The organism is Vibrio sp. 10N.247.311.12, from assembly GCF_041467515.1.
Taxonomy (GTDB): Bacteria; Pseudomonadota; Gammaproteobacteria; order Enterobacterales; family Vibrionaceae; genus Vibrio; species Vibrio crassostreae_C.
Window position 1 is genome coordinate 1 of record NZ_JBFSUV010000035.1, and the last position, 57,671, is coordinate 57,671.

The 57,671-nt window shown below is 43.4% G+C and carries 49 protein-coding genes, 2 pseudogenes and 1 riboswitch (1 of these 52 running past the window's edge); of the genes and pseudogenes, 23 read left to right on the forward strand and 28 right to left on the reverse strand.

Features of this window, described 5'->3' with window-relative positions; all coding sequences use genetic code 11:
- Nucleotides 1–230 precede the first annotated feature (230 nt).
- Complete coding sequence (locus AB6E30_RS15405; RefSeq protein ID WP_372104251.1) at nt 231–2,708, forward strand: response regulator; 2,478 nt, start codon at nt 231–233, stop codon at nt 2,706–2,708.
- Nucleotides 2,708–3,889 (forward strand): EAL domain-containing protein, encoded by a 1,182-nt coding sequence (locus AB6E30_RS15410; protein WP_136982913.1) that lies wholly within the window; start codon nt 2,708–2,710, stop codon nt 3,887–3,889. Before AB6E30_RS15405 ends, AB6E30_RS15410 begins: the two co-directional genes overlap by 1 nt.
- Nucleotides 3,890–3,899: 10 nt before the next feature.
- On the opposite strand, the gene AB6E30_RS15415 is transcribed toward AB6E30_RS15410, so the two are convergent.
- Nucleotides 3,900–5,606, reverse strand: a complete 1,707-nt coding sequence (locus AB6E30_RS15415) for a response regulator (RefSeq protein WP_017059542.1) — start codon at nt 5,604–5,606, stop codon at nt 3,900–3,902.
- A 281-nt stretch (nt 5,607–5,887) separates the two neighbouring features.
- Between AB6E30_RS15415 and AB6E30_RS15420 the strand changes: the two are divergent.
- Nucleotides 5,888–6,638 (forward strand): annotated as a pseudogene (locus tag AB6E30_RS15420) (EAL domain-containing protein).
- 70 nt (nt 6,639–6,708) lie between these two features.
- Here the strand turns inward: AB6E30_RS15420 and AB6E30_RS15425 are convergent.
- Nucleotides 6,709–7,263 (reverse strand): annotated as a pseudogene (locus tag AB6E30_RS15425) (helix-turn-helix transcriptional regulator); the annotation flags it as partial.
- 172 nt (nt 7,264–7,435) lie between these two features.
- Here AB6E30_RS15425 and AB6E30_RS15430 point away from each other — a divergent pair.
- A complete protein-coding gene (locus AB6E30_RS15430) occupies nt 7,436–8,368 on the forward strand; it encodes a LysR family transcriptional regulator (protein WP_136982914.1) in 933 nt (310 codons plus the stop codon).
- The gene (locus AB6E30_RS15435; RefSeq protein WP_372104254.1) at nt 8,368–8,751 is read left to right on the forward strand and encodes a VOC family protein; all 384 of its coding nucleotides are present in this window, start codon (nt 8,368–8,370) and stop codon (nt 8,749–8,751) included. The genes AB6E30_RS15430 and AB6E30_RS15435 overlap by 1 nt, the downstream gene beginning before the upstream one ends.
- A 113-nt stretch (nt 8,752–8,864) precedes the next feature.
- On the opposite strand, the gene AB6E30_RS15440 is transcribed toward AB6E30_RS15435, so the two are convergent.
- From AB6E30_RS15440 to AB6E30_RS15455, 4 genes are all read right to left on the reverse strand, one after another.
- Complete coding sequence (locus tag AB6E30_RS15440) at nt 8,865–10,400, reverse strand: PepSY-associated TM helix domain-containing protein (protein ID WP_372104257.1); 1,536 nt, start codon at nt 10,398–10,400, stop codon at nt 8,865–8,867.
- A gap of 111 nt (nt 10,401–10,511) precedes the next feature.
- Nucleotides 10,512–10,862: a hypothetical protein gene (locus tag AB6E30_RS15445; RefSeq protein ID WP_017064798.1), complete on the reverse strand. Its 351-nt coding sequence runs from the start codon at nt 10,860–10,862 to the stop codon at nt 10,512–10,514.
- Nucleotides 10,863–11,163: 301 nt separating this feature from the next.
- Nucleotides 11,164–11,559 carry a cytochrome b562 gene (locus AB6E30_RS15450; protein WP_017059534.1) on the reverse strand — a complete coding sequence of 132 codons (396 nt, stop codon included), beginning with the start codon at nt 11,557–11,559 and terminating at the stop codon, nt 11,164–11,166.
- Nucleotides 11,560–11,703: 144 nt separating this feature from the next.
- On the reverse strand, nt 11,704–12,450 hold the full coding sequence (locus AB6E30_RS15455) for a phosphatase (protein WP_136982916.1): 747 nt from the start codon (nt 12,448–12,450) through the stop codon (nt 11,704–11,706).
- Nucleotides 12,451–12,771: 321 nt separating this feature from the next.
- On the opposite strand from AB6E30_RS15455, the gene AB6E30_RS15460 reads away from it, so the two are divergent.
- Nucleotides 12,772–15,795: an HD domain-containing phosphohydrolase gene (locus tag AB6E30_RS15460; RefSeq protein WP_136982917.1), complete on the forward strand. Its 3,024-nt coding sequence runs from the start codon at nt 12,772–12,774 to the stop codon at nt 15,793–15,795.
- A gap of 42 nt (nt 15,796–15,837) precedes the next feature.
- On the opposite strand, the gene AB6E30_RS15465 is transcribed toward AB6E30_RS15460, so the two are convergent.
- Nucleotides 15,838–16,863, reverse strand: a complete 1,026-nt coding sequence (locus tag AB6E30_RS15465) for a DMT family transporter (protein WP_136982918.1) — start codon at nt 16,861–16,863, stop codon at nt 15,838–15,840.
- Nucleotides 16,864–16,954: 91 nt separating this feature from the next.
- On the opposite strand from AB6E30_RS15465, the gene AB6E30_RS15470 reads away from it, so the two are divergent.
- On the forward strand, nt 16,955–17,902 hold the full coding sequence (locus AB6E30_RS15470) for a LysR substrate-binding domain-containing protein (RefSeq protein ID WP_136982919.1): 948 nt from the start codon (nt 16,955–16,957) through the stop codon (nt 17,900–17,902).
- A gap of 36 nt (nt 17,903–17,938) precedes the next feature.
- Entirely contained in the window at nt 17,939–18,259 is a 321-nt protein-coding gene (locus tag AB6E30_RS15475; RefSeq protein WP_004730185.1) for a heavy metal-binding domain-containing protein, read from the forward strand.
- A gap of 106 nt (nt 18,260–18,365) precedes the next feature.
- On the opposite strand, the gene AB6E30_RS15480 is transcribed toward AB6E30_RS15475, so the two are convergent.
- Both AB6E30_RS15480 and AB6E30_RS15485 read right to left on the reverse strand, forming a co-directional pair.
- Nucleotides 18,366–19,622 carry a peptidoglycan DD-metalloendopeptidase family protein gene (locus tag AB6E30_RS15480; protein WP_017064801.1) on the reverse strand — a complete coding sequence of 419 codons (1,257 nt, stop codon included), beginning with the start codon at nt 19,620–19,622 and terminating at the stop codon, nt 18,366–18,368.
- A gap of 161 nt (nt 19,623–19,783) precedes the next feature.
- Entirely contained in the window at nt 19,784–20,623 is an 840-nt protein-coding gene (locus tag AB6E30_RS15485) for a tetratricopeptide repeat protein (protein WP_017069419.1), read from the reverse strand.
- A gap of 276 nt (nt 20,624–20,899) precedes the next feature.
- Here AB6E30_RS15485 and AB6E30_RS15490 point away from each other — a divergent pair, with 276 nt between their 5' ends.
- A complete protein-coding gene (locus tag AB6E30_RS15490; RefSeq protein ID WP_372104260.1) occupies nt 20,900–21,415 on the forward strand; it encodes a cytochrome b in 516 nt (171 codons plus the stop codon).
- 80 nt (nt 21,416–21,495) lie between these two features.
- On the opposite strand, the gene AB6E30_RS15495 is transcribed toward AB6E30_RS15490, so the two are convergent.
- The 5 genes from AB6E30_RS15495 to AB6E30_RS15515 all read right to left on the reverse strand — a co-directional run bounded on the left by AB6E30_RS15495 (nt 21,496) and on the right by AB6E30_RS15515 (nt 26,795).
- Nucleotides 21,496–21,930, reverse strand: a complete 435-nt coding sequence (locus tag AB6E30_RS15495) for a hypothetical protein (RefSeq protein WP_372104262.1) — start codon at nt 21,928–21,930, stop codon at nt 21,496–21,498.
- A gap of 74 nt (nt 21,931–22,004) precedes the next feature.
- Nucleotides 22,005–22,271: a hypothetical protein gene (locus AB6E30_RS15500; RefSeq protein ID WP_017067627.1), complete on the reverse strand. Its 267-nt coding sequence runs from the start codon at nt 22,269–22,271 to the stop codon at nt 22,005–22,007.
- 235 nt (nt 22,272–22,506) lie between these two features.
- Nucleotides 22,507–24,291, reverse strand: coding sequence for an ABC transporter ATP-binding protein (locus AB6E30_RS15505; RefSeq protein ID WP_372104264.1), 1,785 nt, complete (start codon nt 24,289–24,291; stop codon nt 22,507–22,509).
- Nucleotides 24,285–26,048, reverse strand: a complete 1,764-nt coding sequence (locus tag AB6E30_RS15510; RefSeq protein ID WP_372104266.1) for an ABC transporter ATP-binding protein — start codon at nt 26,046–26,048, stop codon at nt 24,285–24,287. The genes AB6E30_RS15505 and AB6E30_RS15510 overlap by 7 nt, the downstream gene beginning before the upstream one ends.
- Before the next feature lie 228 nt (nt 26,049–26,276).
- Nucleotides 26,277–26,795 (reverse strand): NUDIX hydrolase, encoded by a 519-nt coding sequence (locus tag AB6E30_RS15515; protein WP_017059522.1) that lies wholly within the window; start codon nt 26,793–26,795, stop codon nt 26,277–26,279.
- 302 nt (nt 26,796–27,097) lie between these two features.
- Here AB6E30_RS15515 and AB6E30_RS15520 point away from each other — a divergent pair, with 302 nt between their 5' ends.
- The gene (locus tag AB6E30_RS15520; protein WP_017059521.1) at nt 27,098–27,358 is read left to right on the forward strand and encodes a DUF333 domain-containing protein; all 261 of its coding nucleotides are present in this window, start codon (nt 27,098–27,100) and stop codon (nt 27,356–27,358) included.
- Between the two features lie 39 nt (nt 27,359–27,397).
- Complete coding sequence (locus AB6E30_RS15525) at nt 27,398–27,520, forward strand: hypothetical protein (protein ID WP_017059520.1); 123 nt, start codon at nt 27,398–27,400, stop codon at nt 27,518–27,520.
- 4 nt (nt 27,521–27,524) lie between these two features.
- On the opposite strand, the gene AB6E30_RS15530 is transcribed toward AB6E30_RS15525, so the two are convergent.
- The gene (locus AB6E30_RS15530; protein WP_017064809.1) at nt 27,525–28,403 is read right to left on the reverse strand and encodes a YdcF family protein; all 879 of its coding nucleotides are present in this window, start codon (nt 28,401–28,403) and stop codon (nt 27,525–27,527) included.
- A gap of 356 nt (nt 28,404–28,759) precedes the next feature.
- On the opposite strand from AB6E30_RS15530, the gene AB6E30_RS15535 reads away from it, so the two are divergent.
- The 3 genes from AB6E30_RS15535 (at nt 28,760) to AB6E30_RS15545 (ending at nt 33,007) form a co-directional block, all read left to right on the forward strand.
- Entirely contained in the window at nt 28,760–30,130 is a 1,371-nt protein-coding gene (locus AB6E30_RS15535; protein ID WP_017068616.1) for an L-serine ammonia-lyase, read from the forward strand.
- Nucleotides 30,131–30,545: 415 nt separating this feature from the next.
- Nucleotides 30,546–32,024, forward strand: a complete 1,479-nt coding sequence (locus AB6E30_RS15540) for a peptide MFS transporter (protein WP_080582209.1) — start codon at nt 30,546–30,548, stop codon at nt 32,022–32,024.
- Nucleotides 32,025–32,224: 200 nt separating this feature from the next.
- Nucleotides 32,225–33,007: a siderophore-interacting protein gene (locus tag AB6E30_RS15545; protein WP_136982425.1), complete on the forward strand. Its 783-nt coding sequence runs from the start codon at nt 32,225–32,227 to the stop codon at nt 33,005–33,007.
- A gap of 133 nt (nt 33,008–33,140) precedes the next feature.
- Here AB6E30_RS15545 and AB6E30_RS15550 read toward each other — a convergent pair whose 3' ends face one another.
- The 6 genes from AB6E30_RS15550 to AB6E30_RS15575 form a co-directional block, all read right to left on the reverse strand.
- On the reverse strand, nt 33,141–34,043 hold the full coding sequence (locus AB6E30_RS15550; protein ID WP_136982424.1) for a multidrug transporter: 903 nt from the start codon (nt 34,041–34,043) through the stop codon (nt 33,141–33,143).
- 136 nt (nt 34,044–34,179) lie between these two features.
- Nucleotides 34,180–34,884, reverse strand: a complete 705-nt coding sequence (phnR, locus tag AB6E30_RS15555) for a phosphonate utilization transcriptional regulator PhnR (protein ID WP_029235340.1) — start codon at nt 34,882–34,884, stop codon at nt 34,180–34,182.
- A gap of 67 nt (nt 34,885–34,951) precedes the next feature.
- Nucleotides 34,952–36,661 carry a putative 2-aminoethylphosphonate ABC transporter permease subunit gene (locus tag AB6E30_RS15560; protein WP_372104268.1) on the reverse strand — a complete coding sequence of 570 codons (1,710 nt, stop codon included), beginning with the start codon at nt 36,659–36,661 and terminating at the stop codon, nt 34,952–34,954.
- A 21-nt stretch (nt 36,662–36,682) separates the two neighbouring features.
- On the reverse strand, nt 36,683–37,792 hold the full coding sequence (locus AB6E30_RS15565) for a putative 2-aminoethylphosphonate ABC transporter ATP-binding protein (protein WP_372104271.1): 1,110 nt from the start codon (nt 37,790–37,792) through the stop codon (nt 36,683–36,685).
- 227 nt (nt 37,793–38,019) lie between these two features.
- Nucleotides 38,020–39,441 carry an FAD-dependent oxidoreductase gene (locus AB6E30_RS15570; RefSeq protein ID WP_372104274.1) on the reverse strand — a complete coding sequence of 474 codons (1,422 nt, stop codon included), beginning with the start codon at nt 39,439–39,441 and terminating at the stop codon, nt 38,020–38,022.
- Between the two features lie 136 nt (nt 39,442–39,577).
- Entirely contained in the window at nt 39,578–40,588 is a 1,011-nt protein-coding gene (locus AB6E30_RS15575) for a putative 2-aminoethylphosphonate ABC transporter substrate-binding protein (protein WP_372104276.1), read from the reverse strand.
- Between the two features lie 366 nt (nt 40,589–40,954).
- Between AB6E30_RS15575 and phnW the strand changes: the two genes are divergently transcribed.
- The 4 genes from phnW (at nt 40,955) to AB6E30_RS15595 (ending at nt 45,902) form a co-directional block, all read left to right on the forward strand.
- Entirely contained in the window at nt 40,955–42,058 is a 1,104-nt protein-coding gene (gene phnW / locus AB6E30_RS15580) for a 2-aminoethylphosphonate--pyruvate transaminase (RefSeq protein ID WP_372104279.1), read from the forward strand.
- Nucleotides 42,058–43,479, forward strand: a complete 1,422-nt coding sequence (locus tag AB6E30_RS15585) for an aspartate aminotransferase family protein (RefSeq protein WP_372104282.1) — start codon at nt 42,058–42,060, stop codon at nt 43,477–43,479. Before phnW ends, AB6E30_RS15585 begins: the two co-directional genes overlap by 1 nt.
- A 92-nt stretch (nt 43,480–43,571) precedes the next feature.
- A complete protein-coding gene (phnX, locus tag AB6E30_RS15590; protein WP_136973801.1) occupies nt 43,572–44,390 on the forward strand; it encodes a phosphonoacetaldehyde hydrolase in 819 nt (272 codons plus the stop codon).
- A 441-nt stretch (nt 44,391–44,831) separates the two neighbouring features.
- Nucleotides 44,832–45,902 (forward strand): OmpA family protein, encoded by a 1,071-nt coding sequence (locus AB6E30_RS15595; protein ID WP_102321396.1) that lies wholly within the window; start codon nt 44,832–44,834, stop codon nt 45,900–45,902.
- A gap of 131 nt (nt 45,903–46,033) precedes the next feature.
- Here AB6E30_RS15595 and AB6E30_RS15600 read toward each other — a convergent pair whose 3' ends face one another.
- Nucleotides 46,034–46,432, reverse strand: coding sequence for an OsmC family protein (locus AB6E30_RS15600; protein ID WP_017064824.1), 399 nt, complete (start codon nt 46,430–46,432; stop codon nt 46,034–46,036).
- Between the two features lie 200 nt (nt 46,433–46,632).
- On the opposite strand from AB6E30_RS15600, the gene msrB reads away from it, so the two are divergent.
- Complete coding sequence (gene msrB, locus AB6E30_RS15605) at nt 46,633–47,775, forward strand: peptide-methionine (R)-S-oxide reductase MsrB (RefSeq protein ID WP_372104285.1); 1,143 nt, start codon at nt 46,633–46,635, stop codon at nt 47,773–47,775.
- 98 nt (nt 47,776–47,873) lie between these two features.
- On the opposite strand, the gene AB6E30_RS15610 is transcribed toward msrB, so the two are convergent.
- Nucleotides 47,874–49,241: a TrkH family potassium uptake protein gene (locus AB6E30_RS15610; RefSeq protein ID WP_372104288.1), complete on the reverse strand. Its 1,368-nt coding sequence runs from the start codon at nt 49,239–49,241 to the stop codon at nt 47,874–47,876.
- 19 nt (nt 49,242–49,260) lie between these two features.
- Nucleotides 49,261–49,917, reverse strand: coding sequence for a TrkA family potassium uptake protein (locus tag AB6E30_RS15615; RefSeq protein WP_372104291.1), 657 nt, complete (start codon nt 49,915–49,917; stop codon nt 49,261–49,263).
- A gap of 186 nt (nt 49,918–50,103) precedes the next feature.
- Here AB6E30_RS15615 and AB6E30_RS15620 point away from each other — a divergent pair, with 186 nt between their 5' ends.
- The 3 genes from AB6E30_RS15620 (at nt 50,104) to AB6E30_RS15630 (ending at nt 54,336) form a co-directional block, all read left to right on the forward strand.
- Entirely contained in the window at nt 50,104–51,273 is a 1,170-nt protein-coding gene (locus AB6E30_RS15620) for a mechanosensitive ion channel family protein (RefSeq protein WP_372104294.1), read from the forward strand.
- Between the two features lie 87 nt (nt 51,274–51,360).
- Nucleotides 51,361–52,896, forward strand: a complete 1,536-nt coding sequence (locus AB6E30_RS15625; protein WP_372104297.1) for a mannose-1-phosphate guanylyltransferase/mannose-6-phosphate isomerase — start codon at nt 51,361–51,363, stop codon at nt 52,894–52,896.
- Nucleotides 52,897–52,911: 15 nt separating this feature from the next.
- On the forward strand, nt 52,912–54,336 hold the full coding sequence (locus AB6E30_RS15630) for a phosphomannomutase CpsG (protein ID WP_372104299.1): 1,425 nt from the start codon (nt 52,912–52,914) through the stop codon (nt 54,334–54,336).
- Between the two features lie 110 nt (nt 54,337–54,446).
- Here AB6E30_RS15630 and aroG read toward each other — a convergent pair whose 3' ends face one another.
- The 4 genes from aroG to AB6E30_RS15650 all read right to left on the reverse strand — a co-directional run bounded on the left by aroG (nt 54,447) and on the right by AB6E30_RS15650 (nt 57,167).
- On the reverse strand, nt 54,447–55,499 hold the full coding sequence (gene aroG, locus AB6E30_RS15635) for a 3-deoxy-7-phosphoheptulonate synthase AroG (RefSeq protein ID WP_017061746.1): 1,053 nt from the start codon (nt 55,497–55,499) through the stop codon (nt 54,447–54,449).
- Between the two features lie 313 nt (nt 55,500–55,812).
- Nucleotides 55,813–56,028, reverse strand: coding sequence for a DUF3820 family protein (locus AB6E30_RS15640; protein ID WP_004730103.1), 216 nt, complete (start codon nt 56,026–56,028; stop codon nt 55,813–55,815).
- Between the two features lie 13 nt (nt 56,029–56,041).
- Nucleotides 56,042–56,713 carry a DUF3313 domain-containing protein gene (locus tag AB6E30_RS15645; RefSeq protein ID WP_372104302.1) on the reverse strand — a complete coding sequence of 224 codons (672 nt, stop codon included), beginning with the start codon at nt 56,711–56,713 and terminating at the stop codon, nt 56,042–56,044.
- Nucleotides 56,714–56,813: 100 nt separating this feature from the next.
- A complete protein-coding gene (locus tag AB6E30_RS15650) occupies nt 56,814–57,167 on the reverse strand; it encodes a hypothetical protein (RefSeq protein ID WP_017066796.1) in 354 nt (117 codons plus the stop codon).
- 323 nt (nt 57,168–57,490) lie between these two features.
- A riboswitch (cyclic di-GMP riboswitch) is annotated at nt 57,491–57,580 on the forward strand.
- Between the two features lie 72 nt (nt 57,581–57,652).
- Between AB6E30_RS15650 and gbpA the strand changes: the two genes are divergently transcribed.
- Nucleotides 57,653–57,671, forward strand: the 5' end (the start) of a protein-coding gene (gene gbpA / locus AB6E30_RS15655; RefSeq protein WP_372104305.1) for an N-acetylglucosamine-binding protein GbpA. 1,448 nt of this gene lie beyond the right edge of the window; 19 of the gene's 1,467 nt are visible here — the first part of the coding sequence; the start codon lies at nt 57,653–57,655; its stop codon lies off the right edge, out of view.

Genomic DNA, 57,671 nt, shown 5'->3' on the forward strand with positions numbered 1-57,671 from the left:
TTTATCGCCCAAACTGGTTAAATTTTAACAGTGACATCTACCCTGCCAGATAGGGAGACACTCAGCAATTAAATGAAGCTATTGGTATTCTTAAAAACATAAAATCCAATTTAGAAGAGCTAATACCTCTTATAAAAAACAAAGATAAATCATATTATCTATCAAAATTATCAGAAGACACTGATTTCTACATTGATATATTTACTAAATTAAACAAGAATAACTATGCATTGATTAAAAATTCTAAAGAAGCTACTCCATCCGTTTTAGAAGCCGAAGCAATCATACTTTCTATTCGTGACGAAAGAATTAATAGTGTGAGTGATTTAAAGCTGACCTCTTATCTCATTACGCTACTAACGTTGTTGTTTTTCATTGGTATGGTTATGTTAGCGTACTTGATTTACCATTCATTAAAGAGTTTAGTAAGGCTTACACACGAGGCAACAATTGCTAGAGATGAGGCTATATCATCTACAAAAATAAAGTCTCAATTCCTTGCTAATATGAGCCATGAAATCCGAACGCCTTTAAATGCAATAATTGGTATGAGTCAATTAGCAACGAATACTGACATCGATATCGATAAAAATAAATATATAAAAAATGTTAATAACGCCTCTAGATCTCTATTGAAGATAGTCAACGATATTTTAGATACATCAAAAATTGAATCAGGTTCATTTAATATAAAAAATAAAATATTTTCGCTGCCTTCATTGATTGACGAATTCTACGAGATGATGTTTATCATTGCGAATGAGAAGGGTTTAAATTTAAAACTAAGTTATAGTAATGACATTCCAAATTATGTCTTAGGTGACTCATTAAGATTAAACCAAATTCTATTAAACATAGTAGGCAATGCGATCAAATTTACTGAAAAAGGTGAGATCAACTTATTAATTTCATGTGATAATGTAAACAAAAATAAAACAAAACTCAGTTTTGAAATTATAGATACAGGAATCGGAATATCAGGTGAAGATATAGATAAGCTATTCAAACCTTTTATCCAGGTAGACGAATCTACGAGTCGTATGTATGGAGGCACTGGTCTCGGTTTAATTATCAGTAAACAACTTGTTGAACTCATGGGAGGTCGCTTAACAGTTAAAAGCGATCAAGGTAAAGGTAGTCAATTCTCATTTGAGATCATCCTTGATATTGCTCCAGAGATACTCGATAACCAAGAAAATCAAGCTGATGTTCCGAAGTTGAATTTAAAACCTTTAAAAAACAAGCATATATTATTAGTGGAAGACAACTTTATTAACCAAGAGCTCGTAAAAGCTCTACTTAAAGGTGTCACCCGCTTGGATGTTTGCTCCGATGGTGAGAAAGCTATACATCAACTGAGTCAACAAAAATACGATGGTATTCTCATGGACTGCCAACTCCCCCAGATAGATGGCTATCAAGCAACTCAAATGATTCGTCAGGAATTAGGACTTTCTTTACCGATTATCGCTATGACTGCGAACATTATGTCTGCAGATATTGATAAAGCAATAGAGTCAGGTATGAATGACATCATAGGAAAACCTATCGACACCCAAGACATGTATAGAAAAATGCTAAAATGGTTCACAAACCAGATTGTAGAAACTAACGACGCTGGTGAGGTGGTTGCTGACAAACCTGTCGCTCCAATCCCGAACTGGCTAAGCAAAGTTTCCACTATTGATTTAGAAGCTGGCCTAAAAATCACGGCCGGGAACACAGCACTGTACCTCAAGCTATTAAGCGCCTTCATAGAACAATACCGTGGTACTAGTATTGAAGCCAATGAACACCAAAAAGTACATCAATTAAAAGGAACAGCAGGCAACCTAGGTGCTACAACACTCTACCAAGCATGTGTTTCTCATGAAGAAAAGTTAGAACAAGAGTCATTGATTGAATTGAACTTAAAACTAAATCAACTTATTTCAGATCTGATGCCATTAAATGATAATCAAAAATCCCCTTCAACTCAGCTCTCAGAGGAAAAAATGATGGAGACACTAATTGGGCACGTATTAATTGTTGAAGATGACCTGATTAATCAATGCTTATTAAAGAATCAATTAAAAGACCTAGGGCTTTCTAGCGACGTTTCAAATGATGGACAGCACGCGTTAACACAACTAAAAGAGCGCAAAGGTGCGTACGATCTAATCCTCACAGATATTCACATGCCAAATCTCGATGGCCACAGTTTAGCAAGAGAAGTTAAAACAAACATCGGGCTGTATGGCTACGCGAATATTGTTGGATGTACTGGAGAATCCAACTACACCTTAGATAATTTTGAGTACTTTGACGCATTAATCTCAAAACCGATCGATTCAAAGGCAATCTATGACAACATATCTAAGTTTCTAGTGAAATCCGAACCTCTCTCAACGTCAGAGCCTGAGAGTGAAATCGAGAGCAATTTCTCGGATTACAGTAATGAAAATAAACGAGATATTTATAGTGTCATTATTCAATCAATGTCATTAGACATTGAAAGCTTGGACAAAAGTGATGTAGATCTGAGGGCGCTGGCTCATAAAATAAAAGGCACGGCGAACATGTTAGGTCTAACTGAGATTGCAACTCTAGCTCGAGAGCTACAAAACGAGCTCGATCCTCAAAAAATTGTAAGCCAAAAGTGTATGCTGACCAAGAAAATGAACGAAATCGTTGAAGAAGTAAAAGATCTACTCGAGGGCATCGAATAATGCAGCATAACTTGAAAGTAATGATCGTTGAAGATGACCTTATTCAGAGCACTCGATTAAAGATCGAACTTAGTCTGTTAGGCGTTGAACATGTATATGTTGCTCAAGACGGCATAGAAGCGCTAGCTCTCATGAAAAACAGTAGTATCGACTTGGCATTCTGTGACATTAACATGCCTAATATGGACGGTATCAAGTTATTACTTGAAATATCTGAAATCACCAAAGAGTTAGGTGTTGTGATTGTTAGCTCTGCGGAAGATGATATTTGCGATTTAACATTAAATATCAGCTCACTTTTAGAGTTCAACTACTCGTCCCTCCTAAAAAAGAAAGATCTAAAGTCTAACTTAGCAAATGAACTACTTAAGTTCACACAAAGTGTTGAACAAACATGGCAAAACCAACCACCTGATAGCCTGTCGGCACATGATCTACATGACGCTTTTCAAAACAGTCAGGTTATCAATTATTACCAACCAAAAGTTCGCTTTGATAATCAGCAGCTTGTTTCAGTAGAAGCACTAGCACGCGTTAAACATCCGACACTGGGAATTCTCAGCCCTATTTCATTTATGGACACTATCGAAGAATGCAACATGATGGATCAACTATTCTTTGTCGTCCTTAATCGAGCACTTTGTGATATTTCGACTTGCCCTTTCGATATTTCTGTATCGGTCAACATGACGCAAGAAAACCTTGCAATACCAAATATCTGCGACAAAATCATTGAAGCATGCAAAGCGTTCAATTTTCCGCATGAGTACTTAACTTTGGAATTAACTGAGTCTCAAGCTTATCGTAACCGACCTGTTGCACTTTCAACGCTAGCTCGGCTAAGAGTACATGGTTTCAAATTATCGATTGATGATTTTGGAACAGGGTATGCCTCATTAGATAAACTTCTCAAGCTTCCTTTTACAGAAATGAAAATTGATAGAAGCTTTGTTTCTGATCTAGCAACAAACCCTAAGCATCAAGTTCTAGTAAAAATGTTACGCCAGGTAGCAGACACCATGGGTATGAATACTGTTGTTGAAGGTGTAGAAAACAGTGCTACTTGGCATATTTTACGTCAACAGGGCTTTAGCCTATGCCAAGGCTATTTTACTGGTGCGCCTATCCCATTAAACGAACTTCCTAACCACTTCAAAGTAGACGGTGCTCGTCATAAATAACCGCCACAACTTAAGAAAATTTTGCAACTCTACTTTCAGCTAAAGCAATGTTATCTAATATCCCAAGTTGCTTTAGCTCTATTGGTTTATAAAGTTCTTTACAGACTTTAAAACAGCTTTTCAACAGAGCTTTTACGTCCCGTGCAGAATAATTAGAAGGCCAACCTGAAGACAACAACTGAATAAGTTGCATATTGACTTCTCGAATGTAAATATTTCTCGAACGAATGTCCACTAGCTCGTCTAATGCGTCGATAATTTGATTAGAGCCTTGATATATACTCGCATTCTCAAGCTTTTCATTGACCACATCAGTCTGAGTTGCATGATTACTTGTCAAAGATTTCATCAACTCTACTTGAGATTTAAGTAACATTGGACTCAACTGGCTTTCATTCATATCCGCTCTTATGGAATGTACATACTCCTTAAATTCTTTATTAAAGGAAAGCAAACTCAAGAGATATAAGAAATGATACTTATTATAAAACCCTTCCACTAAGTTACACGAGTAAATATGCTTTAATATAGAAATCGCTTCCCTAAGCTTCCCCTCAACAATAGAGAAATGGCACATCAAAAGCTCTTGTTCAATATCATAATTTACAACTTTATCTTGCATATCATCACTTCGGTTGTATTTTTTTTCCTTTAATAAGGATATTTGCCTAAACTCATTTAAAGCTTCAATTTTTAATTTTTTTGGATCTTCTTCAACTTCTTCTTCGTTAACTAATGAACGATTTTGCTGAATCGAGTCATGAATAAAAAGAATGCATCGAATATAATTATAACGAGCCTCTAAACTATCGCGATACGTGTCGATGTTAAGTTCGTAATACATCATAAACCTGGCAGCAGCACTTCTATAGTCCCCCTGAGATACACATAAGTTTGCAATAACCAACTCACGTTCAGGGTTACCAGGGGTCAACTCAGAAATAATAGTAAACTGCTTTATTGCTTTAGGTATATCACCATTATAAATGTCATATTTTGCATTTAGCGTCATCGCTTGCGTCGAATTCGGTACCTTTGCTAGCATTTTTTCAACAATAGATTGTGCTCTAGCAAACTCACCTAGCTCTATTAAGCTATCAGCTAAGCCAGCATTTGCCCACTCAACGTCTTTTTCAACAATAATTGAGTCATATAGCTCTTTCGCTTCATTAAACATATTTAACAATGCGTAGAACTCTCCTCTAAACTTTTGAATTAGAAAATGGTATTGAGGGTGTTCAAACTCCAGTTCATCACATAAATTAAGACCGCGAGTATAATCTTTCTGATTTTTTGCTTGGTAAAGCTGATATAAAGCAGATTTTCTTGCTAGAGACCTTCGGATCTTATTAGTAAAATAAGCTGAATTAAAAGGTTTTAAAATATATTCATCAGGAGAGAGCTCAATAATAGAACGAACAATTTTTGATAATGATTCGCCAGTTATCACTATAAAACTACTTTTTGGTTTTATTAAACTGTAGTGTTGAAGCTCTTCAAAGACTTGTTTGCCATTGAGGCGTGTATAAAAATTATAATCGCAAATAATCAGGTCAAAACCCATTTTTTTACAGTGCCAGATAGCAGCTTTAGGATCTTTTGCATGATAAATATTCTTATCATTCAAACCTAAGCTAATCAGCATTCTTCGAATACTCGACAAGATCACTGGGGAGTCATCAACTATTAAAGCTAATATGTCACTGTAATTTTTCATAAATGGGTTGCTCTCCTATAACCGGGCAAGTGTAACATGACCAACTTTGTAAATAATCCCTCCAGTTACAAAAAAATGTGATGCCAGTTACTCTTGACCTAAGACCACACTTTTCACACCAGTAATATCCAGCTAATTGATATGAAGAAGAATAACAAAAAATATGTTACTCACCCTGAATTCATATCAAATCTCAATTTTTCATCTCAAAACGATATAGTGATGAATGCCCGCTTCTCTCAGAATGCGCACCAGCAACGCCGCTATACAAATGAAACACGATGAGAAGAGAAACCAAACAAGTGAACCTATCAGACCACATCATTCAAGAAGCCTTCGAAAACGACTGGCACACCTGCTTTTATCAGCCAAAGGTTGAACCTAGTATCGAGAAAGTGACTGGTGTTGAAGCGCTGTTTCGTTTAGATATTCCAGAAGAAGGGATTTTCTCTCCAGGTGTGTTTATTGATCGTGCATTTGATTGGGTTATGAAGAAGAGATTTTCTTTAGTGTTCTTGAGCAATCACTGACAGAGGTAAAATCTCTCTCATCTCACTTGAACTTGGCAGTTAATATCAGCAAGAAGGTGTTGGCTAACCCTGATAACGTGGAAAAGGTTCGCGAATTACTTTGGAATACGTCGTTCAAAGCAAAGCAGCTTACTTTTGAACTGAGCGAAAACGATCAGTTGGATGACCAACTTTGTGAGCAGATAAAACGCTTTCAATCTCTTGGCATTAAAACCTCAATCGACGACTTTGGCATTGGCCATTCAGATATGAATAAGGTGATGAGCCTTAATGTTGATGAAGTGAAGTTTGATAAGTCAATCGTGAATAGCGCAGAACCAGCACGTTCGGACTTGGTGAAGCGCACGTTGGCGTACTGCAAAGAGTCTGGAATCGAAACCGTGGCAGAAGGTGTTGAAGATACGGATACACATCAGCTCGTCCACCAGCTAGGTTTTGATAGCTATCAGGGCTTTCTATATTCAAACCACTGCCTTTGACCGATCTTAGACTTGTCATGTAAAAGTGAGTACTCAAGCAAGGTTAATTTAAGACAAACTCGACGCTTTTCTTTTTCTGCTTAAGATCGTGATATCGAAGATCTTACGACGAATAACAATACTAACGGCACCAACACTGCAAAGCATCTTACTTAACCCGTCATACACCACATGCCCAATAATGACGCCCTCAAAAAGAAAACACAGTACCTGCATATCTTCTTTTATTACGCCTAGATGTTTAGAAACCTCGATAAAATCTTTGCCATAGGTTTTTTGATGCATGATTTGAATCGATTTGAGTCTTTTCGCTGGAAGTGTCCCCATGCTATATGACTCAACACTCGTCACCTCATAGTCATAACCAATATCAACACTGAATGGACGCTCCACATTCTTAGTGGCAGCTTTCACTTGCACCATTTCTTCAACGGAAAAGTCGTAATCTAGCTGAAAGAAGCTTGCGATACCCAGACGGCGCACAAAACTCGGTACTGTTTTTGCCCTTTCCCACTGGCTCACCATTACCTGATTCACACCAGAGAATGCCCGATGAGAATGGGACAACAACTCTGCGAATTCTTCCTGAGAAATGGATGCTGCTTCGCGAAGTCGTTTTAACTCTTCTGGAAAATTCTCTTTATTCATCGGTCACTTACCTAGCTTTTTTATCAGTGTAGTTCACTTACGCTCGTTAATAAATGGCGCTTTCAACATCGCTTTATTAAGTCAGTTAATTAATGAAATTGATTCACAAATCAGAGTAAATAGCTCACAATTGCCATTAAGTTCATCGTTGAAACTAGCCTATTGGATACTTATGATTAACCCAAAACTCATCGCCCTGCTTCCGGACCTCGCCTCGTTCATTTTGGTGGTTAACGAAGGTAGTTTTACGGCTGCAGCAAAACAGTTAGGCGTGACACCGTCAGCCTTGAGTAAGCTCATCACCCGCTTGGAAAAAGCGCTATCGGTGAAACTGTTTGAGCGTACCACTCGTACCCTTATCATTACGCAAGCGGGTCAATTGGTTTATGATCAGAGTGTGGTGATGATCAACGCAGCGCAACAAGCCGTTGAACTGTCTACCTCCGACCATACCGAACCTGCAGGCTCGATAACGGTAGCGGCGCCTGAAGCCTTCTTGAATTCGGTATTGCAGCCTTTCGTTGTACCATTCTTAAATCAGTATCCAGAAATCCAACTTAAATTGAGAGCGGCTGACGGCGACATCGATATTTTACGTCAAGGCATCGACATTGCTTTCCGCCTGACTGATAAGCCCGACGAAAGCTTAGTATTGAAAGAGTTAGGAAAAACAAACCTCGTGTTGTGTGCAAGCCCTGACTATTTAGATGCCAAGGGGATTCCTCACCACCCTACCGAGCTGTCTGAACACGACTGTTTGTATCTTGCAGAGACAGACAAAGATCACATTTGGGATTTTCTTAAAGATGATGAATTTCACACGGTACCCGTCAGTGGGCGTTACGCAGTTAACCATTCGCAAATGCGACTAAAAGGTGTGAAAGAACGTCTAGGTGTAGGTATTTTCCATGACTTCGTGATTCAAGATGCGTTGGCTGAAGGCTCCGTGGTACAAGTGTTGGAAGATTGGACCATCAAGAGTAACTACCATGGTGCTATCGCGATGCAATTTGCTCAAACCAAGTATATGCCCGCACGACTGCGTGTATTCATTGATTACGCCATGAAGCACTTAGGTGACAAGTTGGCAGGAGAAATAAACTGATGCTGAAAGGAATACACCACGCGGCCATAATCTGTTCAAACTACGACGCGTCGAAACACTTTTACACTGAGATTTTGAAACTTGAGATAATTGCCGAAAACTATCGTGAGGCTCGCCAGTCGTACAAACTTGATTTAGCGCTACCTAATGGTGCTCAAATAGAACTATTCAGCTTCCCTAACGCGCCAGAAAGGCCTAGCTTTCCTGAAGCTCAAGGGCTAAGACACTTAGCTTTTTGTGTTGATGACGTTCAACAAATCAAAAGCTATTTGGAAGAACAAGGCATTGAAGTCGAACCGATTCGAGTTGATGAATTTACGGGGAAATCATTTACGTTTTTCGCAGACCCAGACGGCCTGCCGCTTGAGCTTTATCAGATCTAAAGCTTTATCAGATCTAGAGCGGTATCTAGTCTAAAGTCTTCCTCACAGAAGAAGAGCTCATCTGATTAATAAAACGGACCTTCTCAAGTAGAGAAAGTCCGTTTGCATGTCAATTAACTCAACACGGTCTTGAATTTTTCAACGCGTGAAAACAGTAACCAATCCAATAGCATTGCAGTCACAATCGTTGCACCCGCGAGTGGAAACAGTACCGAAATAACAACCACAGTCACCAAGCCTGCTTTCCATAAGCCTGCATCACTAAACTTCGGTGGCGCTCCCAGCTTTCTTTGGCCTGAAGGTCTGCGCATCCACCACATGACTCCACCAGTCACCGACACAACGACAAACGCAATGCAGAACAACGCGTTTAGAAGCTTGTTGATGATGCTGATGTCACCTTGGTGCAGAGAAATACCGACGGCTAAGGTTTTGGCGAATAAATTGTAATCTTGCCACGTCACCTCTCCTAGAATGCGCCCTGAATATTGGTCGAGGTGAGTTGTGCGATCTTGGGTTGGATCGATAATGTCACCGCCCATGGTATTGGCAGCCACGGTGTAAACGCCCGTTTCTGAGCGCGGAAAATTGACTTTATATTGCGTAAAACCAAGAGATTGAGCTTTTGCTATCACATCATCAATCTCGAAACTGCTAGCTGACAACACATGCTGAGAGTGGTCTTCACCCATCTTAGAGTGATCATGAGGTTCCGTCGCCTCTTCCACATGATGAACGTGTTCTGCTGGCTTATCTTGAGACAAAGGCAATAGTGTTTGCTCCAAGTTCCAAGGTAGCTCTTCTTCTGAGCCATGGTTGAGGGAAGCGTGCGTCTTATCAGACAACGGAATATCGTCCCACATTTGAGCAGGGAAAGTGCTCCATACTTGAACAAGCTTACCGCCCCAAAAACCTGTCCATGCCAATCCAGACAGAATAAACAACAACAGAACGAGCGATAACACACCTCCAATGTTCGCATGCAGATCACGCATTAAAATACGCGTTCCTGAACCAAATCGAAGCTTAAGAAAACCAGCGCGGCTCGCGTTATCTCTAGGTAACCATAAGTAAATACCACTGATGAGCAACAGAATAGACAAGCTTATTGCGACTTCAATTAGATAATCACCCCAATCACCAATCAACAAAGTGCCGTGAATGTCATTCGCGAGTTGGTACAGGCTGTCGCTACGCGGAATCTCTCCGACCACTTCGCCCGTATATTGATTTACCGTGGCGAAGACCGATGTGCCGTCTACAAGTGCTACCGAAAAGCGGTTAGCCAGATCAGGAGCTTTGCTCGGAACAAACTGGGTAACCGAACCTTGTGGGTATTGAAGTTGTACTGCAGCTAACTGTTGTGACACTTTAATCGGCTCGCCCGATGCAACAATCTCTAGGGCTTCGTGGTGGAAAGTCAATTCGATTTCATCATCAAACAGCATCACCAAACCTGTAATGCTCAGCATTAACATAAACGGGATAACAAATAGCCCAGCATAGAAGTGCCAGCGCCATGTGAGGAAATAGAGGGTTTTATTGCGGTCTTTGCTTTCTATATTGGTTTCCGAACCGGTTGTTGCACTGCTTTTAGACTGCGAAGTTGCTTGTGCTTTCGCAGGGGTTTGAGATTCATTTCTCAACATTATAATTTCCTTTGACACACGCAAACATACCTTCTGAAAAATCAGAAAGTAATCTGAGCATGTTTAACTTTACTTAATACTTTATTTTTTAATTATTTTAATGGGTTAGGTTTAAGCAATAACAAAGGGAGGGCCGCGCGGGGCTTGCCTCGTGTAGCGTTCGCTTAGAGCCAAAAAAGCGTAGCTGTCGGAGACAATAGAACTCAGTCGAGTTGTCAGTAGTGTAGTGGGAAGTTCATCTTGGTGAAACGTGGAAAAATGGCTAAACGGACACGGCTTTCCTTTATGAGTATTAGGTTCGCCTTCTTCGATTTGAACCAATTCAAAGCCATTGACCGTACATAACGACGCCCATACTCCCGCACTATTACCATGAGCATTGATAACAGGCATTAATGTCACTAGCGCCCAGCTTAATGCTGTTGCAAGTAACATGAAGAAGTTGAACGAGGTTCGGCGCATTATTCCAAGTCTTTATAAATTTCCCTTATTATGAGGGACTTGGAATATAGGTAAACGTAAAGATTAACAGCAAGTTAAAAAATTGAAGCTAACGCACACTCTTTTTCGTTAAATACTGGTTACAACACTAAAACTAAGAAAGTAATACTCATCTCTTTGCAGCAGGCTTTCGACAAAAGAGACAATAAAAACGCCGCCTTACACCTTCCTCGAAAGAGGGTAATGTAAGGCGGCGTTTTAGAAATCGAATCTTGAGGTTTGCTCTTTGTTACCTATCTAGCAAACGTTCATGATTAACGAATTAACCGAAGATCTTGCTCCAGATGCTTGGGTTACGCTTCTCATGGTACTCTTCACGAAGGCCGTCGATAGTACGAAGTTCTTGCTGTGCCGACGCTAAGTCACCTTGGTCTAGCTTCTGCTCAATGCTATCTAGTGATGCACTGATCTTTTTGAAGCCTTCCATGAAGTTGTCTTCTTTCTCGACTGGGTAAACACCCGTTTTCAGCTCTGCCACTAGCGTATCTAAACGAACGATAGGCTTTTGCATCTCTTCAATGCTTTGAGCTTCTGCCGCTTGTTTGAACGCAAGCTTCATTTCTTGCATGTTTTTCTTAAGGTCTACATTAGCAAATGCGTTGCCAGACAATACTGAAGCAGCGATTAAGCCAGATAAAAGGATTGAGCGAGTTTTCATTGTTTCTCCAAGTGAAGCGGTGTCTTTGAAGTTAGAGCCGTCATTACTGTGGCACTTCGACTTTATTATTTTCGGCTAGTGTATACAAAAATCTTTCAGGCACAAAAATTGATTGTGTCGAAATGCAAACCCGCCGACATTCTCTTAAACAAGATCTGAATATTCTGGGATTTCATTACGACCGCGCAAGGCCAAAAAGGCTAGGAACTGCTTTGGCGAATGGGTAATCACTTTACTCGAATCTACGCCCACTTCATCTAACAATGCTGCGACTAAGTCTAAGCCACCGACATCTAAACAGAAATGCGCATCGCTGCCTGTTGTAATAAATGCACCCTTCGCTTTCGCTATTCTTGCAATCTCATAGCAGCGGCCAACACTGCCAACTCGGCTATTGCCTTTGAGTGTGGTGTTGTTGATCTCAATCGCCACGTTGTTCTCAACCGCACATTGAATAACGGCTTCGAAATCGAAATCAAAATTAGGATTGCCTAAGTGACCAAGCGCATCAATTCGACCGCCCTTAATCACATTCAACAATGCTTCTGTATGGGTAGCGACATCCGATGGGCGAAATACTGGCTCATGAAAACTCGCGATCACCCAATCCAAGTTCTTATCCACACTCGGATGAATGTCGATTTCACCCTGTGTGTTCATGATGTTTGACTCAACACCTCGAATAATTGCGACATCTTCAATAAAACGAGGGAGCACACGCTGATTGCTGAAGAACCAATAGTGTGGCGCGCCCGGCATTGATTCTGAATGATCAGTAGTACAAAACATGGCTAAACCATTTTGCTTTGCCGACTTGGCGTTTTCGATCAATGTGCTGTAAGCATGACCACTTGCGTATGTGTGGGTGTGAGTATCTACTTTGAGTTCCATGAATCAATGCCCTCTTCGCTCGGTCAAAATACGTTTTTCAGAAAGTAACTCTGAATCTCTTTCAGGAAAAGAATACTTCAGAAAATGAATGCCTAATGGCAACAATTCGGCCAGTTTATCAGCTGAAAGTGACAATTAGCACCCAAACATAAAGGTTTATTACTGGTTCATTTACACGACACGGGAATACGTGGCTAACCAGAGCCAGCCAGCGCTTGGTCTTATCTAAGTCGAACCGCACACACTCGGTAATTGCGCCAATTTTTTGCAACCTACCCAAGTTCGTCAATACTTAAACCAGCCTACAAACTGGAGTGTTAGATGAGAAGAAGACGATATCCGCTGAGTATCCACATCACTAGCCTTTTCCTAATTTTGACAACACTTGTCGGTGCGGTATTGATTTCGATTAGTTATCGGCACTCCCAAGAGCTGCTGCTAGGCACAGTGCGCGAGATCAGTAATGAGCACCGCGACAAACTGGAATCAGTATTTAAACAAGCCATTGCCCCTGTTATCACAACCTTAAATGTGATGGCGGTGAGCCCGTTTGTTGCTCATCAAGCTTCCGCTGTCGAAAAAGACTCTTGGCTTGCTTCGGTCGATATCATCTTCAAGCAAAACACCAATTTGGTCGCTCTATTTTATGGTTCTGAAGATGGTGACTTCAGAATCTTTCGTCCATTAAGCACCAATAAACAGAGAGCCGAAAACAGCGCGCCCGCTAAAGCGACCATGATGGTCAGCAGCACCAATCTAGACGGTGAAAACTTTATTACCTATCTTGATGGCGCACATCAAGTGATCAGTACTCGACAAGCAGAGAGTAAGTTCAACCCCACCACTCGTCCTTGGTTTCGTAACGCAAAGCCTGATGGCTCAATACAACTCTCTGAGCCCTATCTATTCTATTTCCTGCAAACCAATGGCATTACACTCTCTAGGCGTTCTGCCGATGGCAAGCATGTGGTTGGTGCCGACTTTACGTTGAGTTCCCTCTCTTCTCAGATCAGTGAATTAGCTTATTCTCCGCAAACCCGACTCGCCTTGTTCGATCAACATTTTAATCTTCTCGGTCAGCATCAACTTGAGCTATCAGTACCCAAGCCTGACTCCCAATCTGATGACACAAGTAAAACTGAGCAAACGAACAACCAAACGACGGGGAATCTCTCTGGCAGTGAGCAAGACCAAAGCTTCTTTAATGTGCCCAAACGTGAACAGATGGAAGCATTGAAAGCGTCCGTTATTGCGCCGCTTATCTCTGATGAAGAGAAGCTTAACCTCAATCTAAAAAACGTTGAGTACAACTTAAACACTTGGGCACTAACGCTAACGCCGGTTCAACTGACTCAAAATGTCACCTTATACTTGGCAGAAGCGACGCCACACAATGAGCTGCTCGCTGATCTTATCTCGATGCGAGACAAGCAAGTTGCGGTCGCGATTGGGATGTTGTTCATCTGCTTCGCTATCGTATGGTTTGTTGCTAGTCGACTGTCTCAGCCGCTCAATACGCTGATGCAACTCACCGACAACATCGCTCGGTTCGACTTCAGGCGTACTCATTATCCCAAAAGCATGATTCAAGAAGTGGCTAACCTCGCCCACTCGATTGAGCTAATGGAACACACACTTCATGATCTGATTACCCTACTTCGAGACACCGCCGGGAATCAGGAGTTTTCGATCTTAGCCAAGAACATTGCTCATCAAAGCTATTTAATTACCAAAGCAGAAACCATTGTCCTTTTCACTCAATCCAAAGAGAAAGACGTGTTTGATACGGCAGCCAACCTTGCCATTCTTCCTTTTAAGGCCGACATCAATGACTTCATCAAACACACGCCTTGGTTGCTGTGTCAGCTTAAATCTGGTGAGACGATCCATTTAAACAGAGAAGACAATGTTCTCAACTATTACCAAGATTCGATCTTCAATTCAGACCTGTACCTATTTCCACTATTAAACCGAGATAAACTGTTGGTAGGGATTGTGGCAATTGGCTATGAGAGACCAATTACCAAGATGCAGGCAGACAAGCACGCCTTTTTAAGAGAGTTGCTCAGCTTTGCGGAAATAGCGAAAGACAACATCGACCAAATGCAGCAACAAAAAGACATGCTTAATGCCTTTATTGAGCTGATTGCATCGGCGATTGATACCAAGTCACCTTATACGGGCGGGCATTGCCAACGAGTGCCTGAGCTCACCAAATGGCTAACTCAAGCAACCATAGATGATGACCGCTATTACCCGCAATTCTCATTGGACAGTAAACAGTGGGAAGAGTTGATGCTCGCCGCTTGGCTTCATGACTGCGGCAAGGTGACCACGCCTGAATATGTGGTAGATAAGGCAACAAAACTGGAAACCATTTACGACCGAATCCACGAAGTGCGAATGCGTTTTGAGTTGTTGAAACAGCAAGCGGAAACCGATTACTGGAAAGCGATGGCGAACGGTGCACTACAAGAAGAACAACTCAAAATACTCGAACAAAGCCTGTCTGAACTGGATGAGGAGTTTGCCTTCGTTGCTGAGTGTAATCTTGGCGGCGAATCTATGACGGAAGAGCAGCTAGAACGCTTAGATCAAATAGCCAAACGCCAATGGAAACGTACACTGGATGATCAATTGGGTTTGTCTTGGTCTGAAAAAGAGAGATTTAACACCCAAAAAGAGTCGGTTGAGAAAGAGAGAACTGAGCCAACAAGTCAGGAAAAGGGTTTGCCTGTCATGGAGCCTCTGCTTGCAGACAAACCGGAGCATAAAATACCTTGGGACAATGGCTTTAACCCTGCCGATGTATGGCAAGAAGCGTTTGTACTTAAGCCCGGAGAAGTTAAATACAACCAAGGTGAACTGCACAATTTGAAAGTACGCCGTGGTACGCTAAACGATGAAGAACGTTTCATGATCAACGATCATATTATCCAAACCTTCACCATGCTCAACAAGTTGCCTTACCCGCCTTACCTTCAAAACATTCCGGATATCGCCAGCGGACACCACGAACGTATCGACGGTAAGGGATACCCAAGAGGCTTAAACGAAGACCAGTTACCTCTGCCGTCCAGAGCAATGGCAATTGCTGATGTCTTTGAAGCACTCACCTCTAGTGATCGCCCTTATAAGAAAGGTAAACTCTTAAGCGAATCACTCAACATCATGACCGACATGGCCACCAGCGGTCATATCGATCCCAAGTTGTATTTACTGTTTTTGGAAAACAAAATCTACGATAAATACGCTGAGCGATTCCTAGAAATGAACCAACGCTGCGAGATTGACCCGCACGAACACATCGACCGAGTAAAAGAATACATACGCTCATTGTTCTAAGTTTTAAATTAACCATTCAGAGGATAAGCCATAACTCAATGGTTAGCTTTTAGCTGCCGAGTCCAATACCGCAACGTCCACTACAGTCGCTACAGCCACTGTGGTGTGCGGTTTTTGTTTGGCTTTCGCCTTGCTGTGTCTTTTTGCCAGCAATGTATTGGTGATGCTCGCCACGACAATCAGGTTAATGCCAATCATCTGCTGTGTAGAAAACACATCATCAAAGAACAAGCCCTGCCAAAGCGCGCTAAACAGCATGTTAGTAAAAATCAGAGGTGCCAACTGGGAGCCACTGTCTGCAAGCTTATACGCCTTAGAACGGAAGATTTGGGTATTGATAGTAAACAGTGCAAGGCCAAGTGCTCCGAGAGCAATCCAGCGTAAATCGTCAAAAGACAATAAAGCCGACAAGGTTCCTTTCTCTGCACTTTCAAGTACATCAGGCACCGCAGAAACAGAAGTAAACACCACCATTGGTATCACAATAATTGCCGCAACTAAAAAGGTCCACGCGTTAAGCTCTGCTGGTGTCAGGCTAGTTTTAGACGCTCGGTACAAACTCACTTGCGAGCCAGAATTAAATACCCCCGCGAGAAGCCCAAGCAGAAGCGCAGGTCTAAAGAACTCAGAACCCAACTCAAACTGCGACCAATCCCCCGCCATCATCACTACGCCAACAAAGGTAACAGCTAAACACACTATCGTCGTTGTATGAATCTTGGTTCTAAATATTAACTTTTCTAACAATGGAATAAACAGAGGACCCGTACTGAACAACACAACCCCTTCAACCAGCGTTAAGGTTTGCAGTGAAGTAAGGAAACACCACTGACACGCCACCATAAAGATCGCCCGCATCACCAAAGGTTTCCACATCTCTCGTGTCGGCTTGCTGATTTTGTAAAAGGTCAGAAAAAGAAATAAGAACAGACTGGGTAACAAAAAACGCACAAAACTGAGCAACGAAGTGGGCATCACTTCAGATAGATACTTGGCCATCAAGCCGCTTAAAGACAAACTGAACGTCGACAACAACATGAAAGTCGTCGCCTTGGTAATATCAGACATAATTATCACCTCCTATGACATCTATTTTAGAGGCGTGACGTAATGAAAAATAGCGAGTAATATTAACCATAACTGTAAGGAAAACTTACCAATGAAAAAACTCGTTCCGCTTAAATCCGTTTACGCTTTCATTGCTGTCGCTGAGACTGGCAGCATGACCGACGCCGCTCGGGTGTTGTACGTCAGTCACTCTGCGGTAAGCCAAGCGATAAAGTCGTTAGAACAACTGGTCAACAAGCCTTTGTTTCAACGAGTCGGTCGTCGTGTTGTTCTTAATGCCGCAGGTAAGCGATATTACCGCAAAGTCGCGCCCGCGCTTGAGCAAGTGATAGAGGCGACCGAAGAGCTTGCCAGAACGCCTAACGACCACCGCATTACCCTCAACATGGTCAATTCGCTCGCGATGCACTGGTGGATCCCACGAGTTCCCGACTTCCAAGCCTTCGCACCCTCACTTGATATCCGTATTTCGACGCTAACGGGCCCCTTCGATATCGAGCAGGAAGGAGTTGATGTTGCGCTTGTACATGGCAAACCCAACGAATGGGAGCAATATTACAGCGAGAAACTGGGCGACGATGATTTGGTCTTGGTGTGCAGCCCTACTCTATTAAAAAACCAGGCCGGATTGAGCGTTGAGCAACTCGTCAAACAAAACCCAACCATTGGCGTTTTTAACCTCAGGCGGCAACACGACTGGCAAGTGTGGTGCGACAATTACCAAATTCCACTGCCCACATTCCATAGCAATCTGACGTTCGATGTCTCCATTCAAGCAGTACAAGCTGCGATTCGTTCACTAGGCGTATTGGTTACACATCGCTTGTTTGTGAAGGATGACATCAGCCACGGGATGCTTGTCGAACTGGGTAAACCGGTTGCTAACCCGCACCAAGATTTTTACTTTGTTTGCCCAAAAAACAAATTAAAACAAGAAAGTGTGCTAAAACTGAGAACATGGTTAAGACATGAATTCACACGCTCAGAGACAGCACTGAACGATGACATTCAAGAGCAAGACCAAACTATCAATCAATAAGCGAGTGACAGCTCAGCAAGCTTACAAGAGGCCATTATGATTATTACCACCACACAATCAGTCGAAGGCAAGCGCATTGTCGATTACAAAGGGGTTATTGCCGGAGAAGCCATTCTAGGGGTGAACGTTTTCAAAGATATGTTTTCAGGAATTCGTGACTTTGTGGGTGGACGTTCTGGCACCTACGAGAAAGAACTGGAAAAAGCACGTAACTACGCGTTCAAAGAGTTAGAACAGAAAGCGATTGAAGCGGGTGCCAACGCGGTGGTAGGCGTAGATATTGATTACGAAGTCTTGGGAACAGGTAATGGCATGTTGATGGTCTCTGCTAGTGGCACGGCAGTGGTGGTTGCTTAACTGAATCACTCGCTAAATCATGCGATTACCTAGAAAAACGCCCCTTAGCTGAATCGCTAGCTAAGGGGCGTTATTGTATTCGCTGCCAAACTAGGCTTGAATATCTCTAACTCGCACGATCTTCTGGCTCAGAAATCATGGCATCAAAAGAGGCAATTCGAGCCAAAAACTCTTTTCTATCTTTAGGCATAATTGAGCTTGCCATTGGTAAGTTCGCCTTCATCGCATCGACGGCGCGACCACGAACCAATACCTCAAAGTGCAAGTGCGGGCCAGTAATACGACCAGTAGCACCCGATAGCGCAATTTTCTGACCTCGCTTAATTTGCTGACCTTTCTTAACTAAGAAGCGGCTCAAGTGAAGATAACGCGTCGTATATACGCTGTTGTGTTCAATCACCAAATATTTACCAGCATACGGGTGGTCACGAAGTGCCACCACTCGACCATCACCAGTTGAGTAGATAGGTGAACCAACAGGTGTCGCAAAGTCGGTACCATTGTGCGGTGAGATTCGCCCAGTTACTGGGTGTCTTCGTGTCGGATTGAACGAAGAAGTGATTCTTCGGAATTTTCTGTCGACTGGGTATCTATCAAAGGCTTGCTCTAGACTATTTCCCTCTCTGTCATAAAAAAGACCATCTGGTGCTAGAAAAGCTGCGACTTCTCGGTTTCTTAATTGAATTGAGATACCTTGAATTTCTGTTTTACCCGTTAGGTGATCATCCGTGTACTGCTCTTTGACCAATACATTGAAGCTATCACCAGCTCTCAGCTCTCGAGCGAAGTTGACTTTGTCTTTTAGTGTGCGGGTGATATTGGCTATCTGGTTAGTAGTTAACCCCGCTTTGTAGGCTGACGTTGAAAAGCTACCGTGAACACTACCCGCATAGAGTTTTTCTTTCCATTCGCCTGGGATCTCGTGGAATTTATAGGTGAAGCTACCATCATCGTTTCGAGTAAAGGCTGCTTGCTCAACCAAACTCTCGTGATAAATCAGCTCCACAAGCTGTTTTGAGTCACTATCCAAAAGCAACTCTAGATGGTCACCAGGTTTTATTGTGTCGAGTTTCAAAGACTCCAGATCCGCTTCCATCACCTTTTGAACGGTTCCATATGGCAGTTGCCATGACGAAAAGATGTTGCTTAGCGTATCGCCAACTTTCACAAAATAATGGACCTTAACCAAAGAGTTGGGAGTCGCTTGCGAGTCGATGACTTCCTTATCATTAGGTTGAGAACCTTGGTAAGGTGTTATTTTGATAGAGATTTCTGGTGCTGGTTTGGAGTGAAAAGAGAGCAAAGCAGCAAGGGAAAATGCGCTGATCGCAGTAACGATCAGACCAATACGGAGGAACTTCATAAAATACTTAGCGGTTATAACGAGGAACTTAGAAAGTGTTATAACATAACAATTAAATCAAAAAAATAAATGAAATGTAAGAAACCATAGCGCGATAGGTGTGAAAGTATGGTGAGCATGCAAAGCCCACCACCTTAGTTAACACGGATCTTTACCTCATATTACTCTTCACGAAGTACTTCGAAGCGTTCTAAGCCTCGCAGCATCTCAAAGTCCGGCTCTTCAGTTAGCAGCTCTCTCATGGACCCACTGGCTTCAATAGCGCGCTCTAAGTCATCGATAGCTTGACCTTCTGCCCCTAATCGAGCATAGGCGCAAGCACGTTGATACAAGGCATGAGCATTTTGGTCATCGACTTCTAATACACGGTTACAAAGACTCATTGCCCAGTGGTATTCCTGTATATCCATAGCAGCGTCAGCTTTGGCAGTAAGTGCTTCTAAATCTCCAGGACGAACCTTCAGTATTTCATCGTAGATTTCAATTTTTTGCTCTGCCGTTTGTGCGTTCTGTGCTCTCAACCATAGGTTATGAATCTCATTGATAATTTCAATTTCGCGGTTGTTGTCGGAAATGATTCTGGTCTTGCGCTTAAGATCCCGTTCAAGAACATTAAACTTCTTCTCATAGTCTTGAGCGATAGAATTAAGTCGCTTATCAGCCATGTCTTGAGTTGTGTGTTTAAGCTCTTTGATGGATTGCCAACCCACCAGCGCGATAAGAGAGGCCACACCAGCAATAATGTAGAAGAAGTAGGTTACGGTTACATTGGCGTAATTCAGAGACTTGTCTGCCACAGTCAGTTCCCGGTCAGTCATCTGAATGGTCAAGCGTCTTTCAAGATCCTGCTGTTCCATTCGAAGCTGCTTCAACTCATCCAAGATATAGCGTTCCATCAGCGGTCTATCCAAATACTCTTGTTCCGAGTACTTAACCTCTTCGCTTGCAAAACTCATCGTGCTGAACACCGAGATAACTGCAATCAATAAGATTCGAAGCATTATACATTCCTTATATATTTATCTTTAGACTAACTGTATCTCGTAATAGGCATACAAGCTAGGAAGTCGACAAGTTTGCTATGTCCATATTGGAATTAACACTCTAAAACATCATTGATAATTATAAAACACCTGAAGCAACATCATTAATTTCTAAATTATAAAAATACCGCGTAATACTGTTCTATATGATTAATTCGCGATGCGAATATACCGAAAAATGGTTTATTGCATCGAGATGAATCTTATATTAATAACGATCAGAACGAGGTTAATTTGAATAATCCACGATACGATTTAGTAAGCCGTGTACTGCACTGGGTAATGGCTTCTGTAATCATCTATGCAACAATCGCAGGGTATGTGATGCACTATGTCACCAGTCATCCAGAGCTGTTTTCTTTTCTGTCAGTGCTCAACATGTCATTGGCGACCGTTGCGACGCCACTGCTTGTGGTTCGTTATATCAGGAGCCACTTTCGCTCGTCGCCAAGCATGCCAACCTCTGTGCCTGAAGGGCAAAAATGCGTTGCCAAGCTTGCACACTCTTTGATGTATCTTGTGATGTTTATGGTTTTCAGCACCGGCTACTTAATGCTAAAAGAACCGTACTCTTTATTTTGGTTAGTGAGCGTAAATAATCTAATTACCGACCCTGCAATCAACGGCTTCTTTTTCTATTTCCATCGTGCCAGTTGTATTGCCCTAGCCTGTTTAATTGTGCTGCATATCAGTGCCGCACTTAAACACCACTTTGTCTCTAGGAACTATGTATTGAAGATGATGCTCTAGATTCAAAGAATTCAAGACAATTTGCACAAACAACAAAAAAGCCATAGCATGTTCGCTATGGCTTTCTTATTTCTATTTGATTACTTGGTTTGAGTATCAAGCATCACTTGCCAGTATTCACACTTGGCCAAGAACTCTTTTAAATAAAGCTCTGGGTTAGCAAGCTTCTCACCGCCTTTAACATCAGCTCCAGTCACACGCCAAAATCCACGAGTAACCAAGTTTCGATGATAAATAAAATCGTTGAGTTCATTGGCCTTCAAAGGAAGTTGCTCACCAAACGTATTTTCGTAGCGGCTCAGAGTCGAGGCTTGTTCACTTGGCTTCTCCCTTAAAAAGGTATCCAAATCCAGACCTAATGCCTGTTGCTGATCTTTTGATAGGGTTTTAACTAATTTAGAGATCACACTGAACAGAGCCAACTCAACTTTTTGAGACGCTAATAACGATGCACCTAAAAGCGCATGTTCATTGGAAATGTGTTGCTCTGTTGATGAAACGGTTGCTGTTGTCACTGTGTTAACCTCAAATAATCATAACGGGTGTTACTGAACTGGATAGAGTCTTTTCACTAAGCTGAATCTTGCAGCTAAGCAGAGTCTTTTAGCAGAACACGGTCAGCATCAATAATGGTGAAGCCTGATGCATCTTCGTTCTTTTCGACTTGCACTAAACCTTTAAAACCAATCTGCGACAGCTTCTTCGCAAGTTGATCTGGTGCTGTTTCAAAAACAACATTCATAAAAGGTAAAGACTCAGTATCAACAAAACCATGCTCGTTAAACAGTTCCATTGCTTGAGATAAATGGTCTGAGTCGGTTAATTCGATAATTTCTACAACTTCTTCCAACAACATTTTCGATTCCATATTCGCCAGAAAGTGACTGACACAAGCCGGTTCTTTTTGCTTGCATACATCCCGATGCCCTAAGACACCCCTTTAGTAGTAGGGATATCATAACATATTAATAATCGTAAAATATGTTTTATTTTTCCTAAGCTACTGGGAATACTAGAAAAGAATAGAAATTGGTGAAACATAAGCAACACCAATTCATAGTATCGATAACGGTAAACCTGATTTGAGGTGATCAGGCAACCGTTACTTGAGAATCGCCCGTTTCTACAATCGATTCTTGTAACAAGCCAGCATAAATACCATTGTGTGCCACCAGCTGTTGATGATTACCTTGCTCAACAATTTCACCCTTTTCCAACACCAAAATCGTATCTGAGTGACGAACGGTACTCAAACGGTGTGCAATCGCAATCACAGTTTTTTCCTTGAAAAGGCGCTGCATTGCTTTTTGAATCAGGTCTTCGGTGATTGAATCTACCGAACTGGTCGCCTCGTCAAGCATCATCAATTGACCACCCTGTGCAACCGCTCTAGCGAACGAGATAAGCTGCGTTTGCCCTACAGACAAGTTGGAGCCGTTCTTTTCCAAGTGGAAGTCATAACCTTGTGGCAATTGTTCAATAAACTTATCGGCATAAACATAGCGCGCCGCCTGTTCAACCTCAGTTCTAGATAGATGCGTTTTGCCCAGCGCGATATTGAATTGAATGGTCTCTTCAAATAAGTGCACGTCTTGCATCATCATTGAGAACAAATGAGCAGAGTCTTCACTTGAGATCTGTGACAGCTCTATTCCATTCAACAAAATGCTGCCTTCATAATCTTGGTAGGTTTTAGAGATCAGACGCAGAATCGTCGACTTGCCCGAACCCGTCGAACCCACAAGGGCAATTTGATGCCCTTTCTCCAATACAAACGAGACATTCTTTAGAACGTAGGGAGAGTCGTCTTTGTAGCGGAAGCTTACGTTCTTAAACTCTAGGCTCACAAACTGTTCAAGCTGTTTCTCAACCTTGTTAGATGGCAGCAGGTTACGCCCTTCCTCTTCAGTCGGCTCAACAAACAGTTCTTCAATATGGTCAAACGCTGCAAATGAACTCTGAATCGAAGCGATCTGCGAAGTAAAGTCTCGGATCGGAACAAACACTTTCTCTAAAGTATTGATGAACGCAATCAGCACACCCAAGGTGAGCGCCCCTTCTAACACTTGCTCAGAGCCATACCAGATCATAATCGCGATAGTGATGGAGGTGATGCCAGAGATAAACGAGAACAAAATCGCATCGTATTTATTGATCTTCTTCTGCGCTCTTAAAAACTCATCGGTATAGCCTTGGTAGCGTTGCTCGACTTGCTCTTCCGCTCGGTACATCTGAACGGTTTTCATGCCAAATAAGACTTCTTGTAAAAAGCCAATACCGCGAGCGAGAGAAGAACGAGTCACCTTATAGAGAGCACGAAGTCGGTTTCTCACATACACCGTCAAATACGTCACTGGCGGCATAATGATCAATACAATCATCGTTAACTGCCAATCAATGAAGAACATCATCACCAACAGAGCAATGGTATTGATGCTGTCTTTAACTAGCCCTACAACCGACTGAACAAACGTCTCGCCGATGGTTTCCAAGTCACTGGTTAATCGTGAAAGCGTTACGCCAATCGGTGTGTTATCAAAATAGCTGCGTGGCAGTTTGAGCACGCGAGCAAACAACACTGAGCGCATGTCAGTTATCGTGTATTGCCCAGTTTTACGAAGGTTGTACGAATAGGTGGTATCCACCACATAACTCGCCACCAGCACGGCAACGAGATAGAAGACGTATTCGAGCAGACCATCCATATCCCCATGACTCAGGTGAACATCGATCACTTGAATGATCAGCCAAGGGAACAACAAACTCGTGATGACAGAAAGAGGAAGCATAGCGATACCCAGAATCGCAGAGCCTTTGTATTTCTTAGCAAACTTAAAAAAGTGCTTGAGGTACTTGAGATCAACACCTTTTAACATGCTGCTGCCTCCGTTTCATTCTGCTGTAGTTGCCATGTATCGTAATAGTAATCACAGGTTTTCAATAACGTGGCGTGATCGCCCTTCGCGATCACTTTACCTTCATGCAACACGATGACTTCATCCATATATTCAAGGGCATTAACGCGGTGTGAAACCACAAGAACCGATTGATTTTTTAAACGCTTAAACAAGCCTTCCAAGATCTTACGTTCTGTTTCATAGTCGACAGCCGATAGAACGTTGTCCATGATGATCAGATCGGTGGGTTGTAATAAAGCACGCGCAATACTTAAGCGCTGTTTCTGACCACCTGACAACATGATCCCTTTCTCACCGACTAAGGTTTGATCGCCGTGTTCAAAACGCGTCACATCACTGGCCAACTGGCTGAGCTCTAGCACTTCATCAACCTGACTCTTTGCCAAATCGGTATCTAGGCTACCAAAGCGGATATTGTCTTCGACGGTTGCTGAAAACAGGTAAGGGTCCTGAGTCACGGTTTTCACGTAACGGCGTAAGTCACTGCGTGAGAAGCTAGTGACATCTCTTTCACCAAGGAAAACAGAACCTTGTGGTACATCCAAGTGGTGGTTTAAGCAGTTCACTAATGTCGTTTTACCCGCTCCGATCCCGCCTAACACACCCACTTTCTTACCTGCTGGAATATCAAAGCTGATGTCATCGAGAATCACGCGTTCTTCACCTGAATAGCTGAAGCTGAGGTTGCGAACAGAAAACGTTTTTCCCTTCAGTGATTCAACATCTAGTTCAGTCAGCTTATCTTCATCAAGCTCCGGGACTTTGGCATTAAGAATGGTTTGTGCACTTTGAATACCTACCATGCCACGCTGATAAATGGTCGCGATTCTGCCAAGTTGCATCAATGGCATAGCGAGCAAAACCGAGTAAGTCAGAAAGGCGGTAATCTCACCAAGTGTGAGTTCCTGTCTCATTAACATGTAGCCACCAAGCCCAAGAATGATGATTTTCATCAGGTCATTGGCGTAGTCGAGTACCGGCATAAAGAAGACTTGAATGCGTGTAATTTTAAGGCGGCATTCAAGCAATAACTGGTTCAGCTTTTCAGTTTCGGCTTTCACCCAAGGTGACATCTGCTGGCTCTTAATCAAGTCAATCCCAGACAGGTAACTCATTAGTTGAGCAGACAGGTTTTGTAGACGCTTCATGTGCTCTAAATGCAGCGTTTTCATACGCTTGAAGCCCACACGGAAAATCACAAAAGCGATTGAGATAGGAATGATCGAATACAGTGTGAGTTCTGGCGATATGCGCCACATGTAAAGAGGCGTCAACGACAACGCAAGCAAGGCATTGAAGAACTGCAAGAAGCCGACACCAAACAGCAGTCGAATGCCACTAAGGTCATTGTTGATAATCGAGATCAGTCGACCCGAAGCAAAGCGTTCGTGAAAGCTGCTCGGTAAGCGATTCAACTTTTGTAGAAGTGTACTTTTAAGTGCGGCCTCTGTAATTCGCCCCGGATTAAGCGCATAGATACGAGACAGAATTCTCACCACCACCATGGCAACCGACATCCCGACCACAATCCAAACATAGGTTTGAAGCTGTTGGTGGCCAGTTGAAGAGGCATCATCAATCAAATCTATCGCCAATTGGATATAACGAGGGATCTCTACTTGTAACCAGTTGACGAGAAAGATGAACACAATCGCCAATAAGTACGAGGTGCGATTCATGCGCAGATAATGGGCAATAAACTGTCTTTTATTCATAGTATTCTTTGTTTAGGGCAGGCTCACAGCGAGATTTAACGATATAACCGGGCAGTTAAGCTAGATAGGTTCATCGCTGAGGTAAAGATACATCAAAAACACTTAGTTGACAATATCAACCATATTCAATAATTAGTTTCCGCTATTAAATTTTAGCATTGCTAGAAACAATTTTGCCGCCAAAAGTGGCGGCAAATAAATAGCTTAGCAGGCTAGTATTGATAACGGCTAAAGCATCTCTTTGGCAATCAAATGCAGCAAAAAGGTTTCACGTTCAATACTCATGCCCTTCTTAGGGCTCTCTGCCATGGTCTTTTCGTTATGAGCGATCGCTTCATGGATATTCATCCACACCGGTTTCATCCCGTTTTTCACTTCATAATCTTCGTAAGCCGTTTCACCAAGCTCACGATCGATCTTGCATGAGTAGCAGTAAGAAATCATGTGCATCATGTCTGCATCATCTTTGTACCAAGGACGAAACTCTTCAAAAATGCCGAACGGCTTGATGCTATGGATATTCTTCGCGCCAGTCTCTTCTTCGAGTTCACGAACCATACCTGCGATCACATCTTCCCCTTCATCCAAACCACCACCAGGAATGGTGTAGTCGTGATAACGCTCTGTATACAGCATCAGAATGTCTTCACCATCTAACACAATGGCACGGGCAGCGTTGCGCTTATAGACCGTTTTATTGTCTAGATGGTCGATATCAGGATGGATGGTTGTTTTTAGGTGTCTCATGATTCTGACTGCTCTACTGAATTTGGCGGCATCATATCATAATCATCAATAGATTCGAGGTTCACAACCGCTAACCAGAACGGATCGGACGGAGATATTCCTACGGTAACTTGAATCCACTTAGCTTGATCTAACACTCAAAAAGTCGTTAAACATGAAGAAATATCAACCTATTTCAATATCTTGACCAAATTAGGACAACCTTTTCTGAAATCTAAAATATACTAATTTCATAGAGCTTCTCATTTGGTTCTGTAGAACTTAACGCATTCGATTATAGAGTTATCACGTAGGAGATAGACATGAAGAAAATTGGTTTGATGGCTGTATGTGCCGTTGTATTAGGCGGTTGTGCAAACGACTATGCAGAATATAGCGAGGGCCAACGTGTTTCAGTCGCTAACCCAGCAGCGGTTTATTGTGTTCAACAGGACGGTGAATTAGACACGGTTACTGAAAACAATCAGCGTACAACTTACTGTGTATTCGATGACGGCGAGCGCATTGAACAGTGGGAGTACTACCGCAATAACCATGAGCAAGATTCAGAAAACCAAAGTTAATCACTGTAAAAAAACACATGAGCCTTCTGGCACAATGTTATGGGCGATGATTACGTTCGAGCGGTTAAAAACATCGCTGAAGAAGGCACTGAGCTTCTAGCTTACTGTCTGATTGCCTTTGCGAGTTTAAAGACCGTTATTGGCATCACGAGAAAGAAATAATCACCTATCGCCACCAGCGATGTGTGTGATCCGATTCCGGATCTAAATAACGATTCAATAAAGTCAGGTTAGTATCTAGTAGAGCTAGGTATTCCCTGACTTTTTTTACATCGGTACCCACTGAAGTCTGCTGGATACAGCGCTCCAATGCTGGGAGTAAACTCTCCACAATGTCAAAGTCAGATGAACGTCCAACGAGCTCTTTGGCAGTGATCAATGCTTCCAAAGACAGTCTTTCTGGCTCTCGTCTAACCAACTCTAAATCTCGCTTAAATGCGCCCGCACAAACACCTTCAAGATAAACTCGGTAGGTCGTCAGTACGTCCATCAACAGAAACAATTGCCCCTGAGCACTTTGATGTGGGTATGGCACCGCAACATGAGCCTCCAACCTGCGATCTATTTGCTGCTCTACCCCAAGTGCGGAACACTTCTCGATGAGAACTTTAAGCAAACCTTGCTCGCCCATGAGCGATTGAATCTCGAATATACGTTGTAAATGGTAGTCATTCGAAACGAATGTCACTTGCACACTTTGCCCGCGAGTAAACAGCCCGCTTGCAATCATCTCTGAGGCCAAGTTCTGTATGTTCTCGACAGTGTTGGTCGAGTGCTGCTCGAGCAAAATCGCCCCTAAAGAAAACGGATGTTCACGCTGCTTTTCAAGCTTTCTAAAGTACTGGTGCATCGCGTCGGCTTCAGACAGTGTTTGCCCTTTTGTTAGCCCACCACAAAATGCTACCGCAGTTTGCTGATTCGACTCTTCTACCAAAGGCTCCGCCAGATACTCAACCAAAGCATCAACTCGACTGATTCCTTCATCAGTCAATTTATTCTCATTAAGTCGCTTACCCAGCACAATAAGGAGGTGATTAATGCTCATTTTATGTTCAAGTCTCGTTTTGGGGATTAGATGGAGTGAATTATGTATACAATACTTGTTAACAAAAGTATTTTGAAATTCTTATATGTTGCTCGCAATAATGCTCACTATTGATAGCGACATCTTAGGTAATACAAGAATAAACGTGTCGCTTTACAGCAAACATAGCACGCTCTTGTATTTCATCGCTCTATGCTTGTTAGCACTAGTCGATAAAAGAGCCCTTTCAATCAATGAATACGCTCTATCGCATAACTGTTTCACCCACAGAACAGGTTCACTCAAAGAAGTGCAACTAACCAAATACAAATTTTACACAGAGTTCGTCCATCGAACCGTCTTCACAGGAAGTTACTATGCTGTCTATTTTTGATATCTACAAAATTGGGGTTGGACCATCCAGCTCCCACACAAATGGACCAATGATCGCTGGGTTTAACTTTACCCAAAAAATTGATGCTCAGCTTAAGCAAGTGAAGCGTATTCAAATCGACTTATACGGCTCGTTATCATTGACGGGTATTGGTCACCACACAGACAGAGCGACCTTGTTAGGTTTGCTAGGTAACCGCCCCGACACCATTAAAATCACCAGTGCTAACCAAGCAATGCGTAAGGCGATTGAAGATAAATCTCTATTGGTTAGCGGTAACCATGAAATTTATTTCGATGTAGAAAGCGATCTGCTCTTCCACAAAACTAACCTTCCGTTGCATGAAAATGGCATGACTATCTCTGCCTTTGACGAAAGCGGCAGCCTTCTGGATATGGAAACCTACTACTCGATTGGTGGTGGCTTTATCGCAACCGCTGATGAGCTACAAAACGGCAAACAGGAAGCAGAAACACAAGTTGAGTTCCCTTTCTCTTCCGCTGATCAGTTACTTGAACTATCCGAACAACAAGGACTGAGCCTTGGTGGCTTAATTCTGCGTAACGAAGTGTCTTTCCAAGGTATGGATGTGATTGACCAGAAAGCCGACCAAATTTGGAAGGTGATGTCTCTGTGTATGCAGCGTGGCTTTGACACGGAAGGCATTCTTGATGGCGGCCTAGAAGTCACTCGTCGAGCACCTGCTCTGCTTAAAAAGCTGGAAGCAAATGCCTCGATTGAAAACGATCCAATGGAGATCATGGATTGGATTAACCTATTTGCCTTTGCTGTAAGTGAAGAAAACGCAGCGGGCGGTCAGGTCGTGACATCACCGACCAACGGTGCGGCTGGGGTTATTCCTGCGGTATTAATGTACTACCATCGCTTCATCAAAGAGCTAGACACTAAGCAGCTTAAAGACTTCTTGGCAGTCTCTGGCGCAATCGGCATCTTATACAAAACCAACGCTTCGATTTCTGGCGCAGAGGTAGGTTGTCAGGGTGAAGTCGGCGTTTCTTCATCAATGGCCGCAGCAGGCCTAACTGCCCTACGTGGTGGTAGCAACGAACAGATTTGTATTGCCGCTGAGATCGCGATGGAACACTCACTGGGCATGACATGCGATCCGATCGGCGGACTTGTTCAGGTGCCATGTATCGAACGTAACGCAATGGGTGCAATGAAAGCCATCAATGCATCGCGCATGGCATTGAAACGTACCAGCAAGTGTCTTATCTCGTTAGACAAGGTTATCGAGACCATGTACCAAACAGGTAAAGACATGAACAAGAAGTACCGTGAAACTTCTCTAGGCGGCCTAGCCGTGATCCACATGGCACCACCTTGTGAATAAAAGACAGGAACACGAGTGGAGAAAGCCTCTATAGAGACAGCATTCTTGTAAACTTAGTTTTCAATATCTCAACAAAGCCAGCCACCAAGCTGGCTTTTTTATTGGCTAAAGCCCAACAGCTAATTGAAAGTGATACTCACTCAAAATAACTTACAGAATGACTACCTCTAACTTTCCCTTTATTAGTTCATTACTTAGCCACAAATGATGATGGCTAAATTTCATACCGCCATGCATCCACTTGCAAAATCTAACGTTGCAAATCTCATTCATGAGAAATATGAATGCACTCATAAGAAAAGATATATCGAGTAAAGTTCTGCTTGGGACAGATGTTTAAGTTTATGTATTACTACTAATGATATTATAATCGGGCAATTACACTACATATTAATACAAACGTGAGAATAAAATAATGTGGAATAGATTAAACAAATCAATGATGTTCTGCCAAATGATGTTCGGACTTTCGTTCTATGGCGTCATGGTGATCTTGACTCGTTTCTTCCTTGAAGATCTGAACTACAATGAAGCCGACACCATGATGGTTGTTGGTGCTTTCTCTGCAATCGGACCGCTATTTGCTATCGCAGGTGGCTTTATCGCCGACAAGTTTTTAGGCGCCTACCGATCTTTAACCATTGCCTTCCTAGGGTTCGCAAGTGGTTACGTTCTACTGGTACTTGGTGCAGCAGCAACCAATGTTCCGATGGCATTATGTGGTATTGCGTTAGCAAGTTATGCACGTGGTTTGATGTCCCCTTCTTACCCAAGTCTTTACAAACGCACGTTCAAAACTCAAGAAGATTTTGAGAACTGCTACCCAATCAACTACTCAGTAAACAATATTGGTGCTCTGTTAGGCCAATACCTGTTCCCAATGCTAGTACTTGTTGTTGGTTTCCACGGTGGTTTCCTTCTTTCAGCGGTGCTAGCCGGTGCTGCGCTTCTGATGATGATCTTTGTTCGCAAAGGCCTTGTTGAAGCAAGTGCTGAAATCGACCAAAAACCAGTAAGCACTAAAAACTGGGCAGCGTTCCTTGGTCTTTCTGCAGCAATGATCGGCTTGGTATTCTTCATGTTCTCTAACATGGATATTGGCCAAAACATCGTGTACGCAATCGGTGGTGCAGCGATCATCTACTTTGTCTCTTTGATGATGAAATCGAAGAAATCAGACATGCTAAAAATGGGGACTATCTTAATCATCACATTCCTGACGACATGTTTCTTCGTGTACTACGGTCAGATGATGACTTCGATGACAATGGTAGCGATCAACACAATGCGTGGCGATCTATTTGGTTTCATCCCTGTCGCACCTGAAGCTTCAATGGCAATGAACCCACTATGGTGTATGGTTGCTGGCCCTATCATCGCGGGTATCTTCTCTAACCTAGAAAAGAAAAACATTAACTTCTCAACTGCAACCAAAGTCGGTTTCTCTTTCATCCTTACGGCTATCGCTTTCGGTATCCTTACGATGGCAGTAACGACAGTTGGTGACGATATTCTGATCCGCCCAGAAGTCTTCCTAGCGATTCACTTCTTCCTAGCATTCGGTGAAGTGATTGTAGGTTCAATGGTTGTAGCCTTCATCCTGTCTGTTGCACCTAAGCACATTGAAAACTTCTCAGTAAGCTTGTTCTCTGTTGCTATCGCACTATCAGGCATTGTTGGCGCGGTATTCTCAACGTCTATTGCACTAGAGAAAGGTCAAGAGATCACACAAGAGATCGTGCAAACGGTTTACGGTGATTACTTCCAAATGCTGACTGTTCTTGCCGTCGTGATGGTAGGTATCGCAATGGCAGCATCGTTCATTATTCGTAAGATGCTAGAAGCTGCGAAAGCCGCTGAAGAAACGATTGAACTAGAGCAAGCAAACAGCTAATTCTGTTCGCTGAGTCAAACCAATCCTAAGAGCCCTTTAGTTTTCTAAAGGGCTCTTTTTTGTAGGATCCGTTTCTCAATAGGATCTGTCGTATAAGTTAGGTAGTACATGTGTAAATCAAAGTAAATGATAACTATTAGTATTGAGTGTTTTTTAGTTCAGGATTATGATGTGGAAATCCAAATCTAAGAGAGCCTTATATGAGCAAGCCTAGCCCTATCACATTAACCGTTACTCAAACCTCAACAATTACTCCAAACATGCAGCGCATAACGCTTAGCGGTGAGGGATTAAGTAAATACCCAACAGAATGTGCCGGCGGCTACATCAAGCTTTTATTCTCGCCACTTGGCACGACTGATTTAAGCAAGCTAAACGAAGGTGAGCGCCCAACCATGCGTACCTACACCATTCGTCAGTACAATCCTGTAGAGCAGTGGATTGAAGTCGATTTCGTTCGTCACATCACTAAAGATTTGCAGTGTGGCTTTGCTGCAAGGTGGGCAATGAACGCGAAAGTGGGTGACACTATTTCAGTGGCTGGTCCTGGTTTAATTCAGGGGCTTAACCTAGAGTCAGACTGGTTCTTCTTAGTTGCAGACATGACGTCCCTACCTGCGCTTTCTGCAAAAGTAAAAACGCTCCCAGAAACAGCAACTGGTCACGCTATCATTCAGATCAACTCAGCAGCAGATAAGCAGGTACTTGAGACTCCTCAAGGTATCAAAGTAACCTGGTTGATTGAAGATGAAACCTCAGAGTCACTTTCACAAACCGTGCGCAACACAGAATGGTTAGAAGGTCAGGTTTCAATATGGACAGCGTGTGAATTTGAAAGCATGCGTGAGCTAAGACAATACTTCCGCAACGAAAAAGAAGTCGCGAAAGAGAACATCTACATCAGCAGCTACTGGAAACGTGGTGTCACTGAAGATGGCCACAAAGTGTTGAAACAGCAAGATGCTCAAGATTTAGCGGGTTAAGTCTTTTACTACCTACAGCTTCTTACTAGATAAAGAGAAAACGCCCTTGACGAAGTTTGTATCGCTAAGGGCGTTTTTGATTTAGCTTAATATAGATGCCTCTGCACAAATATCCAATCGTTCCGGCGAGCTTTTAAGTCAGTGAGATAACTAAACCAGCAATAATAAAAACGACGCCTACACCGCGAGTCATGTGCCACTTTTCCTTTAAAAAGTAGATCCCCATCACTACGCCGAAGATGATACTGACTTGCCTAAGTGCCACAACCAGGCTGACGTTCTCTGTCATGGTCATCGCAAATAACACTAAACCATAAGTCGATGCCATCATAATGCCTGCAAGCGTGGCTTTCTTACGTAGTATCCATGCGTTGGTAAATTCGATTCTTTGATTGGACACCAACAACCAAATACTCAGCGGAATCACGATCGCCCAAAATTGAATGCCTAGGTAGAAAATCGCCGTGTGTTTATTAGTAATGGTAGGCGTGCTTAACGGCTCCAATAACAGGAGCGCTTCTTTATCTATAATGGAGTAGCCCGTGGTACCAATGGCGGCGATTAATGCCCACAGCACACCGAGGTTGAGATACGCTTTTAACCTAAGATCTGAAAACTTCTTAAGTGGTACAAACAAACAACCCAAGGTAATCAAGGTGAAGCCAAACCATTGATTAGGTGACAGCTCATAGCCTATCAACACCGTGCCTAAACCCACCATCAACACGGGCAGCGCTCGTGCCATCGGGTAAATCACCCCAATATCGGCCTGCTTGTAGGCTACACCTAAGCCGATTAAATAGATGATTTGGCAAATACCACTTAAAAGAAGTAGCTTCCAAAATAAAAGCGTGATATCCACAAAGCCGACACTGTAAATGAACCAAATCAAATAGGGAGTCAATATCGCAGCAGCGGCAAAGCCAGAGGCTAAGAAGAAAGACGAGCCCGATCCTTGATTCGATTTACCTAGAACGTTCCAACCCGCGTGAAGCAAAGCCGAAATAGTCACGATGACGATGGCAGAGAATTCCATTTCATTCCTAAATTATAGATGAATTAGCACAACGGCTGACAACAGGTGATAAAAAGGCCTCCGAATAAGAGACCTTTGAACTTTTCAATTGGGCAATCCTGCATAATTGCAGATATGCTAACGTTCTAACGTATGACTAGCGCTCTAGCTGCGCGATTGACTCAATACTGATCGCGTCATGACGCCAATACTCAATATCACAGTCAATCAGATCGCCGTTTTGATTGTAGTTAACACGCTCAACAACCATTGCAGGTGAGCCAGAAGTCGCACGCAGGGCTTGCGCTGTCTCGCCAAGTAAAGACGTTGTGCTCACTCGGTAACGGATCTTCTGATACACCACACCAAAGTGTTCGCGGTAGATGTCCGTCAACGATTTAGACAAGTCATAATCAAGCAAGTTAGGGAACAACTCTGGTCGAATGTAGTTGGTCACATACACAACCGGCCTATCTTCAAGATAACGAACTCTGTCTACTCGATAAACGTCCGAGAAAGGTTGTAACTCAAGAAGCCGAGTCGCCTCCTTGGTTGCTAACATTCCTTTCGCCGCCACCAACTCAGTTTTCGGCTGTCGATTCTGCGATAGAGCCATATTGGTGAAGTTCAGCGTTTGTGTTGGATCGTAACGAAGCGGCTCGGGAGAGATAAACCAACCACGTCGGTCTTCTCGATAAATGCGCCCTTCCGCTTCAAGTGAAGACAAGGCTTCGCGTAAGGTAACTCGAGTCGTATCAAACGATTCAGCCAGCTTACGTTCCGCAGGCAGCTTCTGTCGTGGTGTTAACATCCCCGACTCTATCTGCTCTACGATGACATCTTTGATTTTTACGTACTGCACTTCATTTCCTTTCATTCTTGTTCTTGTCGTCAGCCACTCCTTGGCCAACTGCAATATAAGTGGTTCGCTAGCGTTTACGCCAAGCTTGGGTGCGCTTATCGAATAACTTGTTGATTAGCATATGAATCAACTTCGCACTCGCTGCAGATATCATGATCATCACCGCCATCGCTGCTGCTGCACCGGTTTGACCTGCATCGTCCATATTCAGTACTGATACTGACGCTGGAATCGTATTGGTAGAATACAAGAATACTACCGCAGATGTCGTGGTAAGTGCATTAATAAACAGGTATGTCGCAATATCTAAAATCGCCGGCAGACAAACAGGTACCGTCACCTTAAAGAACAGCTTGTATTGCGGTAAGTTTACCGAAGCCGCTGTTGCTTCAATTTCGGAAGGCAGTTGTTTCAATGCCGTTAACGCCGTCATGTGCCCTACCGTGTAGTAGTGAACCACGGTATTAATCACCAAGAACGCCATCGTGCCATACAAGAAGTTAAGTGGGTTACTCAAATCATTGAAGTAGAAGATATAACCCAAACCCAGCACCATACCCGGAACGGCCATCGGAACAACGCTGAGCATTTGCATCGCTTGACGAACAGGACCGAAGGCGCGACCTTTCTCAATGCAGTATGCACCTAAGAAAATCAGAACAGTACCAATAACCGCAGTCCAAGCACCAAGCGTTAAGGAGTTGAAGAATGGCGCCCAACCATAAGTACTCATTTCTGCGAAGTTGTAGTTGTTTAGCGTCAGCGCTTTGTTCCAAGGCCAGAAGGTGACCATCGAACCGTATATCGCCATGCCCAACACAATAACCACAGCAGCAGAGATGATGGTGCAATAAAGGAAACATAAGCCATCACGTAGTGAACTAGGTTCAGGTTGGTACGCGACAGAACGAGTATCAAACAAGCTCTTTTGTTTCTTTTGAACCCAGCGGTCAACGGTAAACGCAAGCAACGCAGGTAATAGCAGCAAGATACTGGTTACTGCACCCATAGAGAAGTTCTGTTGACCAACCACCTGCTTAAAGATGTCAGTCGATAACACGTTGTAGCTACCACCTATCACCTTTGGCACACCAAAGTCACAAACCACCAGCGTAAACACAACGATCAGGGTACTGATCAAGCCGTATTTTGCCGCAGGTAACGTCACCATAAAGAAAGTTTTTAACGATGAAGTATTGAGTGCACGTGCTGCCTCATAAAGGCGAGCGTCAGAGGTTCTTAATGAGGTGGTCAGAATCATCAAGGCGTGTGGAAACGTCCAAAATATCAAGCCCAGTGAGATACCAATCAAGCCATAAACCGAGTTGCCACCTAAGACTTCTTTAGCGATACCCTGGTTACCAAATAGGAAGATAAGACTGATTGCAGGAAGCAGTGACGGAGCAAGAATAGGCGCAGAACCCAGTACTTGAAAAAGCCCCTTAAAAGGCATGCATGAACGAGTTAGCGCATAGGCATAACCAAACGCCAATACACCCACGATTACGGTCACTAGCAATCCAAGCGTGAAGGTATTGCCTACCGACTGCCACAGGCTTTGAGACGCAAAATACGTAGCGAAATTCTGTAAACCTACAAATTCACCGTCTGCGTTCTGAACACTCTTTTTCAACATTGCCCACAGTGGCATCAGGATAAACAACGTCATGACCACAGACAAAAAGGCCAACAGCCCAAATAGAATTACGTTGTCTTTGCTTAACCGAGCCAGAAAAGGTTGTACTCGTCGTTGAATTAGCAGCTTAGATTGCATCATTTGAGTCGATTCCATGATTGATTACGCCGCCTCGTCTTTCATCACTTGCAGGCTTTTCGATGAGTAAGCTCTAAGGCCTTCTTGATCAAACGCCACGTAACGAATATCACTGCGACGCAGCTTCAATCGGTTGAACTCTTTGACGGGTACATCAACGATGATCTCTTTCGCCGTTGAGTCATGTTGCAATTGACACTCAACACGATAAAACGCCCCTAAGAATTCGCTTGATACGATTCTCACTGGCAAGGATTCACTAAAACGATCAACAAACTGGATTTGCTCTGGACGAACGGCAATATCAAAAACATCACCCAGATTTGGCGTGAGATTATCTAAGCCAGGTAACGGCAGCATTGACTCAGCAATACGCATCTTGCCTTGAGCCGCAACAGAAGCTTGAATAAAGTTCATGCTACCAACAAACTCAGCCACAAAACGACTGACAGGTTTTTGGTAGATCTCTTGAGGAGCACCGACCTGCTCGATAACACCATGATTCATCACGACAATACGGTCTGCCATCGTTAACGCTTCATCTTGGTCGTGCGTCACCATAATAGTGGTGATACCCAATTTGCGTTGCAGTTGGCAGATCTCATCACGTAGGTGTGTTCTTACCTTCGCATCCAACGCAGAAAGCGGTTCATCGAGTAGCAACAAGCCTGGAGACAAGGCTAATGCGCGAGCCAGAGCAACACGCTGCTGCTGTCCACCAGATAGCTGATTTAGAAATTTCTGACCAGACGTTGGTAAGCCAATGGTCTCTAACCAAGACTCAACCGTCTCAAGGGCTTCTTTGGTCGACATGCCTTGGTTTTTCAGACCAATCGCAATGTTTTCTTCCACAGTGAGATTTGGAAACAAAGCGTAAGATTGGAACACGATGCCAAAGTCGCGCTTTTCTGGTGGCAAGAAGGTCGTATCATTACCGTTCTGCTCAATAGAACCTGACGTTGGTAAGTCTAGGCCTGCAATCGCACGTAATAAGGTGGTTTTTCCACAGCCAGATGGGCCAAGGAAGCAGACGAACTCGCCTTTATCTATCGCTAGGGAGATGTCTTTTAACGCTGTAAATTGGCCAAATTGCTTTACAACGTTTTCAATATTCAAATAAGTTTGGTTGCTCATACTACAGCACTCTCTACATGGTATATACCAAATTTAAACTGAGAATATTGCAGTTGAGTGACAAATTTATAGAAGCTAAATGACAGTTATATTGCAGATATAATAAGCATTAAAGATTGCTATTTGTTCAGCATTAAAAGTTAGTTCAACGTTGAAAGCCCTCAGTGACTTACCCATAAATCACTGAGAGCCTCAATGTAAACTTCTAACTTAAACGCTAGATTAATCTATGATTCAACCTTGTCGGCTTTGCCCGCCGCACCTGCGAGTTTGGATAACTGTTTATCCAGCCACAATGGCGTGTTACCAGAATCTTCCGCGTTCTCTTTTCTTCGAACTGCATCTCTAACCATCATTGCTCCAACCCAACGAAATGGCTCTGGTGGGAAATAGCCTCGTGGACCGCTAGTTAAGCCACTACGTGTCCATTCGCTATCATCTCCTAACACCATTGAAGACAAAATTTTTCCGCCCATACGGGTTTGAGCAACGCCATTGCCTGAATAACCAAGCCCATAATAGATGTTGCTTTGGCCTTTTAGGTTACCGAAAAATGGCAATCCGGTGACCGAACGGTCTGAGCCGCCAGACCAATTGTAATCGAATTCACTTTGTTCCAATTTAGGGAACAGTTTTTGAAACGATTGATTGAGAATCGGCAAGTAGTTGGTCGTTTGGTTAAACATGCTTTCAACTTGATTGGCAAACGAGAACTTATTACCGCCTTTGCCCAACATGAGTCGTCCGTCCTGGGTATCTCGGTAATAGTGGACAAAGATACGCGAATCTACCACCGCTGCCCCTTTCTCTGGACCAAACTGCTTGAGCTTTTCAGGAATAGGCTTGGTCACCACCATATCGGAAGAGACAACCACTATGCTGCGTTTGAACTCTTTAAAGTGATCGAGCATCCACGCATTGAGTGCCAAAATCACTTTATCCGCAAATACGGAACCGCCTTTGGTTTGAATTCGAGCGGGAGAGCCATAATCGAGTGATGTCATCTCTGTGTTTTCGTGAATTTCGACACCCAGTTCGAGCGCGACTCGGCGCAAACCTCTAGCCAATAACGCTGGCTGCACACTACCCGCAGCTTCTGAGTAGTAACCCTCAATATGGCGTTCAGATCCCGCTTTATCAGCCAAAGAATTGTCGCACTTCTTCCAGCTATTGATACCCTGCTTAACCAGCTCATTAACAACAGGCTCCATTCCACCCTTTTGGGCTTCATTAGTCGCCGTGTAGTAAGTACCGCTTCGATATAGATGCGCGTCAATCTTGTGTTCGTTACAGAAGGCTTCGATCTCGTATATAACCTTTTCCGACTCCTTAACCAACCATTTCGCTTGTTCTTTTCCATAGAGCTTTTTCAGCGTCGGATACTTAGTTGACCACGTCAGCATGCAACCGCCGTTCGCACTAGAAGCACCGCTACCACATAGGCCTTTTTCAATCACGACAACATGCTTTTCTGGTTGCTGTTGTTTGATTAAAATCGCCGTCCATAAACCCGTATAGCCACCGCCAACAATGGCGATATCACAGTTGACGTCTTTTTGGAGCGGCTTAGCCGAATCTAGCCCCGCATGGATGTTGCCAAACTCTTGTTCCAACGCTTGCTTGAACCAATATGAGTAGTGCTTTGTCATTTGTTGTACCTTACTTAAAACCTAAAGGCGTAAAACTAAAAAAGGAAGACCGAAGCCTTCCTTTACTGATTTCTAACTTCTAATGAACTAAACAGTTAAATAGCTAAATAGTTAATTAACTGAGTAGCTCGATAGATTAAGATTTTGGCTCTGATTTAGCGTCAAACTTCTCAGACCATGTTTTCAATACGTCTGCACGCTCGCTGCCCATACGTGCAAAGTCCATTTTTGCCATGTTCTTTTCTACATTAGGGAAGTTCTCTGCTTTGCCTGTCACATCTTGGTGACCAACAACTGGGTACATTTCGATGTAAAGCTCGTTTGCTGCTTTAGAGATAGACCAATCAACCACGCGTTGCGCAGCATCAGACGGCTTAACAAGACCTACCGCTTCAGATTCCCAGCCGATACCTTCAGGCGTAATCACTGAAAGTGGCGCGCCTTGAGTTTTCAGCTTAGCGCCACGGCTCGCCATAGAAATACCGATAGCGACTTCACCCATACCCGCTTGAACACATGGCTTAGAACCAGAGTGCGTGTAGTGAGCGATGTTTTGGTCTAGCTTCTGCATGTAGTTCCAACCTTGGTCTTCACCCATGTTTTGTAGCCAAGCAGACACTTGCATATAACCCGTACCAGAAGACGCTGGGTTTGGCATCGCAATGTGGCCTTTGTAGATAGGCTTGGTTAGGTCATCCCAAGATTTAGGTGCTGGTAGGTTAAGTTGTTTCGCTACCGCTTCGTTGAAACAAACCGCATTGAAGAATGCATCGTTGCCATACCAAGCTTGAGTAGATTGCGGATCGTTGAGGTTTGAGCGCAGCGCTTCTACACCTTGAGGAGTGTAAGGCTTAAGAATGCCCTCCTCCTTAAGTAGAGCCATTGAAGAACCCGCAAGGCCCCACACCACTTCTGCACGAGGGTTGTTTTTCTCAGCCAATAATTTTGCCGTCATGATTCCTGTTGAATCACGAACCCATTTGATGTTGATGTCTGGGTTTTCGCTTTCAAAAGCATTTTTGTACTTCGCTAAGATGTCAGTTTCAAAAGCGGTATAAACCGTCACTTCCTGTGCCGCATAAGCGTTACCAGCTAATAGTGTGACTAATGCTGCAAGTGATCCTTTCATAAAACGGTTTTTCATCATTTTCTCCAGTCAGGCCCAACTCTAGAGTGAGAAGTTGCCAAAATTAAAAATTGCCAAAGTTAAAGTTGTTAAAGCTAGAAGCCCTATCGAGAGGCACCTATATTCAAAAATTCATTCCAGTTATTGGCACACACCCTCACACTGGTATGTACCAGATTTCGATTATTAAGCTAACTGGCTTTTGTGACGATTAAATGAACGAAAAATGGCAATTTAAAGATCGAAAACTTTCTCAAGACAAGTGACCATTTTTAATATGAAGCTTTTGTGAAAATGATGTTTGGGCTATTTACGACCGTTTAAATTGGTTGTTAAAGTAACTCTAAATATTGGTATAGTCCAAAATTAAAATCACGAGAGTTGAACATGAGAAACGAATACTTACTGCTGACACCGGGCCCTTTATCTACTTCTGAAACCGTTCGCCAAGCGATGCTAAAAGACTGGTGTACTTGGGATGATGAATACAACAAAGACGTTGTTGAAGTGATTCGTAGCAAGCTTGTTACTTTGGCGACTAAGCAGGCGGGATATACAAGTGTATTAATGCAAGGCAGCGGCACTGCTTCAGTTGAAGCAACAATCGGTAGCGTTATCTCTAACAGCGATAAGCTTCTTGTGGTCGATAACGGTGCGTATGGTGCTCGTATTGCTCAAATCGCAGAATATTTAAACATTCCATGCCATGTCGTTTCCCCAGGTGAAACATCACAGCCTGACTTGAACGAAATGGAAACGGCATTGGCCATGGATTCAGACATTACTCACGTTGCGATTGTGCATTGTGAAACCACGACAGGCATGCTGAATCCAATTGAAGACATTGCCAAATTGGCAAAACAGCACAACAAAACCGTCATTCTCGATGCAATGTCGAGCTTTGGTGGCATCCCTATGGATATCGCTGACTTAGGTGTCGATTACATGATCAGCTCAGCAAACAAGTGTATTCAAGGTGTACCGGGGTTCGGCTTTGTTATTGCGAAGCAATCGGAACTGGAAAAATGCAAAGGCCAGGCTCGTTCATTAAGCCTTGACCTGTTTGACCAATGGTACTGCATGGAAAGCAACCATGGTAAATGGCGCTTCACCTCTCCGACTCACACAGTTCGTGCTTTCTACCAAGCCCTGCTTGAACTGGAACAGGAAGGCGGCATCGAAGCTCGTCATAATCGTTACCAAACCAACCAAACCACATTGGTTGCAGGTATGCGCTCTCTTGGTTTTGAGCCTCTGCTAAATGATGGCCTTCATTCACCGATTATCACCTCTTTCTATTCTCCAACTCATAGCGATTATCAATTCAAGGAATTCTATGACCGTTTGAAAGAGCAAGGATTTGTGATTTACCCGGGCAAGGTTTCAAACGCAGACTGCTTCCGCATCGGTAACATCGGTGAAGTTTATCCGTCAGATATTGAAGCCCTAATTGGCGCGGTGAAAAACGCTATGTACTGGGACATCAAATAATGACGACGATCAATCAAGAGCCGATTCTAAAGGCGACACACTTTCGAAGCGAAGGCGATGTGAACACCACGCCAGCGCGTGAGAAATGGAACGAGTCGCTAAACGATGAGGCGACTCAAGCGATGTTAAAACGCGACTCAGACGTGTTTCTTCATCAAGCGATGTCAACACCTTGCCTAGACACACTTGAAGCAGCCGAAGGCATTTACATTCAAGATGCGACTGGCAAAAAGTACATGGACTTTCATGGCAATAATGTCCATCAACTAGGTTATGGTCACCCTCACATCATTCATAAAGTGACTCAGCAAATGGCGTCATTGCCGTTTTCACCACGTCGCTTTACCAATGAAACAGCCGTTCAATGCGCTGAAAAGCTGACACAGATCTGCGGTGGTGAGTTGAACCGCGTGTTGTTTGCACCGGGTGGTACTTCGGTTATCGGCATGGCACTCAAACTGGCTCGACATGTCACCAACAACTTCAAGGTCGTTTCACTGTGGGACTCATTCCATGGCGCGTCACTGGACGCAATTTCAGTGGGTGGTGAAGCTTGTTTCCGCGAAGGCATGGGCCCGTTAATGGCTGGCGTAGAACGCATTCCACCAGCCGTCTCTTATCGTGGCGCTTTCCCGTTTAACGAGAATAGCGCAGTCAATGCAAACGAAACTGCATGCGACGTTCACTATGCCGACTATTTAGAGTATGTGATTGAAAAAGAAGGTGGCATTGGAGCCTTCATTGCCGAAGCAGTGCGTAACACAGACGTTCAGGTTCCAAGCAAAGCTTACTGGAAGCGCATCCGTGAGATCTGCGATAAGCATAACGTCATGTTGATCATCGACGACATTCCAAACGGTATGGGTCGTAGTGGCGAATGGTTCACTCACCAGGCCTTTGATATCGAACCTGACATTCTTTGTATCGGTAAAGGTTTTGGCGGGGGCTTGGTTCCAATTGCAGCCATGGCCACTAAAGACAAATACAACACGGCAGCGCAAGTATCACTTGGTCACTACACCCACGAGAAAAGTCCTATTGGCTGCGCAGCGGCACTGGCTACGATGGAAGTGATTGAGCAAGAAAATCTACTTGAAAAAGTACAAGCGGACAGCGCATTCGTGCGTGAACAACTGCTTCAAATGAAAGAGAAATACCCAGTCATTGGTGACGTTCGCGGCATCGGTCTGCTTTGGGGAGTGGAATTGGTCACTGACCATATCACCAAAAACCGAGCGTTCGATGAAGCAGAAGCAGTACTTTACCAATGTCTGAACGATGGCCTGAGCTTTAAGGTTTCACAAGGTAACGTGATTCAATTGAGCCCACCATTGATCATCAGCCGTAGCGAGCTAGAAGTCGCTCTGTCTGTATTCGAAAAAGCGATAGCCAAAGTCTGCAAAGATTTTGAATACCTTTAATTCTCGAAATCAACATTTAAACCAATAACCTTAAACAACCATTTGTTTCCCAGAACTTTGAACTGGGAGTGACACAAAAATAGGACACTATTATGAACACGACATCACCTATCCAAGCGGTTATCTTTGACTGGGCCGGCACTATCGTTGATTTTGGGTCGTTTGCTCCAACCAGTATTTTCGTTGAAGCATTCAAACAAGGTTTCGACTTTGACATCGACTTAGCTGAAGCTCGTGAACCTATGGGTATCGGTAAATGGGATCACATCCAAGCGGTGGGTCGAATCCCTGCTGTTGATGCTCGTTGGAATGCCCAGTTCGGACGTTCGATGACCAGTGAAGACGTTGATGCGATCTACGCGGCATTCATGCCTCTTCAAAAAGCGAAAGTAGCCGACCACGCAGCGCCAATTTTAAACGCGATTGAAGTAGTAAATAACCTTAAAGAGAAGAACGTAAAAATTGGTTCTTGTTCAGGTTACCCACGAGAAGTGATGGACGTACTGATTCCAGCAGCCGCAGATTATGGTTATCTTCCTGACAACGTAGTAGCGACTGATGACTTACCGCAAGGCGGTCGCCCAGCTCCATTCATGGCACTTAAAAACGTCATTGACCTAGGCGTGACGAGCGTTGCAGCGTGTGTGAAAGTGGATGACGCAGCACCCGGCATTGATGAAGGTCACAACGCAGGCATGTGGACGGTAGGCCTTGTTCTATCAGGTAACGAAGCAGGCTTAACGTATCAAGAATACTTAGACGCAGACGAAGCAACTCTGGCAACGGCGCGTGAAAAAGCAAGCGTGAAGCTGAACAAATCAAACCCTCATTACCTGATCGATACCATTGCAGACTTACCTAGCGTAATTGCAGATATCGAGAAGCGTTTATTGGCGGGTGAGCGTCCGTAAACAAAGTCGAGCTATTACGTGATGTAAAACGTGAAAATACCGCTATAGCTTCAATTCAAATCCCTATCCAATCATGTACTCATTCGAGTTATACATATTGGGTGGGGATTTTTGTTTTATAAGCATGATAAAGCGCAAGTTTTTTACTTATTACCCGTAGCGCCACTGGTAAATAGACGAGGCTAGGCTATAGCTTAAACATAAACATAAACATTCCAACAAATGATAAAATCAACAATAAAGGCATCTTAAATATATAATATTTAACAATTTCATTGACTCCAATACGCAATCAGATTAACAATATAAGTACTGAGAAAGAAACAGGTTCACCTGAACCAACACCTTGATTTACTTATTATAAGCAGTGTCGTAACCCAATAAGTGATCGTTTTACTGGTAAGTTCAGATAACAATAATAGCTAATCCAAGGATAAGATTATGAAAAGACTGTCAAAAATCATGTGTGCTGTTGTTGCCGCTTCAGGCCTAGCAGCAGCGCCTTCTATTGCTGCAACCACTTATGTAGGTGCAAAAGTGGGTATGGGCTGGCTAGACAGCGCATGTGTAGCCGGTGCTAAATGTGATGATGATGCAATTGGTGCAGGCATCTACTCTGGTTACAATTTTAATGACAAATTTGGTATTGAGCTAAGCTCAGACTTCCTTGGCGACTACAAGACAAGCTTTTCAAAAAACGGTACAACAGCTGCGTTCAGCGACCCACTAATCGCAATCTCGCTAACTCCAATGTACCGTCTAGCAGTACAACAAGAGTTTGATGTATTCTTCAAAGCGGGCCCGGCATACATTTCACACGGTGGCGAAGATGACGTTGTTCTTTCTGCTGGCATCGGTCTAGAGAAGCAGCTTTCTTCTGATTGGGCATTGCGTGTTGAATACCAATATTTTGATGACTTCGACGACAACTACGTTCAAGACCTGAACTCGAACCTACTATCAGTTGGTGTTAGCTACAACTTCGGTACTGGCAACACAACAGCATCAGCGGCGGCTGCAACAGCTTCTGCAGTAGCAGTGACTCAAGCGCCATCTGAGCCAATCACAGAGCCTGCAGTTGTTGTTGAAGAGAAAACGACTGTCGTTGTAACTAAAGCGCAAACAGAGAGCTACTCTCAAGAAATGTTCGCGACTAACAGTACTGAACTGTCTACAGATGGCAAAATTGCATTAATGCCATTAGTTGAAGTACTTAAAGCTCACCCTCAATCAACAGTTGATGTTGTTGGTCACACAGACTCAACAGGCGCAGCTGAATACAACATGATGATCTCTAAGAAGCGTGCAGCAGCTGTAGCGGCATACATCGAAGAGCAAGGCATTGAAGCAGACCGAATTACAGCGTCAGGTGAAGGCGAAGAGAATCCAATTGCATCAAACGCTACAGCTGAAGGTCGTGCTCAAAACCGTCGTGTTGACGCAACGATCCCTGGTTTCGAATACCAAGAAGAAGTACAAGTTGAAGAAGTTATCGTAGAAACTGCTGAATAACAGCACTCTACCTTAGCCGAAATAATAAGGGCGGAGCACTCAAAGTGCTCCGCCCTTTTCTGTATCTGTCTTTACTAATAAGCCGTAAGCCGAAAAGTACCGGCCCCAAGCTAGGCTGTACAAACCGAAAACTAAACGATTTCCCAGCTATGAGTCATCTCTACGCCAGCACCCAACATTAGACATACAGAACAGTACTTTTCTAATGAATCCGCACACACCTTAGCGACCTGCTCAGGATCAAGGTTGTCACCAGACACTTCAAAGTGAATATTAATCACAGTAAAGATTTTCGGCGCTGTTTCACGACGTTTGGTTTCAAGCTTTGCATTGCAACCAGTGATGCTTTGACCCGCAGATTTCAAACCGTCCACTACATCAACAGAGCTACAGCCACCAGCAGCCATTAACACCATTTCCATCGGGCTTGGCGCAGTAGCACCGCCGCTTCCATCCATAACAATAGAATGGCCTGATTGAGATTGACCGAGGAATTTAAAGCCTTCGACCCATTTAACTTCTGCTTGCATGTTGTTCCTTAGATGTACGAAAACGTCATCATTATTTGGTATTTTATATCAATGCCTACACCCTACTACTGGCGGCATTTATGAGCAAGATTTTCTATTTGAGATATTTTTTTCATGAATAGTGTAATTTTTTCCATCTAAAACCTGTCTCTATTCGTACATTCAAAATCGAATGAGAAAAACGTCAAGATGAGGTATCTATGAATAAATTATCTAAAATATTGGTATCACTCGTGGTTACACTACCACTGATTTCGCTGTTTGTAAGCCAGACTGGCACTGCCAATACAATGGATAAAACGGCTAGTTCAGGTAAAACTGAAATCACGACACTGGCTGGTGGTTGTTTTTGGTGTACAGAATCCGATCTAGAAAAACTGACAGGCGTGACCGACGTTATCTCTGGATACTCTGGTGGTGAACTGGAAAACCCAACCTACAAACAGGTCTCTTCGGGTAAGTCAGGTCACATCGAAGTGATCAACGTGACCTATAACCCTGATGTGGTTAGCTACGAACAGGTTCTTGACCAATTCTTCCGACACATCGACCCAACCGATGACAAAGGTTCTTTTGTAGACCGAGGCCGTCATTATCGACCAGCTATTTTCTATCATAACCAAGCACAAAAAGATGTTGCTCAGAACTTCATGATGGAAATCGACAAAGCTAATATCTTTGGTGAACCACTAAAAACAGAACTGATTGAATTTGAAAAATTCTGGCCAGCGGAAGACTATCACCAAGACTATTACAAGAAGAGTAAAGTTCGTTATAACTACTACCGCTATGCTTCTGGCCGCGATCAGTACCTAGATAAAATCTTCGGTGATGATAGAAAGGACAACCCTAAAACACTACGTCAGATCATCGACAGTAAGAATGCGACAGCCAATGCTAAAACCTACGTTAAGCCGTCTGACGCGGAGATCAAAGCCAAGCTAACGGCACTTCAGTACGATGTAACGCAAGATGACGCGACAGAACGCCCGTTTGATAACAAATACTGGGATAACAAACAGGAAGGAATCTACGTCGACATCGTTACTGGTGAGCCGTTGTTCTCATCAAAAGACAAATACAAATCAGGTACGGGTTGGCCGAGCTTCACCCAACCAATCAGCGAAGCTTATGTCGTTACAACTACTGACTACAAGCTGCTTTACCCAAGAACAGAGGTTCGAAGTAAGTTTGGCGATTCCCACCTAGGGCATGTATTCAAAGATGGTCCAAAACCAACAGGGTTACGTTACTGCATGAACTCAGCCGCAATGCGCTTTATCCCTGCGGATAAATTAGCAGAAGAAGGCTATGAGGAATACGTTGAGATGTTTGAGGGATAGGCATTCAGCAATTAACGATCAGCCTATGACAACAAAGCCAGCATATCGCTGGCTTTGTTTTTATTTACAGAGCTTTATTTATCAGCCCATGGACCTAATTAACCCGTTAACACCGTGTCTTCAGGGTATTTCAACAAGGAAGGTTCTGGGCGAGCTAGCATATAAGCCAAGGTCAGGGGGCCGATACGTCCAATCACCATAACCACAATCATGATGTATTTACCTGGCTCAGTCAGGTTTGCGGTTAAGCCAGCTGTTAAACCAACCGTTGCAAAGGCAGAAATCACCTCAAACATGACTCGATCAAACGCTGCCTTTTCAGTAAGCATTAACAAAAACATCGCGGTGGTTAATAACGCCCCACTTACCACAATAATGGCCAATGACTTTGTTACCGCTTGCCAAGTCACAGTGCGCTTAAACATCACCACGTGCTTTTTCTGACGGAGGAAGGTCCACGTTGCGACAAAGGCTACTGCAAAGGTCGAAACCTTAATACCACCACCTGTTGAGGTAGAACCTGCACCAATCAACATCAGTACTATCATCACCAACAATGCAGGCTGAGTGTACTGAGACAAATCCACACTATTAAAACCAGCAGTACGAGCACTCGCTGACTGGAAAAATGCCGCCAGCCACTGCCCTTGTGTCGACAAGCCCTCCATCGTCGCTGAGTTATTTCTCTCCAATAACCAAAACATCACCGTGCCCACCGCCAATAACGTCGGTGTCGCAGTTAGCATAATCTTGGTGTGTAAATGCAGATGTTGGAAGCCTTTCCGCCAGTTAGTCGATAGGTCGCCCACGACAGTAAAGCCTAATCCGCCGAAAATGAACAAGCCTGCTAAGGTAAAGATCACCAGTGGATCGTCAACAAAGCTCACCATACTGTCTGAGAACAACGCAAACCCTGCGTTATTGAATGCGGAAATCGCGTGAAACAACGCGTAAAAGCTCCCTGTTGCCCATCCCATTTCAGGAACCCAACGAAAACAGAGCAATACGAAACCTATAAATTCGGCCACCAATGCAAAAATGATGATCTTCTTCACTAACTTTCTGAGGTTAATCTTACGATCTTGCCCCAATGCTTCTTTCGCTAATGCTTGCTGTTTCAAACTAAGCCGAACACCAAACATATAGAGCAGCACCGCAGAAAGGGTCATCTGCCCTAACCCGCCGACTTGCATCAAGAACATCAGTAAGATTTTGCCTGCCAAGGTGAAATGCTCACCGGTATCAACAACACCTAAGCCTGTCACACTGATCGCCGAGGTTGCTGTAAACAGTGCATCCGTAAAACTTAGGCCTGTCACAGAGAATACAGGCATCGTCAACAATATTGCAGAGGGGATAAGTACGCCTAAGAAGCTCGTAAGGATAATCTTAGGTTCAGAGCCTTTACGTGGCTTTTTATCACTCTTAAGCGTGTAGAAAGTACCTTTTCGTTTTAACGAATTCATACTGTTACCTTATTGCCAATTACCAATTGCGTAGCTTTCTAGATAAGGTCTCTTTCGGCCCAGCGATGATCACCACATCCCCAATTTCTAAACTCACATCCAGTTCTGGAGCTTTAGTTAGGTTCGGTCCTCGCTTGAAGCCAAGTACTTCAGCACCATTTTCTTTACACAGCTTAAGGTCGCCAAGTTTCTTTCCCAACAAATTAGAACCAATAACAATCTCCGTCATCGCTAAACCGCTGCCAAGATCGATAAACTCAAGAACGCGTCTATCCAACATTTTACGCGCAACACGAATGCCCATATCTCGTTCAGGCATGATGATATGGTCGGCACCAATCTTAGAGAGGATCTTGCCGTGGAACTTATCGTTCGCCTTAACCCAAACTGCTTTTGCTCCAGATTCCTTCACCACCAAAGTCGTTAGAATGCTTGAGTTAACGTCAGAGCCTATCGATACCATCACCATATCGTAATCATCGAGTCTTAACTCTTTCACCGTCTCTTCGCTCGTGCAGTTCGCAACAATCGCTTGTGAAACAAAAGCCGCTGCTTCTTTCACTCGCTCTTCATCAATATCGACGGCCAGCACCTGTGCCCCTGAACTTTGTAGCTCTTTGCAAACAGACAGACCAAATCGCCCTAAACCGATAACTGCATATTGTTTGTCGCTCATTTGAAATCCTGTTTAGAAATTTTAATTACACGGGATAGTCAAACCTACATTAGTTTCTATCTCAAAAAAAGTTAGTTCTGCAAGAATAAGGTTATACTATTGTCATAATCGCTTGATTTATAAAGGTAGAGAACAACTCGAGTTTCTGCTAATTTCCAATTCATAATTTCTGCGGCAGCACACACAATGAATGAATTCATAACCCAAGTACAAACCTACATCAACCAGAGCCATAGTGATTGGGCAAACAGCGTCCTATTCATCACTATTGCGAGTTTTCTCGCTTGGGTAGCTTGGCGAATTATCCATAATCGCTTAGAAATTCTGGTTCAGAAAACTCCATTCCACTGGGACGACCTACTGCTAGAGGCTCTAAAAACGCCTGTCAGCACGTTACTTTGGTGTTGGCCTGCTACTGTGTCTATTGGCCTGATCCTCCAAGATCAATTTGGCAATGAAATCAACTGGTTAAAAACGCTTAAGCACATACTGATCATCTGTACTTTTGTTTGGTTCACGTTGCGAATGATCAGCAACTCTGAAGTATATGTCTTAGAACAGAAGACCAGGGACGAAACCACAGTACAAGCTATCGCAAAGGTAGCTCGACTGTTCTTTATGGTGATGGGCGGCCTAACCATTATGCAGGCGTTTGGGCTGAGCCTATCGGGCTTACTTACCTTTGGTGGTGTCGGTGGTTTAATCGTCGGTTTAGCCGCTAAAGATCTACTGTCGAATTTCTTTGGCGGCATGATGATTTACTTCGACCGCCCTTTTAAAGTCGGTGATTGGATACGCTCTCCCGATCGTCAAATCGAAGGTACTGTCGAACGCATTGGCTGGCGCATGACGATTATCCGCACTTTTGATAAGCGTCCTTTGTACGTTCCAAATTCGGTGTTCAGTAGTATTGTGGTAGAGAACCCATCGAGAATGTTAAATCGTAGAATCAATGAAACCTTTGGTCTTCGTTATCAAGATGCAGACAAATTGGCGCTCATTGTTGATGATGTAAGAACCATGCTCGAGACCCACCCAGATATTGATGCCAAACAGACGTTGATCGTTAACTTTGACAAGTTTGGGCCATCAACACTGAACTTCTTTATCTACACCTTCACAAAAACGGTCAACTGGATCAGGTACCACAAGGTGAAGCAAGACGTTCTGTTACAGGTTCTGGCGATTATTCATAAACACAATGCAGACATCGCGTTCCCAACACAGACACTCAAGATTGACACTCAAGATTTTTCTAATGTTCAAGGTCATAACAGCGTTCAAAGCCTAGGTGAGAATCAGAATGTTAGCGCTCCCAAAGACATATTGAACTCCCCTACGGAAGGTCATCGATAGTCAACATCCTTCTTGGTTATCGATAAGTAATAAGCGTGAAGCGTGGTAATATGATGGCAGTATTCTAATGCACATAATTACCACTCTATGATTTTACCTGTCATCCTAGCTGGCGGCTCTGGAAGCCGCCTCTGGCCACTGTCTCGAGAGCTCTATCCTAAGCAATTTCTGAATATTGCTGGCGAACAGTCGATGCTTCAGCAAACACTTCAACGCCTGCAAGGTATCGACGCACACCTAACGGATAGCAGCTGCGATGCGCCATTCATCATCTGTAATGAAGAGCATCGTTTTATCGCTGCTGAACAAATTCGCTCAGCTAACGTCCTGCACAGTGGCATTCTGTTAGAACCTGTCGGTAGAAATACTGCGCCAGCCATCGCACTTGCAGCCTTGCAAGCTTTGACCAAGTCTCATAACACTAAGGGAGAAGCGGCTGACCCAATCTTATTAGTACTGGCTGCTGATCATCACATAGCTAAAACCTCTGAATTTCAACAATCGATTAACCGTGGTGTTGATTATGCAAAACAAGGCAAACTGGTGACATTCGGTATAACCCCAAATGCTCCAGAGACTGGCTATGGCTACATCAAACAAGGGCAACCTCTTGTCTCTAGTCTACAACTAGAAACCAACACTACAGACCAACTAACCCATTATGCTTACGACATTGAGTGCTTTGTAGAAAAGCCTGATAAAGCAACCGCAGAAGCATACATTCGCTCAGAACAGTACCTATGGAACAGTGGCATGTTCATGTTTAAGGCATCACGCTATCTTGAAGAACTCGCCGAACACCACCCTGAGATAGTAGCGGCTTGTAAACTCGCTCTTGCAACGCAAAATACCGACCTCGACTTTATCCGTATAGACGCTGAAGCATTCAAAAGCAGTCCAAGTGATTCAATCGATTACGCCGTGATGGAAAAGACCTCGCACGCCGCGGTGATCCCGATGGATGTCGGCTGGAACGATATTGGCTCATGGTCCGCGATCTGGGATGTAAGCGAAAAAGATCAGCACAATAACGTCATTGAAGGTGATGTGTTAACCGTCGACTCTCAACACAACTACATCCATGCTGAAAATAAGCTGGTTGCGACGGTAGGTGTCGACAACCTGATTATTGTCGAAACCAAAGACGCTATATTGGTTGCAAATAAAGACAGGGTTCAGGGTGTTAAATCGATTGTCAGTCAACTAAATCAAGCGGGTCGCACAGAACATGTGCATCATCGTGAGGTGTTTAGACCTTGGGGTAAATACGATGTTATCGACCTAGGCAAGCGCGACAAAGTTAAACGTATCACCGTTAAACCCGGTCACAAGTTGTCGTTACAAATGCACCACCATAGAGCGGAACATTGGGTAGTCGTGGCGGGTACTGCGAAAGTGACCAACAATGAGAAAACCTATCTGGTTGAAGAAGATCAATCCACTTACATCCCTTTAGGTCATATTCACAGCCTAGAGAACCCAGGGGATCTCCCACTCGAGATGATTGAAGTACAAACAGGCAGTCATTTAAGTGAAGGCGACATCATTCGATATCAAGACAGTTATGGGCGAGACGTGCGCAAGCAACAAGTCCACTCATCAAAGCACAACCAAACGAAATAAAGCAGCGACAAATCGATGAAACCAACATTAGACCTAAACTGCTTTAAGAACAACGATATCCGCGGCGTCATTGGTAAACAAATCAATGAGCCACTCGCCTACCTGCTCGGTAAGGCATTTGGCGAATACGTCCTATCCGCTAAGCCTGAAACCTCACTCGATGGTTTGGCGCAGGTAGTGATTGGTCGTGATAACCGCAAAACCTCCCTGTCATTACAAGAAGCCATGACCAAAGGCTTAATCGAGTCAGGGATTACCGTCATTGATCTAGGTATGACTGGCACTGAAGAGGTCTACTTTGCGACTCGTTACCTAAAAGCGATTGGCGGAATACAAATCACAGCCAGCCACAACCCAATCAATTACAACGGCATGAAAATGGTCGGTGTAGACGCTAGCCCTATCAGTAAAAACAGTGGTTTAGATGAAATCAAACGACGCATTGAAGAACTTAATCAAGAGCTGAACTGCAATTTACCGTTCGTTCATGCACAACCAAGTAACTCTAGTAGATCGAACAGTATTCTTGCTCCGTACGTCGAGCACCTACTCTCGTACATAACCCCATCAAAGCTGTCACCGATGAAGATTGTGGTTAATGCTGGGAACGGTGTTGCAGGACATATCATTGATGCTTTAGATAATAAATTTAACGAACTCGGTGTCCCTATCACCTTCATCAAAGTTCATCATAACCCTGATGGAAACTTCCCAAATGGTATTCCAAACCCTTTGATTAGAGAGAACCAAGCAGCCACTCGAGATGCCGTTTTAGAGCATTCTGCCAACCTTGGAATTGCTTGGGATGGAGACTTCGACCGATGCTTTTTCTTTGATGAGCAAGGCGATTACATCGAGGGTTATTACATTGTAGGGTTGCTTGCTGAAGCATTCTTGGTCAAACAGCCTAACACGACTGTATTGCACGATATGCGCATGACCTGGAACACAATTGAAATCGCAAAAACGCATGGTGGAAAAGCGATTGGAATTAAAGCAGGACACGCACTGATCAAAGAGAAGATGCGTAAAACGAATGCCGTCTATGGGGGCGAAATGAGCGCACACCATTATTTTCGTGATTTTGGATATTGCGATTCAGGCATGATTCCTTGGCTATTGGTTATCGAGCTGATGTCGAAAACTCAACAATCTCTTCACCAATTAACGAGTACTAGTATAGATAGATTCCCCTCTTCCGGGGAGATCAATCGAAGAGTCTCAGACCCAGAGCAGGTCATGGCTTGCGTGTTATCGCACTACCAAAATAATGCCGTTGAGATCGATCACACAGACGGAATCAGCATGAATATGGGCTCATGGCGCTTCAACTTAAGAAAGTCCAATACCGAGCCATTAATACGCCTTAACGTTGAAACCAAACAAGATAAAGCTTTACTGTCACTTAAAGTCGACGAGTTACTGTCTTTTCTCATTTAAGAATACAGACACTTCCAGTTTTCAACTAAGATCCACAAAAAAGCCCTTATTAGCTGTTGCTAACTAAGGGCTTTGAATTTTCAGTAGCTTAATCGCTGACTGTAATTAGTCTATTTGTTACGACGAGCTTCAACAGCGTCTGCCAGCTGGCGAAGTACTGTTTCAGTGTCTTCCCAACCAATACACGCATCAGTAACAGATTGGCCGTACGTTGCAGCTTTGCCCTCAACCAGGTCTTGACGACCTTCAACAAGATGAGATTCAATCATCACACCAAAGATAGCTTTGTCGCCACCAGAAATTTGTGCGCTTACGTCATCAGATACGTTCATTTGACGCTTAAACTGCTTAGAGCTGTTTGCGTGGCTGAAATCGATCATCACTTTTTGTGGAAGACCAGAAGCTGCTAGCTCTTCTTTAATCTTACCAACGTGTTCTGCGCTGTAATTTGGCTCTTTGCCACCACGTAGGATGATATGACAATCAGGGTTACCTGCTGTTTCAACGATAGCTGAGTGACCGTACTTAGTTACTGATAAGAAGTGGTGAGAAGCGCTAGCAGAGCGAATAGCATCTGTTGCAATCTTGATGTTGCCATCAGTACCATTCTTAAATCCAACTGGGCAAGATAGGCCAGAAGCCAGTTCGCGGTGAACTTGAGATTCTGTAGTACGTGCGCCGATTGCACCCCAGCTGATTAGGTCAGCAACGTATTGAGGCGTGATCATATCTAGGAATTCGCTTGCCGTTGGCATGCCCATGTCAGTTAGGTCCAGCAGTAGCTTACGTCCTAGACGAAGGCCATCATTTAGCTTGAACGTATCGTTCATGTACGGGTCATTTATTAGACCTTTCCAACCAACAGTTGTACGTGGTTTTTCAAAGTAAACACGCATTACGATTTCAAGGTTATCACCAAGTTCGTCGCGCAACACTTTCAAACGTTTACCGTACTCAAGAGCAGCTTCTGTGTCATGAATAGAACATGGGCCGACAATAACAAGCAAGCGATCATCGCTCTCTTCTAAAATATTGTGGATCGCTTTGCGGCTTTCAAAGGTTGTAGAAGAAGCAACTTCTGTCGCTGGAAACTTTTCTAAAACAGCAACAGGGGGTAATAACTCTTTTACTTTGTTAATTCTTACATCATCAGTCTGGAACATTGCTTACTTCTTCCTTTTTTCTATCCTTGAGCTGAATGTACGTTGTCTCACGTCACTTTCTATCAGCACTAATCTTCTTGTTCCCTGTAACTTAACTAGTAAAAACTCTAGTTTCAATCACTAATTAAAAATAAACGCAATTTTTTTTGTGTTTTATATTTAAAACACCCTGTATACCATTATTTACACGCTATCGATTGCGTATTTTATAGCAAGGTAAGAAGAGCCATTCTTCAAGCTACATCATGCATGTAAAATTGTGTCGAACTCAAAAACAAAAAAGCTCACGTGATCAGCGTGAGCTTTTATTTAATTACATTCTTTTCAATGGCTTGACGACACTATCAAGCCCTTCAATTTTCAGAGCAAGGCACAGTTTCAATAAATCGCCGAGTTCACCAGACGGGAATCCCTTTTTATCAAACCACAGCAAATATTCTTCAGGTAAGTCAATCAGTGTACGACCCGCGTACTTTCCAAATGGCATCTGCATTCGAGCCAACTTAATCAGGTTCTCTTTCTCTAGCATTATTCGGTCTTTACTATGCGTCATCTATGTTGTGTAGAGTATCACCTAAACGTTCAACCCAATAGTTGATCGCGTCTTTGGCATCATCCAGCGAATCAATCATGGTTGAAAAATCTTTGTTACCCGCTTCACGGTCGATGGCTGCAAACAGTGGTGTGCCCTCTTGAGCATCACTGACCAATAACTCTACACTCGCACTCCCAACATTGGTGTGCTCACCAGTCGTGACCTTAGATATGGTTGACATCGCAAGGCCAAACGGCAGAACGCTGCTCGTTACAGCTAAGATCGGATTGGGCGTTTCAACGTTACTCAGAGCGATACTCAAGCGGAGCGTTTTTCCTGTCGGTTCATCGACAATCGTTTTATGAGGCGATATTTTATCTTCCAAGCGCGCAACCATGTGCTCAGTGAGTTCCTGAATCTCTTCCTGATCCAACGAACCTTCTTCTGCTAAAACAAAAATTTGGTCGATCACTACAGAATCGTAGTCATCTAACTTGGATTTCAAACGCTGCGCGTCACGTAGCCCAATCCTTGCCCAAACTAGGTCAACGCCTCCATCAGGGACTGGCTGAAAATCTTTATAACTGGTGAATTTAGTTGCGGTTCTAATTGGGCCGCCTGCACAACCACACAAGAAGATGCTGGTTGCAACAAGCAAAAAGACTTTTAGAGGTTTCATGACGCACTTAGTTAAAATTAAGGAATTTAATTGAGTAAGTCATACCTTATATGAAAAGTTTGTAGAAAAGGGGAGTTAAAACTCAGAGCTAGCTTTAAAATTAATCATGCTGAACGGTGTGTGCATACTCTACGATTACCTGATTTCCTTCGATATAAGCATTTTGGATCTCACCATCAACGCTCATTCTACTTTTCAGGTAGACCACCTTTGGCCCTGACTCATTACCTTCTTTAAGTGAAGGAAAAACATTCCTAGGCTCTAAATGAAGTAAACGACAAAAGTGACTAACGAAAGACATCGTTAATGGCGTCTCGCCTCTTAGCACTCTAGAGAAATCAAGCTGGTTCATTCCAAGCTTTTTTGAAAACTCCATCTGCGTAATACGCATTCTCGATTTTTGTGACATCCACGTTTGATACAACGCGTCTCTGTCTAGTTCTGTGAATTCCATACCGACTCCTTTATATAATTCATACCAATCAATTGTCCGGCTTTTCATACATAGCATGTCAGGGTTTGGTTAGTGGAAACCAAAGGTTTGGTTTTGATATGCGCGCAATTGTCGTGCAGAACAAAACATCACAATCGAAAAACATTCACAAAAGCGATTAGAGTAAATACTTTCTTCATTTATATCAATAATCTATACGTTAACGAACTAAACATATAGCAAGTTAATTTGTATTAAGAATTAAAAGTTCGAGATTGGCATTCCACATTTCAATCGATTGATTCGCATTTATAAAACTGGTTGGCTACATTTCGATTGCTCAAACGCACTTCTGGCAAACTATTTGAAAGAATAGGACGCAAAGCCACCGGTCTGTCGACAAATATTCTGTCTATGATAGCGGGGCCGCCACTTAATAGGATTTAAGTGTCAATGCATGCTGGAGTGTTCTCTTTTTTGTCGGCCAAATACAGTAAGGACAAATAATGAAACAACTCCCAAAAA

What these genes read in the sequence shown, in the direction of transcription:
- AB6E30_RS15505 (WP_372104264.1), bottom strand. Translation starts at nt 24,291, where the DNA reads ATGTTAAAAGGTGTTGATCTCAAGTACCTCAAGCACTTTTTTAAGTTT.
- AB6E30_RS15415 (WP_017059542.1), bottom strand. Translation starts at nt 5,606, where the DNA reads ATGAAAAATTACAGTGACATATTAGCTTTAATAGTTGATGACTCCCCA.
- AB6E30_RS15530 (WP_017064809.1), bottom strand. Translation starts at nt 28,403, where the DNA reads ATGAGCATTAATCACCTCCTTATTGTGCTGGGTAAGCGACTTAATGAG.
- phnX (WP_136973801.1), top strand. Translation starts at nt 43,572, where the DNA reads ATGAACACGACATCACCTATCCAAGCGGTTATCTTTGACTGGGCCGGC.
- AB6E30_RS15575 (WP_372104276.1), bottom strand. Translation starts at nt 40,588, where the DNA reads ATGATGAAAAACCGTTTTATGAAAGGATCACTTGCAGCATTAGTCACA.
- AB6E30_RS15480 (WP_017064801.1), bottom strand. Translation starts at nt 19,622, where the DNA reads ATGAAGTTCCTCCGTATTGGTCTGATCGTTACTGCGATCAGCGCATTT.
- AB6E30_RS15630 (WP_372104299.1), top strand. Translation starts at nt 52,912, where the DNA reads ATGAAACCAACATTAGACCTAAACTGCTTTAAGAACAACGATATCCGC.
- AB6E30_RS15540 (WP_080582209.1), top strand. Translation starts at nt 30,546, where the DNA reads ATGTGGAATAGATTAAACAAATCAATGATGTTCTGCCAAATGATGTTC.
- AB6E30_RS15475 (WP_004730185.1), top strand. Translation starts at nt 17,939, where the DNA reads ATGATTATTACCACCACACAATCAGTCGAAGGCAAGCGCATTGTCGAT.
- AB6E30_RS15535 (WP_017068616.1), top strand. Translation starts at nt 28,760, where the DNA reads ATGCTGTCTATTTTTGATATCTACAAAATTGGGGTTGGACCATCCAGC.
- AB6E30_RS15565 (WP_372104271.1), bottom strand. Translation starts at nt 37,792, where the DNA reads ATGAGCAACCAAACTTATTTGAATATTGAAAACGTTGTAAAGCAATTT.
- AB6E30_RS15570 (WP_372104274.1), bottom strand. Translation starts at nt 39,441, where the DNA reads ATGACAAAGCACTACTCATATTGGTTCAAGCAAGCGTTGGAACAAGAG.
- AB6E30_RS15585 (WP_372104282.1), top strand. Translation starts at nt 42,058, where the DNA reads ATGACGACGATCAATCAAGAGCCGATTCTAAAGGCGACACACTTTCGA.
- AB6E30_RS15650 (WP_017066796.1), bottom strand. Translation starts at nt 57,167, where the DNA reads ATGGAATTCACAGAACTAGACAGAGACGCGTTGTATCAAACGTGGATG.
- AB6E30_RS15440 (WP_372104257.1), bottom strand. Translation starts at nt 10,400, where the DNA reads ATGTTGAGAAATGAATCTCAAACCCCTGCGAAAGCACAAGCAACTTCG.
- AB6E30_RS15435 (WP_372104254.1), top strand. Translation starts at nt 8,368, where the DNA reads ATGCTGAAAGGAATACACCACGCGGCCATAATCTGTTCAAACTACGAC.
- AB6E30_RS15545 (WP_136982425.1), top strand. Translation starts at nt 32,225, where the DNA reads ATGAGCAAGCCTAGCCCTATCACATTAACCGTTACTCAAACCTCAACA.
- AB6E30_RS15625 (WP_372104297.1), top strand. Translation starts at nt 51,361, where the DNA reads ATGATTTTACCTGTCATCCTAGCTGGCGGCTCTGGAAGCCGCCTCTGG.
- msrB (WP_372104285.1), top strand. Translation starts at nt 46,633, where the DNA reads ATGAATAAATTATCTAAAATATTGGTATCACTCGTGGTTACACTACCA.
- AB6E30_RS15510 (WP_372104266.1), bottom strand. Translation starts at nt 26,048, where the DNA reads ATGAATAAAAGACAGTTTATTGCCCATTATCTGCGCATGAATCGCACC.
- AB6E30_RS15455 (WP_136982916.1), bottom strand. Translation starts at nt 12,450, where the DNA reads ATGGAACTCAAAGTAGATACTCACACCCACACATACGCAAGTGGTCAT.
- aroG (WP_017061746.1), bottom strand. Translation starts at nt 55,499, where the DNA reads ATGTTCCAGACTGATGATGTAAGAATTAACAAAGTAAAAGAGTTATTA.
- AB6E30_RS15525 (WP_017059520.1), top strand. Translation starts at nt 27,398, where the DNA reads ATGGGCGATGATTACGTTCGAGCGGTTAAAAACATCGCTGAAGAAGGC.
- AB6E30_RS15550 (WP_136982424.1), bottom strand. Translation starts at nt 34,043, where the DNA reads ATGGAATTCTCTGCCATCGTCATCGTGACTATTTCGGCTTTGCTTCAC.
- AB6E30_RS15640 (WP_004730103.1), bottom strand. Translation starts at nt 56,028, where the DNA reads ATGCTAGAGAAAGAGAACCTGATTAAGTTGGCTCGAATGCAGATGCCA.
- AB6E30_RS15450 (WP_017059534.1), bottom strand. Translation starts at nt 11,559, where the DNA reads ATGAAAACTCGCTCAATCCTTTTATCTGGCTTAATCGCTGCTTCAGTA.
- AB6E30_RS15595 (WP_102321396.1), top strand. Translation starts at nt 44,832, where the DNA reads ATGAAAAGACTGTCAAAAATCATGTGTGCTGTTGTTGCCGCTTCAGGC.
- AB6E30_RS15465 (WP_136982918.1), bottom strand. Translation starts at nt 16,863, where the DNA reads ATGTCTGATATTACCAAGGCGACGACTTTCATGTTGTTGTCGACGTTC.
- AB6E30_RS15430 (WP_136982914.1), top strand. Translation starts at nt 7,436, where the DNA reads ATGATTAACCCAAAACTCATCGCCCTGCTTCCGGACCTCGCCTCGTTC.
- AB6E30_RS15485 (WP_017069419.1), bottom strand. Translation starts at nt 20,623, where the DNA reads ATGCTTCGAATCTTATTGATTGCAGTTATCTCGGTGTTCAGCACGATG.
- AB6E30_RS15500 (WP_017067627.1), bottom strand. Translation starts at nt 22,271, where the DNA reads ATGTTGTTGGAAGAAGTTGTAGAAATTATCGAATTAACCGACTCAGAC.
- AB6E30_RS15470 (WP_136982919.1), top strand. Translation starts at nt 16,955, where the DNA reads ATGAAAAAACTCGTTCCGCTTAAATCCGTTTACGCTTTCATTGCTGTC.
- AB6E30_RS15445 (WP_017064798.1), bottom strand. Translation starts at nt 10,862, where the DNA reads ATGCGCCGAACCTCGTTCAACTTCTTCATGTTACTTGCAACAGCATTA.
- AB6E30_RS15560 (WP_372104268.1), bottom strand. Translation starts at nt 36,661, where the DNA reads ATGATGCAATCTAAGCTGCTAATTCAACGACGAGTACAACCTTTTCTG.
- AB6E30_RS15615 (WP_372104291.1), bottom strand. Translation starts at nt 49,917, where the DNA reads ATGAGCGACAAACAATATGCAGTTATCGGTTTAGGGCGATTTGGTCTG.
- AB6E30_RS15410 (WP_136982913.1), top strand. Translation starts at nt 2,708, where the DNA reads ATGCAGCATAACTTGAAAGTAATGATCGTTGAAGATGACCTTATTCAG.
- AB6E30_RS15460 (WP_136982917.1), top strand. Translation starts at nt 12,772, where the DNA reads ATGAGAAGAAGACGATATCCGCTGAGTATCCACATCACTAGCCTTTTC.
- AB6E30_RS15620 (WP_372104294.1), top strand. Translation starts at nt 50,104, where the DNA reads ATGAATGAATTCATAACCCAAGTACAAACCTACATCAACCAGAGCCAT.
- AB6E30_RS15600 (WP_017064824.1), bottom strand. Translation starts at nt 46,432, where the DNA reads ATGCAAGCAGAAGTTAAATGGGTCGAAGGCTTTAAATTCCTCGGTCAA.
- AB6E30_RS15645 (WP_372104302.1), bottom strand. Translation starts at nt 56,713, where the DNA reads ATGAAACCTCTAAAAGTCTTTTTGCTTGTTGCAACCAGCATCTTCTTG.
- phnW (WP_372104279.1), top strand. Translation starts at nt 40,955, where the DNA reads ATGAGAAACGAATACTTACTGCTGACACCGGGCCCTTTATCTACTTCT.
- AB6E30_RS15515 (WP_017059522.1), bottom strand. Translation starts at nt 26,795, where the DNA reads ATGAGACACCTAAAAACAACCATCCATCCTGATATCGACCATCTAGAC.
- AB6E30_RS15520 (WP_017059521.1), top strand. Translation starts at nt 27,098, where the DNA reads ATGAAGAAAATTGGTTTGATGGCTGTATGTGCCGTTGTATTAGGCGGT.
- AB6E30_RS15610 (WP_372104288.1), bottom strand. Translation starts at nt 49,241, where the DNA reads ATGAATTCGTTAAAACGAAAAGGTACTTTCTACACGCTTAAGAGTGAT.